The sequence below is a fragment of the Vibrio sp. YT-18 genome, from assembly GCF_033337345.1.
Lineage (GTDB): Bacteria > Pseudomonadota > Gammaproteobacteria > Enterobacterales > Vibrionaceae > Vibrio > Vibrio alginolyticus.
In genome coordinates, this window is the sequence record NZ_JAWOQO010000011.1 from 1 (window position 1) to 57,671 (window position 57,671).

At 44.8% G+C, this 57,671-nt stretch carries 51 protein-coding genes, 1 tRNA gene and 1 pseudogene (1 of these 53 running past the window's edge); 18 read left to right on the forward strand and 35 right to left on the reverse strand.

Annotated elements, in window-relative coordinates:
- On the forward strand, positions 1-771 hold a 771-nt coding region (locus R7M72_RS15540), incomplete at its 5' end, for an alanine dehydrogenase (RefSeq protein WP_318056242.1).
- 93 nt (positions 772-864) lie between these two features.
- On the opposite strand, the gene R7M72_RS15545 is transcribed toward R7M72_RS15540, so the two are convergent.
- Both R7M72_RS15545 and cysB read right to left on the reverse strand, forming a co-directional pair.
- On the reverse strand, positions 865-2,061 hold the full coding sequence (locus R7M72_RS15545; protein WP_318056243.1) for a methyltransferase: 1,197 nt from the start codon (positions 2,059-2,061) through the stop codon (positions 865-867).
- Between the two features lie 53 nt (positions 2,062-2,114).
- A complete protein-coding gene (gene cysB, locus R7M72_RS15550) occupies positions 2,115-3,089 on the reverse strand; it encodes an HTH-type transcriptional regulator CysB (protein WP_005388967.1) in 975 nt (324 codons plus the stop codon).
- A 313-nt stretch (positions 3,090-3,402) separates the two neighbouring features.
- Here cysB and R7M72_RS15555 point away from each other — a divergent pair, with 313 nt between their 5' ends.
- Positions 3,403-4,167: a hypothetical protein gene (locus R7M72_RS15555; protein WP_005378247.1), complete on the forward strand. Its 765-nt coding sequence runs from the start codon at positions 3,403-3,405 to the stop codon at positions 4,165-4,167.
- Positions 4,168-4,264: 97 nt separating this feature from the next.
- A complete protein-coding gene (gene miaE / locus R7M72_RS15560) occupies positions 4,265-5,035 on the forward strand; it encodes a tRNA isopentenyl-2-thiomethyl-A-37 hydroxylase MiaE (protein ID WP_005388968.1) in 771 nt (256 codons plus the stop codon).
- A gap of 125 nt (positions 5,036-5,160) precedes the next feature.
- Here the strand turns inward: miaE and R7M72_RS15565 are convergent.
- Both R7M72_RS15565 and R7M72_RS15570 read right to left on the reverse strand, forming a co-directional pair.
- Positions 5,161-5,391 (reverse strand): annotated as a pseudogene (locus R7M72_RS15565) (methyl-accepting chemotaxis protein); the annotation flags it as partial.
- Complete coding sequence (locus R7M72_RS15570; RefSeq protein ID WP_213910989.1) at positions 5,388-5,621, reverse strand: hypothetical protein; 234 nt, start codon at positions 5,619-5,621, stop codon at positions 5,388-5,390. The pseudogene R7M72_RS15565 and the gene R7M72_RS15570, both read right to left, overlap by 4 nt.
- A gap of 290 nt (positions 5,622-5,911) precedes the next feature.
- Here R7M72_RS15570 and R7M72_RS15575 point away from each other — a divergent pair, with 290 nt between their 5' ends.
- Together R7M72_RS15575 and R7M72_RS15580 are read left to right on the forward strand one after the other, a co-directional pair.
- A complete protein-coding gene (locus R7M72_RS15575; RefSeq protein WP_258475023.1) occupies positions 5,912-7,240 on the forward strand; it encodes a sphingomyelin phosphodiesterase in 1,329 nt (442 codons plus the stop codon).
- Entirely contained in the window at positions 7,237-8,193 is a 957-nt protein-coding gene (locus R7M72_RS15580; RefSeq protein ID WP_315956941.1) for an ATP-dependent dsDNA exonuclease, read from the forward strand. The genes R7M72_RS15575 and R7M72_RS15580 overlap by 4 nt, the downstream gene beginning before the upstream one ends.
- A gap of 84 nt (positions 8,194-8,277) precedes the next feature.
- On the opposite strand, the gene trpS is transcribed toward R7M72_RS15580, so the two are convergent.
- On the reverse strand, positions 8,278-9,300 hold the full coding sequence (gene trpS, locus R7M72_RS15585) for a tryptophan--tRNA ligase (RefSeq protein WP_315956940.1): 1,023 nt from the start codon (positions 9,298-9,300) through the stop codon (positions 8,278-8,280).
- A gap of 601 nt (positions 9,301-9,901) precedes the next feature.
- Between trpS and R7M72_RS15590 the strand changes: the two genes are divergently transcribed.
- Entirely contained in the window at positions 9,902-10,858 is a 957-nt protein-coding gene (locus R7M72_RS15590; RefSeq protein WP_005388415.1) for an AEC family transporter, read from the forward strand.
- A 44-nt stretch (positions 10,859-10,902) separates the two neighbouring features.
- Here the strand turns inward: R7M72_RS15590 and R7M72_RS15595 are convergent, their stop codons facing one another.
- The 4 genes from R7M72_RS15595 to R7M72_RS15610 all read right to left on the reverse strand — a co-directional run bounded on the left by R7M72_RS15595 (position 10,903) and on the right by R7M72_RS15610 (position 17,953).
- A complete protein-coding gene (locus tag R7M72_RS15595; protein WP_017635039.1) occupies positions 10,903-11,358 on the reverse strand; it encodes a MarR family winged helix-turn-helix transcriptional regulator in 456 nt (151 codons plus the stop codon).
- A gap of 187 nt (positions 11,359-11,545) precedes the next feature.
- The gene (locus R7M72_RS15600) at positions 11,546-14,707 is read right to left on the reverse strand and encodes an efflux RND transporter permease subunit (protein ID WP_206949121.1); all 3,162 of its coding nucleotides are present in this window, start codon (positions 14,705-14,707) and stop codon (positions 11,546-11,548) included.
- Positions 14,708-14,709: 2 nt separating this feature from the next.
- Complete coding sequence (locus R7M72_RS15605) at positions 14,710-15,849, reverse strand: efflux RND transporter periplasmic adaptor subunit (protein ID WP_042522092.1); 1,140 nt, start codon at positions 15,847-15,849, stop codon at positions 14,710-14,712.
- Between the two features lie 466 nt (positions 15,850-16,315).
- Entirely contained in the window at positions 16,316-17,953 is a 1,638-nt protein-coding gene (locus R7M72_RS15610) for a methyl-accepting chemotaxis protein (protein ID WP_005378266.1), read from the reverse strand.
- A 774-nt stretch (positions 17,954-18,727) separates the two neighbouring features.
- Here R7M72_RS15610 and R7M72_RS15615 point away from each other — a divergent pair.
- Positions 18,728-19,717 (forward strand): Solitary outer membrane autotransporter beta-barrel domain, encoded by a 990-nt coding sequence (locus R7M72_RS15615; RefSeq protein ID WP_017820055.1) that lies wholly within the window; start codon positions 18,728-18,730, stop codon positions 19,715-19,717.
- A gap of 5 nt (positions 19,718-19,722) precedes the next feature.
- On the opposite strand, the gene R7M72_RS15620 is transcribed toward R7M72_RS15615, so the two are convergent.
- Positions 19,723-19,971 carry a hypothetical protein gene (locus R7M72_RS15620; protein WP_005378271.1) on the reverse strand — a complete coding sequence of 83 codons (249 nt, stop codon included), beginning with the start codon at positions 19,969-19,971 and terminating at the stop codon, positions 19,723-19,725.
- Between the two features lie 816 nt (positions 19,972-20,787).
- Between R7M72_RS15620 and R7M72_RS15625 the strand changes: the two genes are divergently transcribed.
- The 3 genes from R7M72_RS15625 (at position 20,788) to R7M72_RS15635 (ending at position 23,591) form a co-directional block, all read left to right on the forward strand.
- Positions 20,788-22,119, forward strand: coding sequence for a cytochrome ubiquinol oxidase subunit I (locus R7M72_RS15625; RefSeq protein WP_005388402.1), 1,332 nt, complete (start codon positions 20,788-20,790; stop codon positions 22,117-22,119).
- A gap of 2 nt (positions 22,120-22,121) precedes the next feature.
- Positions 22,122-23,114, forward strand: coding sequence for a cytochrome d ubiquinol oxidase subunit II (locus tag R7M72_RS15630; protein ID WP_017820054.1), 993 nt, complete (start codon positions 22,122-22,124; stop codon positions 23,112-23,114).
- 348 nt (positions 23,115-23,462) lie between these two features.
- Positions 23,463-23,591: a hypothetical protein gene (locus tag R7M72_RS15635; protein ID WP_005378275.1), complete on the forward strand. Its 129-nt coding sequence runs from the start codon at positions 23,463-23,465 to the stop codon at positions 23,589-23,591.
- A gap of 273 nt (positions 23,592-23,864) precedes the next feature.
- On the opposite strand, the gene R7M72_RS15640 is transcribed toward R7M72_RS15635, so the two are convergent.
- The 3 genes from R7M72_RS15640 to R7M72_RS15650 form a co-directional block, all read right to left on the reverse strand.
- Positions 23,865-23,952, reverse strand: a tRNA-Ser gene (locus R7M72_RS15640).
- Positions 23,953-24,096: 144 nt separating this feature from the next.
- The gene (locus R7M72_RS15645) at positions 24,097-24,546 is read right to left on the reverse strand and encodes an L-alanine exporter AlaE (RefSeq protein ID WP_005378276.1); all 450 of its coding nucleotides are present in this window, start codon (positions 24,544-24,546) and stop codon (positions 24,097-24,099) included.
- 502 nt (positions 24,547-25,048) lie between these two features.
- Entirely contained in the window at positions 25,049-27,469 is a 2,421-nt protein-coding gene (locus R7M72_RS15650) for a hybrid sensor histidine kinase/response regulator (protein WP_167415677.1), read from the reverse strand.
- Between the two features lie 51 nt (positions 27,470-27,520).
- On the opposite strand from R7M72_RS15650, the gene R7M72_RS15655 reads away from it, so the two are divergent.
- Complete coding sequence (locus R7M72_RS15655) at positions 27,521-28,132, forward strand: YecA family protein (RefSeq protein ID WP_315956938.1); 612 nt, start codon at positions 27,521-27,523, stop codon at positions 28,130-28,132.
- Positions 28,133-28,205: 73 nt separating this feature from the next.
- Here R7M72_RS15655 and R7M72_RS15660 read toward each other — a convergent pair whose 3' ends face one another.
- The 21 genes from R7M72_RS15660 to aspS form a co-directional block, all read right to left on the reverse strand.
- A complete protein-coding gene (locus R7M72_RS15660; protein ID WP_213886271.1) occupies positions 28,206-29,372 on the reverse strand; it encodes a glutathionylspermidine synthase family protein in 1,167 nt (388 codons plus the stop codon).
- Between the two features lie 8 nt (positions 29,373-29,380).
- Entirely contained in the window at positions 29,381-29,950 is a 570-nt protein-coding gene (locus R7M72_RS15665; protein ID WP_025766906.1) for a DUF1190 domain-containing protein, read from the reverse strand.
- An 8-nt stretch (positions 29,951-29,958) separates the two neighbouring features.
- Positions 29,959-30,375 (reverse strand): DUF350 domain-containing protein, encoded by a 417-nt coding sequence (locus tag R7M72_RS15670; RefSeq protein WP_005378281.1) that lies wholly within the window; start codon positions 30,373-30,375, stop codon positions 29,959-29,961.
- The gene (locus R7M72_RS15675; protein WP_017635053.1) at positions 30,375-31,418 is read right to left on the reverse strand and encodes a potassium channel protein; all 1,044 of its coding nucleotides are present in this window, start codon (positions 31,416-31,418) and stop codon (positions 30,375-30,377) included. The genes R7M72_RS15670 and R7M72_RS15675 overlap by 1 nt, the downstream gene beginning before the upstream one ends.
- Before the next feature lie 118 nt (positions 31,419-31,536).
- Positions 31,537-32,598 (reverse strand): quinolinate synthase NadA, encoded by a 1,062-nt coding sequence (nadA, locus tag R7M72_RS15680; protein ID WP_017635054.1) that lies wholly within the window; start codon positions 32,596-32,598, stop codon positions 31,537-31,539.
- A gap of 251 nt (positions 32,599-32,849) precedes the next feature.
- Entirely contained in the window at positions 32,850-33,602 is a 753-nt protein-coding gene (gene ybgF, locus R7M72_RS15685) for a tol-pal system protein YbgF (RefSeq protein WP_005387926.1), read from the reverse strand.
- Between the two features lie 15 nt (positions 33,603-33,617).
- A complete protein-coding gene (gene pal, locus R7M72_RS15690; RefSeq protein ID WP_005378293.1) occupies positions 33,618-34,142 on the reverse strand; it encodes a peptidoglycan-associated lipoprotein Pal in 525 nt (174 codons plus the stop codon).
- 30 nt (positions 34,143-34,172) lie between these two features.
- Entirely contained in the window at positions 34,173-35,525 is a 1,353-nt protein-coding gene (gene tolB, locus R7M72_RS15695; protein WP_005387925.1) for a Tol-Pal system beta propeller repeat protein TolB, read from the reverse strand.
- A 12-nt stretch (positions 35,526-35,537) separates the two neighbouring features.
- Positions 35,538-36,605 (reverse strand): cell envelope integrity protein TolA, encoded by a 1,068-nt coding sequence (gene tolA, locus R7M72_RS15700; RefSeq protein ID WP_017820045.1) that lies wholly within the window; start codon positions 36,603-36,605, stop codon positions 35,538-35,540.
- A 13-nt stretch (positions 36,606-36,618) separates the two neighbouring features.
- Complete coding sequence (locus R7M72_RS15705) at positions 36,619-37,062, reverse strand: ExbD/TolR family protein (RefSeq protein WP_005378298.1); 444 nt, start codon at positions 37,060-37,062, stop codon at positions 36,619-36,621.
- 3 nt (positions 37,063-37,065) lie between these two features.
- Positions 37,066-37,764 (reverse strand): protein TolQ, encoded by a 699-nt coding sequence (tolQ, locus tag R7M72_RS15710; RefSeq protein ID WP_005378301.1) that lies wholly within the window; start codon positions 37,762-37,764, stop codon positions 37,066-37,068.
- Positions 37,754-38,173 carry a tol-pal system-associated acyl-CoA thioesterase gene (gene ybgC / locus R7M72_RS15715; protein WP_017820044.1) on the reverse strand — a complete coding sequence of 140 codons (420 nt, stop codon included), beginning with the start codon at positions 38,171-38,173 and terminating at the stop codon, positions 37,754-37,756. Before ybgC ends, tolQ begins: the two co-directional genes overlap by 11 nt.
- A gap of 172 nt (positions 38,174-38,345) precedes the next feature.
- Positions 38,346-38,648, reverse strand: a complete 303-nt coding sequence (ybgE, locus tag R7M72_RS15720) for a cyd operon protein YbgE (protein ID WP_005378304.1) — start codon at positions 38,646-38,648, stop codon at positions 38,346-38,348.
- Complete coding sequence (gene cydX, locus R7M72_RS15725) at positions 38,641-38,748, reverse strand: cytochrome bd-I oxidase subunit CydX (RefSeq protein WP_000270284.1); 108 nt, start codon at positions 38,746-38,748, stop codon at positions 38,641-38,643. The genes ybgE and cydX overlap by 8 nt, the downstream gene beginning before the upstream one ends.
- A 12-nt stretch (positions 38,749-38,760) precedes the next feature.
- A complete protein-coding gene (gene cydB, locus R7M72_RS15730; RefSeq protein WP_005387923.1) occupies positions 38,761-39,897 on the reverse strand; it encodes a cytochrome d ubiquinol oxidase subunit II in 1,137 nt (378 codons plus the stop codon).
- 17 nt (positions 39,898-39,914) lie between these two features.
- Complete coding sequence (gene cydA / locus R7M72_RS15735) at positions 39,915-41,501, reverse strand: cytochrome ubiquinol oxidase subunit I (protein WP_005378311.1); 1,587 nt, start codon at positions 41,499-41,501, stop codon at positions 39,915-39,917.
- Positions 41,502-41,962: 461 nt separating this feature from the next.
- Positions 41,963-42,967 carry a Holliday junction branch migration DNA helicase RuvB gene (gene ruvB, locus R7M72_RS15740; RefSeq protein WP_005378312.1) on the reverse strand — a complete coding sequence of 335 codons (1,005 nt, stop codon included), beginning with the start codon at positions 42,965-42,967 and terminating at the stop codon, positions 41,963-41,965.
- Between the two features lie 286 nt (positions 42,968-43,253).
- Positions 43,254-43,865, reverse strand: coding sequence for a Holliday junction branch migration protein RuvA (gene ruvA / locus R7M72_RS15745; RefSeq protein ID WP_017820041.1), 612 nt, complete (start codon positions 43,863-43,865; stop codon positions 43,254-43,256).
- A gap of 67 nt (positions 43,866-43,932) precedes the next feature.
- Positions 43,933-44,454: a crossover junction endodeoxyribonuclease RuvC gene (gene ruvC / locus R7M72_RS15750; protein WP_005387909.1), complete on the reverse strand. Its 522-nt coding sequence runs from the start codon at positions 44,452-44,454 to the stop codon at positions 43,933-43,935.
- Between the two features lie 92 nt (positions 44,455-44,546).
- Positions 44,547-45,293, reverse strand: coding sequence for a YebC/PmpR family DNA-binding transcriptional regulator (locus R7M72_RS15755; RefSeq protein ID WP_025766909.1), 747 nt, complete (start codon positions 45,291-45,293; stop codon positions 44,547-44,549).
- A 141-nt stretch (positions 45,294-45,434) separates the two neighbouring features.
- On the reverse strand, positions 45,435-47,213 hold the full coding sequence (gene aspS, locus R7M72_RS15760; protein ID WP_064353747.1) for an aspartate--tRNA ligase: 1,779 nt from the start codon (positions 47,211-47,213) through the stop codon (positions 45,435-45,437).
- A 273-nt stretch (positions 47,214-47,486) separates the two neighbouring features.
- On the opposite strand from aspS, the gene R7M72_RS15765 reads away from it, so the two are divergent.
- The 7 genes from R7M72_RS15765 (at position 47,487) to R7M72_RS15795 (ending at position 54,129) form a co-directional block, all read left to right on the forward strand.
- Positions 47,487-48,353, forward strand: coding sequence for a DUF72 domain-containing protein (locus R7M72_RS15765; protein ID WP_033905053.1), 867 nt, complete (start codon positions 47,487-47,489; stop codon positions 48,351-48,353).
- A 93-nt stretch (positions 48,354-48,446) separates the two neighbouring features.
- Positions 48,447-49,184 carry a carboxy-S-adenosyl-L-methionine synthase CmoA gene (cmoA, locus tag R7M72_RS15770; protein ID WP_017635063.1) on the forward strand — a complete coding sequence of 246 codons (738 nt, stop codon included), beginning with the start codon at positions 48,447-48,449 and terminating at the stop codon, positions 49,182-49,184.
- 81 nt (positions 49,185-49,265) lie between these two features.
- Positions 49,266-50,237 (forward strand): tRNA 5-methoxyuridine(34)/uridine 5-oxyacetic acid(34) synthase CmoB, encoded by a 972-nt coding sequence (gene cmoB, locus R7M72_RS15775; protein WP_005387902.1) that lies wholly within the window; start codon positions 49,266-49,268, stop codon positions 50,235-50,237.
- Positions 50,238-50,513: 276 nt separating this feature from the next.
- Positions 50,514-51,260, forward strand: a complete 747-nt coding sequence (locus R7M72_RS15780; protein ID WP_005378391.1) for an ATP-dependent zinc protease — start codon at positions 50,514-50,516, stop codon at positions 51,258-51,260.
- 11 nt (positions 51,261-51,271) lie between these two features.
- Positions 51,272-52,777 (forward strand): inactive transglutaminase family protein, encoded by a 1,506-nt coding sequence (locus R7M72_RS15785; protein WP_005378389.1) that lies wholly within the window; start codon positions 51,272-51,274, stop codon positions 52,775-52,777.
- Between the two features lie 3 nt (positions 52,778-52,780).
- Positions 52,781-53,749: an alpha-L-glutamate ligase-like protein gene (locus tag R7M72_RS15790; RefSeq protein ID WP_005378387.1), complete on the forward strand. Its 969-nt coding sequence runs from the start codon at positions 52,781-52,783 to the stop codon at positions 53,747-53,749.
- A 227-nt stretch (positions 53,750-53,976) separates the two neighbouring features.
- On the forward strand, positions 53,977-54,129 hold the full coding sequence (locus tag R7M72_RS15795) for a hypothetical protein (protein WP_005378381.1): 153 nt from the start codon (positions 53,977-53,979) through the stop codon (positions 54,127-54,129).
- A 143-nt stretch (positions 54,130-54,272) separates the two neighbouring features.
- Here R7M72_RS15795 and mukB read toward each other — a convergent pair whose 3' ends face one another.
- Positions 54,273-57,671, reverse strand: the 3' portion of a protein-coding gene (mukB, locus tag R7M72_RS15800; protein WP_318056254.1) for a chromosome partition protein MukB. 1,065 nt of this gene lie beyond the right edge of the window; 3,399 of the gene's 4,464 nt are visible here — the last part of the coding sequence; its start codon lies off the right edge, out of view — the gene reads right to left on this strand; the stop codon is at positions 54,273-54,275.

The following is a 57,671-nucleotide window of genomic DNA, read 5'->3' on the forward strand; positions in this document are numbered from 1 at the left end:
ACTGTAACAGATAATATGGGTCGTTTGCCACTGTTAGCACCAATGTCAGAAGTGGCAGGTCGGATGTCTATCCAAGCTGGTGCGCAAACGTTGGAAAAATCGCACGGCGGTCGTGGTCTGCTCCTAGGCGGCGTACCTGGTGTTGAACCTGCAAAAGTCGTTATCGTTGGTGGTGGCGTTGTTGGTGCAAACGCTGCTCGTATGGCGGTTGGCCTTCGCGCTGACGTCACTATTCTAGACCGTAACGTAGACACACTTCGTAAGCTTGACGAAGAATTCCAAGGTCGCGCAAAAGTGGTTTATTCTACTGAAGACGCTATCGAGAAGCATGTTCTAGAAGCGGACCTTGTTATCGGTGCCGTTCTAATTCCTGGCGCAGCAGCACCTAAACTGGTCACTAAAGAGCACATTGCTAAGATGAAGCCTGGTGCAGCAGTGGTTGACGTGGCAATTGACCAAGGCGGTTGTTTCGAAACTTCACACGCGACAACTCACGCAGATCCAACTTACATCGTTGATGAAGTGGTTCACTACTGTGTAGCAAATATGCCTGGCGCAGTTGCTCGCACTTCAACATTTGCACTCAACAACGCTACGCTTCCATACATCGTGAAGTTAGCAAATAAAGGCTACCGCGAAGCACTTCTAGAAGACAAAGGCTTCCTTGAAGGTCTAAACGTTATTCACGGAAAAGTAACATGTAAAGAAGTAGCAGAAAGCTTTGACTTGGAATACGTTGAACCAACTCAAGCTATCGCTATGTTTAATTAATGACAAAATAAAACATAACTTGTCACGTTTTGTTTACAAAAGCCCACTCATAAGTGGGCTTTTTCATATAGAGCGTTTGGCTATAAAGAATAACTAAATCTTATATGCACAAATTAAAATATTTCTAGGTGTGACCGATTTAGGGCAAAACTCTGACAATCTAACACGGTAACCACGTTCTTCAAGATAAAGCACTTTGTCTAATGCGAGCCAGATCTCCAACGGACGTTGAAAAACAAGTTGCACTAAGCTCATTCTCTCCATTTGCCAGAAGCGTTGTTCGCTTAACTTTTCAAAATGAGAGAAATCGATTTCTTGAGGAAGAACAATGCCTTTTTGCTCCGCTGCCCAGCGACATAAAGATTCAAAACCATCACTTAATTGCGACTTACGGATACTCGGCACAGGCTGATACTCTGCCATTCCCAAAGCTTGTCGCGTGATCAAATCAAACCCAAGACGAAACATCATTTCCTGCTGACGATGACGACGCACGCGCTCTCCTCCTGTCACCGTTTGTTGTAATGGGATACGCAGTTCTTGCTTAGACAATGAGAGAGAAGAAGCCCTGCCCGGTTCCGACATCGGCTGGTATTGTTCCGACTGAATCAAGTGGTAACAACAAGGTGATATGGTCATCGCAGCAATCCCATTTTCACTGCCGTACTGCATTAGACGAGCGTGAAGGTCACCGCATGCATGCAGTGCTACTGCGTGTTGCGTTGGCTTAAACACGGCTTTCGCTTTGCTATCAAACGCGTCGCCTTGAATAAACGTCATCTTCCAATGATGTTCATTGGCTGCTTGTTGCCCCGAATCGCACAGTGCTTGTTGGTATTCAAAGCTGGTTACAGGCTGATCGGTTTGCGTTGTCAGGATTCGCCCCAAGTAACCTTTACCTGAGCACCATTCTAGCCATTCTTCGCCACAGTGTTGTTGAATTGCAGCTTCACCCATCGAGCTAATTTGCTCCAACTTACGTCCCGGAATACCGTTATCTAAACCACGAGCGAGTTCCAAGCCGTTTAACGACAAAAGCTCTAAATGAGTCAGTTCTGCGAGTTGTTCAAGCTCAGGCAAAAACGGACTAAGTGCTTTTAACGCGAGTTCTGGTGCTGCTTTGTATTCTTCGATTTGAGAGGGAGTAAGAGACGCTAGCCATTGGCACAGTCGAGGATGTTGCTCCTGCCAAGGTAATGATGTGTGAATGCTGCTTTTAAAAGGCTCGAATCGCCACAAAGATTGGTTTTCGATTAAGCAGTCATTAATAAACTGAAATTGCGTTTTCATAGCTCCCCCTACAACGAGCGCATTGTAGAGGGAATCGAAACATCAATGAAGTGTTATCTCACCGGAAGCTCGATGTCTTTAAACATCTCTTCGATTTCTGCATTAGACTTCAACGAAATCGCCTGCTCAACCACTGGACGCGTTAAGTGCGGTGCAAAACGCTCCATAAAATCGAACATGTAAGAGCGTAAGAATGTACCACGGCGGAAGCCGATGCTCGTGGTGCTCGCGCCAAACAAATGGCTCGCATCTATTGCAACCAAGTCACCGTCCTGCTCTTCATCCACAGCCATGCTTGCAATCACACCCACACCAATACCCATACGAACGTAAGTTTTAATGACGTCTGCATCAGTTGCCGTGAACACCACTCGCGGGGTTAAACCTTCGCGGTTGAATGCTGTATCCAGCTCTGAACGACCAGTAAAACCGAACACGTAAGTGACTAATGGGTAAGCGGCAAGATCACTGATCGTTACTTTGTCTTTCTTCGCTAGTGGGTGGTCTTTAGGCACAACTATTGAACGATTCCAGTGATAACAAGGCAGCATGATGGCATCTTGATATAAGTGAAGAGCTTCTGTCGCAATCGCAAAATTCGCAGTGCCTTTAGCTATCGCCTCAGACATTTGTGACGGTGTACCTTGGTGCATGTGTAACGACACTTTTGGATAACGAGAAGTAAAACCTTTGATGACATCTGGCAGTGCATAACGAGCCTGCGTATGTGTCGTGGTGATATTCAGCGTCCCCATTTCTGGATGGGTGTGCTCTCCAGCCACCGCTTTGATACTTTCTACACGAGCGAGAATTTCTTGAGAGATACGTACAATTTCTTCTCCAGCTGGCGTCACTTGCGTTAAGTGCTTACCGCTACGTTCAAAAATCTGAATACCTAACTCATCTTCCAGCAACCGAACCTGTTTACTAATACCTGGCTGAGAGGTATATAAGCTTTCCGCCGTTGCAGATACATTCAGATTATGGTTTACAACCTCAACAATATACTTCAGCTGCTGCAGTTTCATCGTAATCCCTTACTTATTCATGAGAGAGTTTATTGGCCACTCAAGCGAGCGATATAATAATTAGTTATAACGCGTTCAAATCGAAATGAACAGCAATTTCTAACTTATACCTCAATCACATACTAATAATCTTCAAGCAAGAAACAATATGCACAAAGTTGAGCCAATAAATGACCGAAGTTCTATGATGTGACTTCTATCAGTAACTAAAACGTGGGAGAGACAAAATAATCAAACAAATAAGGTGCCGAGTAAGATAAGATTCATGTATTCTTTAACGCTAGCCGCAGAAAAGTAAAGCAGACGCAAAGATATGAATATTGGTTTAATAATCGCTTTGGTAGCCATCCTACTGGTGTTAATCCTAGGCTATAACATTATGTTGCAATATAAGGTTAAAGTTGAAACCGCAAAAAGGCAGGAATCAGCGCGATATGTAGCCTTGATAGATGGTACTGAAGAGTTGATTGGTCATGCGCACCATATCCCTTTTAGTAAAGAGCTGTTGCTGTGTCTAAACAATCGTATTCTTGACGCGCTAGAGAGCATGCATGAGCTGGACCCGAAGAACAAGCAACTTGCTCAACGTATCGAAAATATGAAGCAGCAGATTACGCAGCTAAAAGAGAATGGTCCTACTGGCGAGAGTACCACTTTCAAGATGCCGAGTAGTGATAAACAAGCTATCGTCATGCTTAAGCTGGTTAAACGACTTCGCGACACTATCCGTAACGAGCACAACAAAGGCCGATTGGATACCCAGACTTACGTCACCGAAAATGCGCGCTTGGAAACGATGCAAATTCGCATCAACATTGAAAATGTCATCAAAAGAGCAAACGACTCTATCGCTCGTGGTCAACCAGGCACCGCGCTTCAACTGCTGCGTAAAGGTATCGATGCTTTGAGCACTAAGAGCGATCCTTATTCTATTCAAGCGAAACAAAAGCTTGAAGAGATGTTGGGTGACTTAGATAAAAAGCGCCAAGATAAAAGCGATGCTGAAATGCAGCAGATTGCTGACAAAGAGCGTGACAATGACATGGAAGCACTCTTCGGCGAGAAGAAAAAGTGGTAACATTCACTTCAGGTCAAGAAAGGCTGCAATTGCAGCCTTTTTTCTATCCGCAAGACAACGGATATGCCCAATAAAAATGTGAAGTACTAAAACTAAAATGATGAATCTAGACGCCTATCAAGATCTTCTTGCTCCCATTAACCAATTTCTGCAATGCAGTACACCTGATGAATGGGTAGAGGAAGCAAAGAAACCAGAGAACCTTCAAACCATTTTGTTAGACCACCTACTGTGCGAACTAAAAGCTGGCCAATCTGCCATGTTTTTAATTCGTAAGTATGCCGTTGACCAATCCAGTTCACATGCTCTACTTGACTGGTTTAAGCCCTACGAAGATTTTGCTTACCGTAACGTAGGCTCATTGGAAACTTTAAAAGGCAAGAGCAATATTTCTAAGTCAATCATGGCTAAGTCCGACTCACCATACAGCCAAGATTTGATCGATAAGATGGTGCTTTTGATAAAAGAGGAGTTACACCACTTTTATCAAGTTTTAGAGATCATGGAAAGTCGTGGAATTGAGTATAAAAATATTCCAGCAAGTCGCTATGCTAAAGGACTGATTTCGCATATGAAGACTCATGAGCCGGAAACGCTGATCGATAAACTCATCATTGGTGCGTACATCGAAGCCCGATCTTGTGAGCGTTTTGCCAAACTAGCACCACATATGGATGACGATATCGCAAAGTTCTACATTTCTTTATTACGTTCAGAAGCACGCCATTACCAGGATTATCTTGTATTAGCGGAGCAAATCGCAGGCAAAGATATCAGCGAGCGCATCGCCTACTTTGGACGTATAGAGGCAGATTTAATTTCTACGCCAGATACAGATTTTAAGTTTCACAGTGGTATTCCAGCCTAGCGAGCATATTCTCCCAAGGTTGAGCATACTCTGAACTTATATAGACAGAGAATAAATAAGCCGGAAATTTCGTCCGGCTTATTTATTGTAGCAATGAGGTTAGGAATAAAGCTGAAACACAACAACTAGAGCTGGAATGAACCCATTCGAGTTTTCAAGTTGTGCGCTAGGCTACTAATCTGCTGACAAGCCACAGCCGTTTGTGAAGCTCCCTCAGCCATCTCTGTTGAAGCACTATTAATATGCTCCACACTGCGATTCAGCTCTTCGGATACAGAATTCTGCTCACTGCACGCCGTTGCGATTTGTGTGCTCATTTGCGCTATGTTATCGACAGAATGTTCAATTTCTTTTATCTACATCTTTTCATGAGCGCTTCTCGGCGTAGATCCAAGATCTCATCGATGAGCTTTTCTTTCGCATTTATCCCAAAATGCTGGGCATAATTTTTTACTTTTGCTATCTCATTAGGCTGCAAGCGGTACACCTCTTTCTTTAAACGCGCTTCTGCTTCACTTCTAATCAGACCTTGCTCTTGTAACAATTTAATGATGGTTTCATCGGTTGGATTTACTGCTCTAGCCATGGTGCTCTATCTATCAATTTGAGTTCTAGCCATATGGCTAGATGAATGACGCCGCACAACTTATAGAGCAAAGATGACAGCTTGATTGCAGTGAATGCAATTCGTTGACTGTTGGTATTATTTTCCACCGCTTCAACGGCCACACACTCATACCTCCACCCTCACCATTGAATAAAGATCACATTCTGATAACAATTTTCAGCACTGGCTTAGATGTCATCCATATTTAACGTGCAAGTAACATTTATAAACAAGAATGATTGCTCTAGTTCAAATGATGGAAAAATAAGATGAAATTTTCGCAGTGGAGCCTTTTATTAAGTAGCTTGATAGCGTTACCCAGCATTGCAGATACCGACGTTTACCTAACGAATAACTCTGATCAACCGTTAACTATTCAAGTAAAACATGAAGGTAGTGATTTGCTTCAATACGGAGAAGAGTGGCAACAACATGTGCAGGTACTTGGTCCGTGGGAAACTAAATCTGTATTAAGCTTCAACCGCTGGGAGGGCGTGAAATCAAATCAAACTTACCGTTTTGAAACGGTGGTTTCTAGCCCCGAAGGTGAAAGCATAACACTCAATCAAATAATGGAAGGCCATTGGTACAATTCGACCATTGAATACGGCTTATCCGCAGCCGATGTCGAGTTATCTCTCAAAGATGATCGTAACATTCATCGTGCCAACACTAAAGCTTTTGGTACGAGAGAAACCGAACTGGCATTTAAGTCAGACAGTACCGCTCGATATGATGATCTTTACTACACCATCACGCCAAGCAAGGTAGCGGAGTCTGTCGACAGCGAAGAACAAAACCTTAAGTTGATGACTTATAACATCTGGGCGTTGACGGCTATTGCATCGCACATTGGAGATCGTTACGAACTGATTCCTCAACATGTAAAAGGTTACGATGTTTTGGCGCTGCAAGAGGTGTTTGCCAGCGGTCGTGAAGCATTCTTACGTGAGTTAGCCAAGGAATATCCTTACCAAACAAAGATGTTAGATAAAGAAGGCGTTAATATTCATGATGGTGGCGTAATCATAGTTAGTCGCTACCCTATCGTGAATGAAGCGCAATATGTCTTTCCCGATTGCTCTGGTACAGACTGCTTTGCCGATAAAGGCGTAAATTATGCGGAAATAATTAAAGGTGGTCAGGCTTACCATGTGTTTGCTACCCATACCGCATCTTTCGATACAGACACCGCCCGTGAGTATCGTCAGCGCCAGTTCAAACAAATCCGCGCACTCGCCCAATCTCTTAACATTCCTTCAAGCGAAACTGTGGTATACAGCGGCGACTTTAACGTCAACAAAAGAAAGTTCCCTGGTGACTACCAACAAATGATCGCTAACTTAAGCGCCATAGAGCCTCAGTACTCTGGTTACACGGAGTCAACCTTTGATCCCCGTATCAATAACTTCGCAGGTGAAGCGTTATCAGGTGGCGAAAACGTGGAATACCTTGACTATGTTATGGTGAGTAGTGAATACGGGGTGAAATCATTCAATGACAACCGTGTAGACGTGCCGCGCACAACCGCAGAGAGTTTATGGAAACACTATAACCTTTCTGACCATTTCCCAGTAAGCGCAACAATCAAGCCATGAAGAAAATCGCTTTGATAATCATGTCCGCCATTATGGCGGGCATGATATTTTTAACTTTCAGTCACGATGTTCAAAAAGAAGAGCTCGCTTCCTCTCCTTTCCCTAAGACAAAAAATCAGAGTGTCTCCAGTACATCACCACAAACAAGCAGCATCGTGCCCGATACAGATACTTCACCACAAACAGCTAAGCTCCCTTCCACAGTTCAAATAACGACTGAGCGATTAACTCAACTCAAAGGCAGGAAACTTGTCGCCCAACTTGAGACGTTTTGGCAAGAGTGTATGTTGAACCGTAGTTGTGAAGAGCAGGTCGCCTTGTTTGAGGCGCATTTATCTTCAGCTCGATTCCAGCTTTTGGCGAACTACCCTCAGCTCAGCAGCCAATGGCAAGAGAGTGTAGGAAATTTGTTATTTGATGAGCAACAATCACTGGCGTCGCGTGTTGCACAGCTGAAGAACGAAGCAAGAAGCATCTGGGGGGAATTGGCTGATGTTGTTTTTGCGGATGAGTTCGCGCTGTACGATTTCAACTTAGAAGCCCAAAAGCTGGACACTCAAAGCCCAGATAACTTTTTGCGAGCTTTCGAGCAACTCACCATTGACTGGCAAGAACATGCAGGTGCTATCGGGCTAACAAGCGACCAGGAAAAATATGAGCGTGCGGTCACCCTGATTCCTAATAGTATGAGCCTACCAGATCGCTTGGCGATCATCGCAGAGCTAGAACGAACTTACTTAACGAAAGAAGAAACTAAAAACATTCACGCTCGTGAGCAACAAATTGCTGAGCAAAAAGAGCAAGTCAGAGGTTACCAACAAGCATTGCAACAACTTGAGTCCAGGCTCAGAAAAGAGAGAGCCACAAGCCATTCAAATTTGTCAGAACCGGAATGGCAAAGCTATTACCAACAAGAAGTCGCGGATTTTCGTCGTGAATTTTTTTCTTCTTAATAATGCGCTTTGACTGACTGGGAACTTAAAAAGGCACGTTGCTAACCAGCCGTCGTGCCTTATGTTCAACTCTCTACTTTTAATTCAGAACAAATTTAAACCAAATACATCTTTCACATCAAATAGCACTTTTTCGGTTTTCTCGCGAGAACGCTCACTACCTTGTTTTAAAATATCAATCAGCTGCGCTTTATCATTCAAATACATAGCGCGCTTTTCTCGAATAGGGCGAAGCATCTCTTGTAAGCATTCTTCTAACACTTTCTTGGTCAAACCATCACCTAACCCACCTCGTCGATAATGGTCTTTTAGCTGTTCGACATAATTTTTATCATGATGAAAAGCATCGAGGTAGATAAATACAATATTCCCTTCGACTTGGCCAGGGTCCTCAATTTTCAGATGATTGGGATCGGTATACATAGATTTCACTGCCGCGGAAATCTCCTTTTCGGAGGCCCCTAAGTTGATTGCGTTCCCCATGCTTTTAGACATCTTATTTTTACCGTTAGTACTCGGCAAACGAGGTGCATCGCTAAGTAATGGACGGCATTCTCTAAGAACCTCTTTTCCACCTAGATGGTTTATTTTTCTTACGATTTCATTAGTTTGCTCCAACATCGGCAGCTGATCATCACCCACTGGTACTAGCGTCGCATGAAACCCCGTAATATCAGCAGCTTGAGAAATTGGATACGTTAAAAAGCCTGCGGGAATAGAGCGTTCAAAGCCTTTACTTTGAATCTCATTTTTAACCGTGGGGTTTCGCTCTAATCGTGCGATAGAAACAAGATTACTGTAATACATTGTCAACTCGGCTAACGCTGGAATTTGAGACTGCAACGTGATCGTAGTTTGAGTGGGGTTGATACCAACAGCCAAATAATCTGCAACGACATTGAGAATATTAGAGGATACCTTTGATGGGTTATGCGCGTTATCCGTCAGCCCTTGCATGTCCGCAACCAAGATCGTTTGCTCGTGCTCCGTTTGCAATTTGACTCGTTGTTGCAATGAACCAATATAGTGCCCTAGGTGTAATGGACCTGTTGCTCGATCTCCGGTAAGTATAATTTCACGCTGAGATGTATTTTTATGGCTATTCATATTTGTCTCCAAGTATTTAATAGATCGCTACTGGAGATAAAAAGATCAAACACTCTTAGCTACCATCCAGCAGCTTAAGAATGTAAGTATTCCGCGCCGCTCTATTTAGAGCGCCACCAAGAGAAGGTTGTTAATGAAGGGCGAACGTGTATTTTCATGTTTTTTAAACTAACAGCACACACCGCAGAACTCAATCTGTTTTGTACTGAATTAGAGTGAGTGTTCCAACAGCCAATTAAGAGGATTACATTGGTAAAGACATCGCAATGACCAAAACCGCACCAAATACCGAACCAGAGACAAACGCACACAGTACAGTTTTGTTGTGTTTCCTTTTCATTGATGAACTCCTATCCATAACTACGATGACCAGCCCTCACATCTAATACGCATGTGGATGCATCACGACAACGAGTTAACCAACATATCGCACGTAGGACCAGTACCGCTTTGTTAAATTGGGACCTCGTCCATAACTTGGAGTGTAAATGACTCCGGAACCTACAACAGAAGAAAATTTCATCACGTTACTGTCCTACCCTCCGGGTTTGTGGCTTAATAGGCAACAGGAACACTTTTTTCTTTTGCTGCGGATACTTACATGGAAGCTGTTTTACATCAGTTGCAATTCTCTTTGTCGATAACCGGACCTATCTGTTTGATGTTGGTACTTGGCGTTCTTTTTAAGCGCTTTGGTCTAATCAACGATAATTTTATCGAAGTAGGCTCTAAACTGGTGTTTCAAGTTACCTTGCCTGCAATGTTATTTGTCAGCATTGTGGCTTCAGAACACGACTTTTCCGCGGCAAGTGGATTCGTCAATTTCGGCGTCATCGCTAGTATTTCGTTTTTCATTTTCACCTACCTTTCCGTCAAACTTCTGTTCAAAGCATCGCCTGACCAAGGCGTTCTCATCCAAGGTGGGTTCCGAGCAAATACAGGTATTATTGGTATCGCTTACGTTGCCAATGCGTATGGTTCTCAAGGTGTGGCGCTAGCAGCGCTCTATGTCGCGGTCACCACATTTATTTATAACGTCCAAGCGGTAATTTGCTTATCGCCCAAGGGGGCAACGTCTGCCTCGCAAGCAGCAAAGATGATGGGCCGAACACTGACTAGGAATCCGCTCATAATCTCCATTGTTCTAGGAATGGCTTTTTATTTACTCGCTATTCCAGTACCGAATGTGGTTATTGACGCAGGAGACTACTTGTCCAAAATGACATTGCCTTTGGCGCTGTTGTGTACGGGTGGCTCACTTGACTTTAGCTTGATGAGAAAAGAGAAAGGTCCATCTTGGTTTGCGAGCAGTTACAAGCTCATCGTAGCGCCAGTCATCATCACCATGGGAGCTTACTTAGTAGGATTTCGAGGAATTGAGCTAGGTATTCTTTTCTTTATGAACGCCTCTCCAGTCGCTGCTGCCAGCTATGTCATGGCGCGTTCCATGGGGGGCAATGCCACATTAGCCGCAAATATCATCGCACTCACTACGGTGCTTTCTACCGTGACCTGTACGTTGGGCATCCTATTTCTTAAGTTCTACAACTTAATATAATTGGTCTGCGATAAAATAAAGACGCTAAACGGCATTGATGTCAGTTACTGGTCGTGATTCGCAAAAGTGAGCTTTCTTACCAGACGAAAAAATTCACTCGCTTCAGATTCCGACAAACAAGAAAAAAACTCTTTCTGTAAATTCGTCATGATTTGATGAACTTGCTTTAAAGCATTTGCCCCCTCTTTTGTCATGCTTAGCATTTTAAGGCGCTGATTCGATTTACTTTTAGACACTTGAACAAACCCTCTCTTTTCCAGATTGTCCACCATCCGCTTTGCTACACTTCGCTCAGTTCGAACCGCATCAGCCAACGCTTGCTGGCTCATAGGTTGAAATTCTTCTAAAGCGGCCAGTGCACTTGCCATTTCTAGTGTCATCAAATTTTGCCGAGAGAGCTCGGCTTGGGCACGATTGCGGTACATGCGCTGCATCACACCGCAGACAAACATAGGGCTTTGATCCAAAACGGAAATTGGGGAAATTTTCTGATCTTTCATCGTCGTTTTTCTTCTTTAGGCTTCCATTCGGTCGAAAAGGCTGTGCTGATACTGCACACAACACGCCGTCTTTCAGGCTCGCGTCATAGACGGTAACCACCAAGTGAAAACATAAAATAAAGAGCGCCGAAGCGCCCTTTAATCGTGTTAATTATCACTAGTATAACTCAGTTAAAACAACCGAGTCCTACTCGCTTTGCTGAGTGGGTTTAGTGCTGGTCTCAGACAGCTCTTCCTCCGACTCTTTTCTCGCACGTCGATCAAATAATCGCTCAACCACTACAAAGAAGATTGGGACGAAGAATATACCCAATATCGTGGCACTGATCATGCCACCAAGTACGCCGGTACCTACTGCGTTTTGACCTGCCGATCCCACACCTGAACTGATGGCAAGTGGTACCACACCCAAACCAAAAGCAAGCGATGTCATGATAATTGGGCGCAGACGAACGCGAACAGCATGTAAGGTTGCTTCGATAAGCCCAGCGCCTTTCTCATAGTAGTCCTTTGCAAACTCAACAATCAGAATCGCGTTTTTGGTTGCCAAGCCGACCGTCGTTAATAAGCTCACCTGGAAGAACACATCGTTATCCATACTGCGCGTCATTACCGCAAGCACAGCACCAAGCACACCAAGAGGAACAACTAACACCACGGCGAAAGGTACTGACCAACTTTCATACAAAGCGGCAAGAACTAAGAATACGACGAGGATAGATAGCGCATATAGCATTGGCGCTTGGTTTCCGGAAAGGCGCTCTTCATACGAAATACCATTCCAGTTCACCGTGAAACCTTCTGGTAGCTTTTCTACCATTGCTTCAATTTCTTCCATGGCTTCACCAGTACTTACACCAGGAGCTGCGCCGCCTTGAATGTTCATTGCTGGCAAACCATCAAAGCGCTGCAAAAGAGGAGAACCATAGGTCCACTCGCCACTCGCAAAAGCAGAGAAAGGCACCATCTCTCCTTTAGCGTTGCGTACGTACCATGAGTCGAAGTCTTTTGGCTGCATGCGGTATTCCGCATCACTTTGCACCATCACTTTCTTCACACGACCGCGGTCAATATAATCGTTAATGTAAGCCCCGCCCCATGCAGCTGACAGGATTTGGTTTACGTCATTGATACTGACATCCAAAGCACGAAGTTTGACGTGGTCAATGTTCACTTTGTACATTGGCGCATCTGCCTGACCGTTTGGACGAACACCAACAAGTTTCGGGTTTTGTGCTGCCATGCCCAGAAGCTGCCCTTGAGCCGCAACTAATGCATCGTGCCCTTTATTCAACGAGTCTTGGAGATAGAAATCGAAACCTGTCGAGTTACCTAGCTCTTGAATCGCTGGAGGGGCGAACGCAAACACCAAAGCTTCTTTAATAGTAGAGAAGTACCCCATCGCTCGACCAGTAATGGAAGCTGCATCGGCGCCTGGCGCTTCACGCTCAGACCAATCTTTCAGGCCGATAAATGCCATACCCATATTTTGGCCTTGGCCTGCGAAACTAAATCCAGCAACGGAGAAGACGGATTTTACATTGTCTTTTTCGTCTACTAGGTAAAAGTCACGCATTTTCTCAAGTGTTTTTTCCGTCTGTTCTTGTGTTGAGTTAGGCGGCAAAATAGCCATTGAGAATACTGTGCCTTGGTCTTCATCTGGCAAAAATGACGTTGGAAGGTTCATAAATAACCAGCCAGCACCTGCACTCATTGCCAAAAATACAACCAACATGCGACCTGTGCGTTTTAGAAGTTTAGCAACACCGGTTTCATAGCCAGCTGTCATCGCATCAAACTTGCGGTTAAACCAGCCAAAGAAGCCTTTCTTCTCTAGAAGCTCAGCATCGCCTTTTTTCAGCAACGTAGCGCACAATGCCGGAGTCAGAATTATCGCAACCAAAACGGAAAGCGTCATAGCCGCCACAATAGTTATCGAGAACTGACGGTAAATAACCCCGGTAGAACCAGACATAAACGCCATAGGGACGAATACCGCTGAAAGCGTCAACCCCACACCAATCAGGGCACCAGTGATCTGCCCCATCGATTTTTTGGTCGCTTCTTTGGGCTCTAAACCATCTTCATGCATCACACGCTCGACGTTTTCCACCACAACGATGGCATCGTCCACCAGCAAACCGATAGCCAGAACCATCGCGAACATGGTTAACGTGTTTACGCTAAATCCAGTCGCGTACAAAATAGCGAAGGTTCCGAGCAATACGACAGGCACTGCGATCGTTGGAATGATCGTCGCACGGAAGTTCTGCAAGAACAGGTACATGATTAAGAACACAAGAAGAATGGCTTCTAATAGCGTTTTAACCACTTCTTGAATCGAGGCTTTGACGAATGGCGTTGTTTCAAATGGGTAAGCAATCTGCAACCCTTCTGGGAACGTTGCACTCAGTTGTTCTAAACGCTCTTTCACCGCATTGGCTGTCTCAAGCGCGTTTGCGCCAGTACCTAATGAAATACCTAACCCCGATGCTGGGAAGCCATTATATTGGCCTCGAATATCATAACTTTCTGCACCACGCTCAACGCGAGCTACATCTTTCAAATAAACATTCGAACCACTGGCGTCGGACTTAAGAATGATGTCTTGGAACTCTTCTACACTGCTCAAACGACTTGCAGAAGAAATCGTAGCATTCAACAACTGACCTTCCTGCGCAGGTGCCGCACCCAGTTGACCTGAAGAAACTTGCGCGTTCTGTTCACTGATCGCGTTCGCTACATCGATTGCGGTCAAGTTGAACTGCGTAAGCTTAAAAGGGTCCAGCCAAACTCGCATTGCATACTGCGCACCAAACGCCTGCACTTGTCCTACACCAGTTACACGACTTATCGGGTCTTGAATATTCGTTACAACAAAGTCGCCGATATCGTTTTCTGTAAAGTCAGGATCTTCAGAATAAACTGCGACAACCATGAGAAATGCCGTATTGGATTTATTGACGACAATACCTTGGTTTTGTACCTCCATCGGCAATGAAGTCAATGCCAATTGCAGTTTGTTCTGCACCTGTACTTGCGCGATATCAGGATCAGCTTCGCTATCAAACGTCAGGGTAATTGTCGCATTACCAAATGCATCACTGCTCGATGATAGGTAGCGAAGGTAATCTAATCCTGTCATGTTTTGCTCGATAACCTGCGTTACCGAGTCTTCAACGGTTTTTGCTGATGCACCTGGATAGCGAGCACTGATGGTGATCGTCGTCGGTGAAATCGTTGGGTATTGCGAGACGGGTAAATTGAATAATGACATTACCCCCGCCAACATCGTTAGAATCGCGAGAACCCAAGCAAATACCGGACGATCGATAAAAAATCGTGCCATGATTACTCCTGTTCACCGTTTTGGATAGTTACCGAACTGCCTGGCCCTACCTTTTGTAAACCGGCGGTAATGACTTTATCACCCGCGTTCAAACCATCAATAATGCGCCATTGGCTATTGATCGCTTCGGCAGTCTTCACTGGTTTCGCTTCCACTTTGTTCTCGCCATTAACCGTCATCACTGTCGCTTTACCTGTCGCATCACGAGATACCGTATTTTGTGGTATTAGAATCGCATCAGGGTCGACACCAGTAATGACCGTCGCACGAACAAACATTCCAGGTAGCAACAAACCGTCAGGGTTTGGGAATTCGGCACGAAGCGTCACGCTGCCCGTACTTTCGTTCACATTGACCTCAGTAAATTTCATTGTGCCTTTGTGTTCGTAAGTGCTGCCATCTTCAAGCATCAATGTAACTTGCGCAGAGTCATCTTCTTGCATATGGCCTTGGGAGAGTGATGCTTTCAAACGCAGCAGTTGCGCGGATGATTGCACAATATCAACATTGATAGGGTCAAGCTGCTGAATGGTCGCTAATTTGGCAGCTTGGTTAGCCGTAACCAACGCACCCGCTGTCACACTCGATTTACCGATCACTCCGCTAATCGGAGCTTTGACTTGCGTATAATCTAAGTTGATTTTTGCTGTGTTGATCTTGGCTTTTGCGACTAGGACCTGCGCTTTCGCTTCTTTGTATGCCGCTTCTGCTTCATCCAAGTCTTGTTGGCTGATGGATTTTTTGGTGATCAAGGTTCTGTAACGCTTCACCGTGGCATAGGTCGACTCTGCCGCAGCTTGCGCACGGATTAATTCCGCTTCAGCGCTCAGCAAATCCGCCTGAAATGATGAATCATCAATTTGATATAGCGACTGTCCTTGTTCAACAAGGCCACCTTCAACAAAATTTCGCTCCGAAATAATGCCAGTGACTTGCGGACGAACTTCCGCTTCTTTGAATGCTCGGCTACGACCCGGCAACTCTACTGTCAATGCTTGGCGCGTTGGCTGCACTGTTAACACTTCTACTTCGGTTGCGGGCGCAGGCCCCCCTCCTTGGCTCGATCCTTCTTCGCTAGGTTGACATCCAACCACAAAAAGGCTCGACGCAATCAGCAGAGATAGCGTGGTTTTACGTCTCATGAATTTTTCTCTCTTATCTACCGACAAGCCTTCAAGATTCCTTATTAAAAGCTTCTAGAATGACTTAATAATGACTAAAGGATGTATATCCAGAACAAATTAATTAGGATGATAAATACCCAGTGTTGTACATACAACAAAATTTACAGTTCTATACGCTTACGAAAAACGTTTATGGTAAAGGTGTTATGAAGTTCTCAAATTTGAAGATTTTGGGTTGGAAATCACATTTTCCTGTGTGCAATTGCAATGGTTAAAAAGCAGCAAAAGTGATGATAAAAGCATCATCACGCTGTACAGAGTTTGTTACCGCTGTCTAGGGTTATTTGCCCACTCTGGTATACGAACTAAAGTGAGAAAGGAATGTAAATATAGTCGAAATTTCACAAGTCAGGTTCGCCACTTATCTAAAAAATAACCCGCTAAGAAGCGGGTTATTTCGTCAGTGAGATTGCTGTTCTCAAGCTTATACTTTGAACTGACTGACCTGATGATCTAAACGTTGAGTTTGCTCTGACAACATGGCTAAAGAAGCTTGCGCTTGGTTTACGATTTCCACAATTGAAGTGCTACTGTCTGCAATGCCTTGTACGTTGCTATTTACTTCGTCACTTACTGTACTTTGCTGGCTCGCAGCCGTTGCAATGTGTGTATTCATCTCGTTCATACGTGAAATCGCGTTCAAGATTTCAGAAAGGGATTCACTCGCTCGGCCAGCGGACTTGATCGTTTCATCACTGCTATTTTGGCTACCGCGCATCACTTCTACAGCTTGTCCTGCACCAGATTGTAGCTTTTCAATCATGGTTTGGATTTCTCCCGTACTCTGTTGCGTACGACTGGCTAAAGAACGAACCTCGTCCGCTACCACAGCAAAGCCTCGCCCTTGCTCTCCAGCGCGAGCCGCTTCAATGGCTGCGTTAAGCGCTAATAAGTTTGTTTGCTCGGCAATACCACGAATTACATCCAGTACGGACGCAATGTTACTCACATCATGATCCAATGTGTTAATGACGTGGCTTGCGCTTTCGATTTCACTTGCGAGGCTACGAATTGAGCTAACCGTTTGATCCAAAATAACATTGGTATTGGTAAGTTCATCATTCGCTGTTTGGCTCGCAACCGCGGCTTCGTTAGCGCTATCGCTTACATTTCTGCTGGTGACTTGCATTTCGTGCACTGCCGCCGCTACCGCCTCACTATCTTTTTGCTGAGAAACGGTCGAGTTCGCGATGGTCTTGGTCAACGAGCTAAGATTTGCCATTTCGTTACGTAGGGTATTTGAGCTTTCAATTACCTGAGCGACTGTCACTTGAATTTTGGACACAAACTGGTTAAATGCGTCTGCTAAATTGCCAATTTCGTCTTGTGTTTTTACATCGATTCGCTGACTTAGATCACCTTCACCGGACGCAATTTCTGTCATCGCATTTTTAATATCATTGATAGGCTTCACAACCGTTTGCAACAACAAAAACGCCATCGCAATAGCGGCCAGAATAACAATCACAATGCCCGCTTCAAGAATGAGTTCTGCTCTTGTTGCAGCCGCTGATATTTCGTCCTTCAATTGGCTTTGCTTTTCTTCTATTGCATCTTTTACAACGTTAAGCTGCGCTCTAACCTCGATAAATTGGTCTTCAAAGGTATGTTTGTGCTCATTGTAGTAACCACGCCATTGAGATTGAGGTAAACGTAGCATCGCCTCATAACTTGCTAACCATTTTTCACCCAAAGAGACAAGCGTTCGAACTTCATTACCATGTGTAGAAGGCGTCACACCGGCTTGCGATAGCTCAATCATTTGTTCCATACGCGGCAGCGCTTTGTATGCGTTGTCTTTGTATTCACCGATGTGGTGATCAATATCGGTTTGAGTATCAGAAAGAGCAACACCTTGGATTGCAGATGTAGCTTGGTAAAGATCGCGGTAAGCATCCTCAATCGTTAATAAGTTCGGCACGATCTGTTCGTTGAGTGTCTCACTCAATTCAGATTGCTTCCAACTTGTCATAACGTTTAATACAGAGCTCACAATAAACAATCCAATAATCAATGACAGCGGAATCACTATCTTCTGCTTGATCGTTAAGTTCTGGAACATGAATAGACTCTCTTTATTTATGGTATACAAACTGCCGGAAATTATATCAAACAAATAGAGTATACTATTAGGTAAAAGAGGCTATTCAACATGAAATCTAATGACTTTTTGACAAGGGTTCTAATTTCAACAATTAGTTGATTTTATACAAAATTTAACAAAGAGATCTTTTCAAAAGATGCAAATTAAAATGCTCTTTCAAAACGAAAAATATGTAACAGAAAGTGAATTAAAAGGGACCACATTTTGAAGAATAGATCGACTCAATGATTTACTGAGAACACATACAAAACACAGTTCTTGGATTGAGCACCACCGCGGAATATGCAAAGGTCCGAACATTTCTTCTAAAGCTCAAAAAAACCATTGTTTATCTGACGTATTTAAGGGTACTCCTTGATGATGTTAGTCGTGATGTTGGCAGACAGGATGCTTACAAGTTTTCGAAGTTAACCAGTAGCACAGTGAACGATTCAGATTTTCTTGAGCGCCAAGGCAATAAAAAAGTTTGCTATTTTCCTCTCAAGAGACGCATTAAAGAAAATAATGCAACCTAGTCACAAAGTCTTGCTACATCTTCAGAAAAGAATGATGTTGCTAAACAAATCTGGTGCAGCATACACATTGAAGCTAAACTCGTTTAAGGAACTTTTTCATATCAATATGAGAAAACATAGATTTCTCAAAGTTACACCGACCATTCAACGATTAAACTAATGTTAGCGTACCGGTACGTCCAAAAACTCCATGCATGAACCATTTGAAAGAGCCAAAATGTTCCAACCCAACTTCGCCTCAGTGGAGTGGCGAGTCGTTTCGCTCGCTCTCCTACTCTCTCTTCCTAACACAGCTCAAGCGGATCCACTAGATAAGGAAATTAGCAACCTTCTCCAACAACGTTTTTCTATCGCGGTTTTGCTGTCCGACACTGACGCAATTGCGTTTGGTATTGGCGACTTTGATCCGAATGCATTATTTGATACCGCCAACCCAGAGTTCGGGACTGACGAGTCAATCAATGAACGTCGAAGCAAATCCGTATATGTTCTCCCTTACACGACTAACTTTGACATAGAGGGCAGCGAGGACTTACATGAGCTGTCGTTTAAGGCATTTACGATACAAACAGAGAATGATCTCAAACTATTCGGCACAAGTAAGGATCTTCTCAAGGAAAGGACATACGGTGCATCGATTGGTTATGGGTATCTATACAAAGCAAGTGAAAACGTCACCCTTAGCACCAGAACGACGACTCACCTTATGCGTTATAAAAACTCATTCTCTACCGATAATAAACTTTCATCCATCATTGGAAGAATCCTAGACGGCCGTGCCGTTAACGTTTCAGCATGGGCGGCAATAGTTCAACCATCCATTAAAGCCAAATACACGTCTCCCACAATTTGGGGGAAATGGCATGCCAGTTCGACATTGAATTCATTCATTGGGCACAGCTGGGGAAGCGCAAATAACGGCAATATAGGCAACCCTAAAGGTTGGTACCTATCTAATGAAATCACCGGTTACTACAATATTTATCACGGTGAGCAGGCTTTATTTACCGGGATTAAAAGAGTCGACCTTTCGCATGATTTAAGCGATGAACTGGGAAGTCCGCATTACTACGAAGCTTCTATAGGATGGCTATTTTATGCACCAAAGCCCTTTGATTGGTTGGACAATTTCGGCATAGGCGTTAACTTCAACTACGGCTCGACTCTCAGAGGCGGCAGCATTCAGCTTTACTACAACAAACAATAAAGCCGTCAATACAGGAACCAGTTGGTAGCATATATAACAAGAAGAACGAGAAGACACAAAAGGAATGGCAGAGTTAGCGTCTTCGCAAACTTTTTCATGAGACTTGGGTTATCAAACACCACACCTTCCGCTTCTCTTACCCTTCGCTCTTCGTCAAAATGCCATTTAATGGCTAAGTAGGCTCCTATCCCTAATACAATAAGCTTAAAAGCTCCAGCAAAGTAAGGAAAGAAATTAGCCCAACTGTCATTCATTATCCATCTCCATCAAATTCAATATCAGCTTTGCGGTGGCAGAATCCAAAATTCATGTAGAATGCCCCCCTCAAAGTCAGACTCTCTGGCTAGCGCCAGTCTACTGCTCGAGATAGCTGTCCACAACTCTCTTTACCATATCGGCATCTATTAATTATTTAATAAATAATAAGAAAGACACTAGCACACTTGCTGAAAAGTAAGTGTCAGTTTGGATTGAAACTCATCAGAAATCGAAAATGGTCCGCAGTCGACTTGTTGATCTAGTGAAAGCCGAATTACCTAGCGCCAAATCGTTCGCTAGTATAAAAATGTAGCCTATCGCACTTCTGGTCGAGTGCTAACGAACTTATGATGCATATGTCATTAGCAGTGCAATTTTAAGTTTATCAATTAGCTAAAGTTTCCCACCTTAACTGCCAGTAAGTTTGCTGTGTTTGAGATGATCTCGACATGACTAGTGTATAAATAGTATGGAGGTTCAAAGTGAAGGCAAGGCAATTTTCCTTACTAAAAATATTGTTTTTGTAATTTTATTTCAGGATTATCGAAACCATCATAAGGATAATTCGAACTAATCTTAATCCATGCTCCTTCAGTTACATTTGCTTTCTTTTACTCACTTCTCGCGACTATTAGTGGCATTTTGAGACAATTTCCTACACTCCTTTCTTTCCCTTAGTTGATATAAATCATGGTTAGAAGAAAACAGAATCACCTGTATTTCTCGATACATGAATCCAAACTGCCCGACTTTTCGTAACTAAATTACAGATAGACACGATTTTTAGTATGGCACGTTTTTGAGGAACCAAGATGTTAGATACCCTCATGCTGTCGCGGATCCAGTTCGCGGCCAATATCAGCTTTCACATTCTCTTCCCGACCATCACCATCGCGTTGGCATGGATGTTGGTGTTTTTCAAGTGGCGATATAACCGCACCCAAGCCCCCGTATGGCTCGATGTTTATTACTTCTGGGTCAAGATATTCGCTCTTACTTTCGCCTTAGGTGTAGTATCCGGCATTACGATGAGTTTCCAGTTTGGTACCAACTGGCCAGGCTTTATGGAACGAGTCGGTAACGTAGCAGGACCATTGCTCGGATACGAAGTGATGACCGCCTTCTTTATGGAAGCCACCTTCCTTGGCGTGATGCTTTTTGGACGAGGACGAGTGCCGGAATGGGTTCATACTCTCGCCACCGTTCTGGTTGCTGTTGGGACAAGTATGTCCGCGTTTTGGATTCTAGTGCTTAACAGCTGGATGCACACACCAAGTGGCTATGAAGTGATTGACGGAATTGTACATGTAACCAGTTGGAAGGAAGTTATTTTCAATCCTTCTTTACCTTACCGTCTTCTGCACACGCTATTAGCATCGGCGCTGACTGCCAGCTTCTTGATTGCGGGTATCTCAGCTTATCAAATAATGAAAAAGCCAGATCACCGCTCAGCCAAACTTGGCCTAAAAGTCGCGCTGTTCGCGGCGGCTGGATTCATCCCAATTCAAATCTTTGTCGGTGACCTTCACGGGTTAAACACGCTTGAACATCAACCTGCAAAAATCGCAGCGATGGAAGGCGTGTGGGAGACCGAGCAAGGCGCGCCTCTTCTTCTGTTTGCGATGCCAAATGAAGAAACTCGCAGCAATGATTTTGAAGTGGGCATCCCAAAGCTGGCGAGTTTGATTCTTACGCATGACTTAGATGGGGAAATCCAAGGACTTAACGAGTTTGCACCTGACCACCCGCCAGTGAAGCCCTTGTTCTTTGGTTTCCGCGTGATGGTTGGTGTTGGTGTCCTTATGTTGCTTGTTAGCTGGTATGGCGCGGTGAAGCTAGCACGTAAAAAAGCGCTACCTAAACCTTACCTGTACACGGTATTAGCCATGACGTTCTCTGGTTGGATAGCCACACTGGCGGGTTGGTATGTTACTGAGATTGGTCGACAACCTTGGTTGGTCAGCGGTGTATTGCGAACATCCGAAGCCGTCACCACGGTTGCGAGCAGTAGCGTGATGACTTCGCTCATTATGTACTTAGCCATTTATGCTGCATTGCTGGTTGCGTACATCCATACCCTATTCTATTTGGCGCGCAAAGACGTTGCAGCCCATGAAGTCCCACTGACACAACAAGAGGCCTAATCATGCTCGACTATCTACCAGAAATTTATCTTCTGCTGCTTGGCTTCTCGGTCTTTATGTATGCCGTGCTCGACGGCTACGATCTTGGCGTCGGTATCCTTTTACCGAGTGATAATGAAGCGCAACGTGACCGAATGATAGCGTCTATCGGCCCTTTCTGGGATGCGAATGAAACGTGGTTGGTGTTAGCCGTCGGTATTCTGCTGATTGCCTTTCCTACTGCTCATAGCTTGATTTTGACGGAACTTTATATGCCGACCGCGATTATGCTTATCGCACTGATCATGCGTGGCGTGGCGTTCGACTTCCGAGCCAAAGCGAACTCGGATCATAAACCTCACTGGGATTGGTGCTTCAGAATTGGCTCGTTAGTCACCGCGCTAACCCAAGGCTACATGGTGGGTCGTTACATCATGGGATTTGAACAATCAACCGAAGCATTTGGCTTTGCTTGGTTAAGCGCACTTTGTGTAGCGGCGGCGTACGTTTACATCGGTGGCGCATGGTTAGTACTAAAAACGGAAGGTGATTTGCAAATACGCTCGGCCCGTTGGTCTCGCCGTGCTGGTTGGTTAGCAGCCTTAGGAATCTTGGTGGTTAGCGTTGTAAACCCAATTGTAAATCAACAAGTTGCCTTGCGTTGGTTCAGCTTCCCAGAAATCTTGTTGCTTGCCCCAGTTCCGTTAATTGTATTGGCAACCATCTTCCTAGTTGATCGCTATTTGCGTCAGGTTCCAATGGTGAATGATCTGGGTGTGCGCTGGCCTTTCTTTGGTGTCACTGTCATTTTCGCGTTGAGCTTTCTCGGGCTTGCGTATAGCTTCTTCCCAGAAGTTGTGCCGGGATTAATGACCGCACAACAAGCGGCCTCCTCACCTGCGACATTAATAATCGTGGGCTACGGTGTGATGATTGTTATGCCGGTGATATTGCTTTACACCTTTGTGGTATACCGGATCTTCAAAGGCAAAGCGACAGAACTTAGCTACAAGTAGGAAGGGAATTCCTCAACAAAGCGCCGCTGCTCATGCGGCGTTTTTTTTTGCAGTACTCACGACTAAAGTATCTACCCAAGGCGACTGAGTGGAAACGCTTGAGAATGTAACGGCAGCCAGTAGTTTGTTCCTAACTAGAACGAAATAACCATTTCTCAACGATGGCGATACAGGCACAAAAACAGAAAGAACATTTGATGTTACAAAAGGTAGACCACCACTTTAAAACGCTTTGAGTATTTTTTGCGCTCAATGAGGTGCAAGTATACTTATGCTTTTTATGACTTGTGAACACTCAATTGCATGTTATGTTGCTGTTGAAATCGTACATGAAATAAGGACAAGAACATGAAGATAAGATGCAAAACGACGCAAAGCATTGAAAAATTTAACCCTGATGACCTCAATCTAAACACAGATCTCTTTGGTATGATTGCTGTTGTATTCGTGTTCATGGCTGTTTTGCTTAGCATCTAGTAGCACTACGTTCATTCTTGTGGCCGTATTCATACCTCATGTGATATGGGTGCTAAATTCTAGATTAAAGCGGATGTGCTAACCCGCACCAATCAGATTATGGCTGCCTCTGTATAGCATCTTCAATTTTGGCGTTGTATAGAGGTGAGATGTGAATAGTTGGCTTGTAGATAGAATGGCGCTTGCACCTTGAGCACTCTTGTGTACTTTCAATGACGCATTACTTTAGTGTAGATACGAAAAAAGGCCTGATAAATCAGACCTTTTAGAATGTGGCGGTGAGTGAGAGATTCGAACTCTCGATACGTTGCCGTATACACACTTTCCAGGCGTGCTCCTTCAGCCACTCGGACAACTCACCGAATCAAATTTTGGCTAGCATCATTGGCTAACGAGGCGCTAATTTAATGATTATGTGCCTGATGGTCAAGGCTAAACATAAAAAAAAGCGCCCTTTTCGAATCGATTGCTCACTAAGTAACTAAATTGAGCAAAACTGGGGCATTTACATGCTTTGAGAATAACCGGGAACACGGAACCAACGGCGGCACATGTCCAAGAAGTACCCATACAACACACCCATGCCACAAGAAATAACAGCGTTACTTGCCACTGCGGTCACAATTTGATCTGTAGACGCGCCAACTGCGAATAAAATACCCGCATAAACTGGAGATTGAAATAGTACATAAGCGACCAGATCAGAGATGTTCTTCATAAAGGAAGACGGCGACACCTTACTACCTTGATGCAGCACCCAATCACGAAAAACCCCATACGGCCAAGCAATGGCGATATTCACTGGAATCGATAGCGTACGCGATGCTAGAGATTGCTCAAATGTCATCCCTGAAATCAAAATCTCGACAATCATCCCTGTGATAAAGCAAAAAACAACCATAGCAAAGGTATCCGCTGCGGCGTGACGAATACAAAATGGTCCACGAGACTTCATTTACAAAACCCTTAAAATCAAACACTGCAATTAATAAAAATAATAAAACTATTAACCACTAAAAAGACACCAAGCCAGTTAATGATGCAATTAGAGCACACAAAAACTAGCTTATGGTTCTGTATTTAAAATTAAGTTGTAAATTTATAACCAACTTTTAAAGTAAAAGTAGTTTTTTTCACCAATGGCGAGTAAAAACGCCTAAAATTACGTAAAAATGGTACAAAAACACGGATTTCACTTACATAAAAAGGGGTTACGATAATTATTTTGGCGTAAAGTTAGAACAAAACTCGGACTGTAAACAGTCACTCCTATAGCTTATGCTACCAAGCTGCGAAAATTCAGAGTATTACCGATATAATCACAGTAGAAGGTCTTGCTGCTTTACTCGTAAAAGTAAAACTGCAAGCCTGTTCATTGCAGGTTAGAAGAGTTTGTCACGAAGCTGGATGACGTATGAATAGTAAGAACAATTCACAGTTGCGCCATATTGATTCAGTTATGGTGAGGCCAGCAAAATCGTTAATGTATCGATATCATCTTGGTCTGGGGATTGCTGACGCTTTAAGTTACTTCTTATCCGTTCAGCGACTGAAGAAACGTCGTCACTGAGTTCAAGGGGAGCCTCCGCAATGATCGCTGAAATAGCCTCAAGTGCTTCATTAAGATGTCCATTATCTAGAGCGACATAGAAGTTGAGTAACCACTTTTCAGCATTAAAGCTATCTGCTGCATTTCCATCAAAGTCCGATTGGTACTGATATAACTGTGTCGCATGAAGATACAGTGCATCATTTAATTCAGACTCCACTATTGGTTTCGCTATTATGTGATCTGCTCCTACATTAATCATACGCTCTTGTGTTTCTTTGAACACATCCGCTGTACAGCCAAAAATCAGTACCGACTTAGCAGGTGAACTCATTGCTCGAATGGCTGATATGGCCCCAACGCCATCTAGAACAGGCATATGATTATCCATCAGTATCAAATCAAATGGTTTGATCGCAACCTCATCGACTGCAAGCTGACCATTTTCGACACTTGTGCACTCAAAGCCCTTGGCTCGGAGGAAAGTTTCCATAATGATCGCATTTGTTCGGTTGTCTTCAACAATGAGTGCTTTCAACCCTTTACAGTTCAATTTATGTGTATTGATTGACTCTACTTTACCTGGCTTGCAAGGTGTAAGGGCAATCTCGACAGTAAAAGTCGTTCCAGCGTCCTCCTGACTCTCTACAACCACTTGCCCACCCATATGTTCCGCGATTTCTTTGACTATTGCTAAACCAAGCCCTGTACCACCAAACCGTCTAGTCGTTGATGACTCCGCTTGCTCAAAAGGACGAAAAATGCGTTTTTGTGCCTCTTTTGAAATACCAATCCCTGTATCTTTTACCTTTAGTATCAGCTTGGTGCCAGCCTTACTCGATTTCTCGGCTAGCTCTACCTCTACTATGCCACGATCGGTGAACTTAACAGCGTTATTGAGTAGATTGAACAGTACTTGACGTAAACGGGCTTTGTCATTGTTGTACCAACGACCCGTTGGTAAATGCGAGACGACTCTAAAGCGAAGACCTTTTTCTGCACACAGCGTTTGATAAACACTCTTGATACTGCCGATAATCGACTCAATTGGGAAAGGCTTATTTTCAAACTCAACATGCCCTTGTTCAATTTTTGAGTAATCTAAAATCTCATTGAGTAATGTCATCATGTGATCACCTGAATCATAAAGTGTTCTCAGGTGCTTACGCTGCTCATCGGTAAGTGGTGTTTTTAACAGTATCTGGGCAGTTCCTAGTACACCGTTCATTGGTGTGCGAATCTCGTGGGACAATGTGGCTAAGAATGCCGTTTTAGCGTTTGTCGAAGCCTGAGCTTTTATTCTCTCCTGCTCTAAATAGATCGTCTTTTCATTGAACTTCTCGATAAGCTGTCCGATTTCGTCATCGCTATCATAGTCAATATCTATGATCCCACCAGTTTTCGAGTCATCAATCTTAGCGGCAATGCGAACAATTGGTTCAACAATATAGCGATTCAGTAAGTAGTAACCGACCAAGACACACAAGAGCAAAAATGGAATGATCCTCCCCTCAACGCTCATCACTTGTTCAAACACTTGATCAGCGACTTTAGCTTTTGCGTTGACAACTTCCATGCGCCAATCGAACTCTCCGAAATCAAGCTCGCTGACATAAATTTCGTCCGTCAGTTGAAAGTTGTGTTCAATAATCACGTTTGAGTCAGCATCGCGAACCACTACCCCCAAAGAATGCTGGTTCGTGTGCTCTCGAATAAACTGAAAAAGTGCATCAAGTGATAGGTCTACCGTTACAACTCCAGCGAATCGACCGTTTTGGTAGTACGGAGAAGACGCGGTAATCATCTGGACCTGAGTAAAGGTATCGATGTAAACCGTAGACCAACTAACAGAACCTACCGGAGCATCGGCGGCAGCGACATACCAGGGTTCATTATCATAACCGCCAGATTCGGGGTTATTGTAGGAGTGAATTTGGTCAATACCACTATCACTGTTTTTATTGAAGAATAGACTTCTATATCTCCATTGTTCTGCTTTGAGCTCGGGTTTAGGCCATACGCCACCACTAACAAGCATCTTGTCACTCAATTGAAGAATATGTGGAATTATTGTGTTGAGAGATTGAATATTTTCAGTCCCTTGGGCTAGCCCTACTAAGCTGCTCAATACACCTGTAGAACTGAGGAGGGGCTCTTTTATCTCAAGAGCCAGGAGTTGGGTACGTAACTCTAGGTTTTGCTCTAGCTTTTGTCTAACCGGTGGCTCAACAACCAAATAGGCGACAGAACCGATAGTGGCGATAAAGAAGCACAGGTAAAGTGTTAGGGCGAGAATGCTTTTTTTTCTAAGTGATGAGCGAATTTCCATAGATGTGTGAATCATTCCCTAATATCGATTTATCACTAATTGATTGGTAAGATGAGCGCAATCAACCAGCCCATTAACAAATGGTATTCTATTTTGAAACTACAAGACATCCTTTCTCTCCTAGAACTTGACGGTAAACTACTAAACCTAGCAAAAACTCAAGGCTTTGTAACAGCGATGGCTGCAGCGCCAAACGTATTAATGCCTCAAGAGTGGTTGCCATTCTTATGGGGTGGAGAAGAAACAGCGCCATTTACTGACGGTGAACAACTAGAGCAGTACATTGACGAGATTGTACAAATGTGGAACCAAACTCGTCCCGCTCTCCTAGAAGGCACTTGGCAGTGGCCTGCAGGGTGCGCGCTAGATGAGCAAGACATTGTAACAAGTCAGGCTCGCGATTTCTGTGAAGGTGTATTACAAGGCTGGCAACTTGCGCGTGATGACTGGGAAACGTTGATGCCTGAGGATAGCGAAGATAATGCACTACTCGGTGGTGTTTTACTTTCTCTTACTATGCTTTACGACCCAGAAACAACCATTGAAACATTGGCCGAACAAGGTATGGAAGGCTTAGAGCAGTTTGAAGAGATCTTCAATGCAATGCCAGTGATGTTATGTGGCCTTACCCAGCGCGGTGTTGCATTAGCTGAAGAACAATAGACGCAACGCTGTCGACCATCAAGATTGAACGGCTGAATAGACAAAAAGCTCTCCAAATGGAGAGCTTTTTTGATCATGTTAAAATTACATGTGGAATATACCGCGCCATATCTTGAGTCACTAAGCTACTGTCTTCCCTAATCGAAATACCGGCAGCTCTATCATTGACCAACCAACTGCCAATTAACGTATGGTTTTGCCCAAACTTAGGTAGTGGATGGTATTGCTGGACGATATTAAATTTAGATTCATAAGGCCCTGACGTTTTAACAAAACGTTTTCCATCGATGACGATCTCGATGTTCGCGCCCTCTCGAGAAAATAGTGGCTTGATGACATAATCTCTCATAGTGTTCGCTTTTGAATCGTTAGCAAAATAAGCGGGCAAAAGGTTCGGGTGGTTAGGAAAACGCTCCCACAATAACGGTAAAAGTGCTTTATTGGATAGAATCGACTTCCACATCGGTTCTAACCAGTTTACGTTCGCAGTCGCTAAGTACTTCGCATATTCCTCTTCAAACATAAACTCCCAAGGGTAAAGCTTAAACATCCAACGAATCGCTCTGTCGTCAGCATCCACAAACAGACCATCTTCCGTCACTCCAATATCTTCGACATGCACGAATGCCGTTGCTAACCCTGCCTCTCGCGCGCAATCCTCTAAATACTGGACAGTCCCTTTATCTTCTTCAGTGTACTTGCAGCAGCTAAAGTGAAGTGTTTGTCCTGGTTGGTATTTTGCTATTTCGGCAAAGCGCTCGATCAAAAAGTCTTGAAGAATATTGAATTGATCCGCGCTCTGGTGAACTCGACCTTTATTTACAACACCTTCTAGCCACACCCACTGCCAAAAGCCAGTTTCAAACAAGCTGGTTGGCGTATCCGCATTGTTTTCCAGTAATTTTGCAGGCGAGGTCCCGTTGTACGCGAAATCCAGCCGCGAATAAAGCGAAGGTTCGCTTCGTCTCCATGAAGAAGCGACCTGCTCCCACATAGATTCAGGGATCGCACATTGCGTCAGCAACCGCTCACTCCGAACGACTTCATCCACAATAGCCAGGCACATCTGATGCAGCTCTTCAGTGGGCGCTTCTATATCGCGCTCAATTTGCTCCAGCGTGAATTGATAGTAAGCACTCTCATCCCAATACGGTTGGTCATACATGGTATGGAAACCAAAACCAAACTGGCGTGCTAATTCACGCCAGTTTTCGCGCTCTTGTATTTCTCGTCGAAACATAGTGCTTTTTAACCGCCTCGACTGACCGACACCGCTTTACCAAACCCGCCTCGAGACATCGCCCTGCCAATGGTGCCGCCACCACGTTTATTAAGGCTATTCGTCGCAACTTTGGTCGGCTGATTTCGGTAGGAGCCAAAGAATTGTCCTGCTCCATTATAGAATTTGGATTTATAACGGTACATCGGCTCTGAGTAATAGCTCTTGTTATAACCTTTCAACCCGCTTAATGAGCGACTGTAAAAAAAACCGCCAAAGTTAGGTACATAAGCTCGGGAACTGGAACTGTAGTAACAATCATCCTCGTAGAAATCATTCTCGCATTCGAACTCGCTGCGGTAGCGAGGGGCATTTTGTTCGGCACGAGCTAAAGCTTCTTGGTATGCAATGTCACACTGTTCACTAAACTCAGGCGAGTTAGATTTACACTCATCAGCATCAGAAAAAATGTACCCTTCTGTTTTTGACTCGTACGTAGCAAAGAAGAAAATACCACCAAAGGCAGCAAAGGGAAGAATTTTCCCAAGCTTTAAGCTTTTGTCCATGGAAGAACGTTTAACGTTAGAACTCCGCTTCATCGTTCCTCCTAGTAGGTCATGCACGCGGCATTCAATACGCCAACGGAAACAGAAACTGCTGCTAATACAATACCGGCTGGCAGTTCATCTTTTTCGATACGCTCTGCCACTTTCGGAAGTAAAATAAAGCGTACAATTGCAAATGCAATAATTTGAGCAAGCATTGCAACAACGCCCCATACCATAAAATCGACGATATTGACTGAGTTTTTTGCCGCCCCCGAAATCGCGAGACAGTAACCAAGGAAGGCCCCACTTAGCGCAATCGCTGCTGCTGTATTTTGTTTTTCTTTGATCAGATGCCACTCATCGTATGGCGTCAACTTGACGTAGATGAACTTAAACGCCAATACAAAAATAATAGAAACAGAGAAATAGAGTAAAAAGTTTGGGAAGCCTGCTAACAGGCCAGCAATCATGTGCATTATTGTTCCTTGTTCATTTCTTTCCAGGCAAAATCTTCAATACGTTCATCTGCAATGTAAAACAGCTTGGTACTCGCGGGTACTTCAGCATCTAAATCTGGGTTGAGTTGAATACCATCGCCAATATCAAAAGCAATCAGCGTGGCATGATGGCGTCTTTTGAGAAAAACGAAGAGATTCTCAATAGTGGTGGCAGACTGACCCTCGGGATAAATAACTGAGTATTGCGTCATACCTCGTGTTGAAGCCAAAAGCTCCTGATGAAGCGCACTTGAGCCCGGGTCAACCGCCGCTTTTGCCAACATTTCTGCGCCAACAGCAGGTATGCATTCCGCTTTCGGGCAATGCTGACTTAGAAGTCGGCCTAGCGCTTCATCTTTAAAGTAAGCGACCAAATGAGCGGAAGGGTTTACAGATGCGCAGTATAGAGCGGCTGACAAGGTAATGTCGTCCGAGAGATTATCCACAATAATGCAAGCGGCTTCGGCAATATTGGCGTTTTTCATTTCTTGCGAATCGGTATAACTGGTCACTTTGATAAAACTGATTTCGCCAGGTAACGGGTTCTCTATTTCTGAACGGCTGCATAAAACAATCGGACGCTTTCCCTCTTCTTCATGTTGTAACATGCGAATAAGGTGCATCGTTCTCGATCCATTCCAGCCCAACAATACAATATGGTTTTCCACTCTTACTCTCCGTTTTCCTAAAATACCCGCTCGCCAATAGTCCATCGCTGCTCCAGCGACACGCCCCAATAATGCGGCGAATAAGCTCAAACCGCCGGGGATTACAAATAGCACGACAACCCATTTACCCAAATCTGTTACTGGAGAATGGTCGCCATAACCCACCGTACTCGCCGTAACCATGAGGTAATAGATAAAGTTAGCGAAACTGTCTGTTAATGCGGTTTCACCAGCGAGAACCAGCAGCCACCATGAAAGGCTCACATATAAGCCACTAAAGATGAGAAGGCTTCGGTTGCTCAATTTAAAAAGGTGTGAACTAAGCCACTTTTTAACTACTAACCACACCGCCATAAATTTATGACCTCGATATTCATTGATTGCATCAATAGTAACTCATTGATAGTAAGACACAAAAAAACCAGCCATATTCGGCTGGTTTTTGAGATTTACTTTCAGTTACGCCTACTTTTTAAGCATTACCTTTCACTTGCATATTTAGCTGCTCAGCAAAATCTAGCATGCGGTTAAGTGGTATAAGGGATTTAACACGCAGTTCTTCGTCAACAAAAATCTCGTGCTCTTTACCACCTTCACTAAGCGCTTTCTCAATTGCTTTCAAACCGTTCATTGCCATCCAAGGACAGTGTGCACAGCTGCGGCATGTTGCGCCTGCACCTGCGGTTGGTGCTTCGATAAGTTCTTTTTCTGGCACTAGTTGCTGCATTTTAAAGAAAATACCTTTGTCTGTCGCAACGATCATTTGTTTGTGAGGAAGCTCTTTCGCTGCTTTGATCAGCTGACTCGTTGATCCAACGGCATCGGCAAGTTCTACGACGCTTGCTGGTGACTCAGGGTGAACCAAAATAGCCGCATCTGGATACACGCTCTTCATTTTTCGTAACGCATCAGCAGAGAACTCATCATGAACCACACACTCACCCTGCCAAAGCAGCATATCTGCGCCAGTTTTGTTAGCGATGTACGATCCTAGGTGACGGTCTGGTCCCCAAATAATTGGCTTATCTTCAGCGTCTAAGTGTTCCACGATTTCAAGCGCAATACTCGATGTAACGACCCAGTCGGCACGGGCTTTAACCGCTGCTGAGGTGTTTGCGTAAACTACAACCGTATGATCAGGGTGAGCATCACAAAACTCGCTGAACTTATCCGCAGGACAGCCAAGGTCGAGCGAACATTCCGCTTCCAACGTTGGCATTAGAATGCGCTTTTCTGGTGTCAGAATTTTGGCCGACTCGCCCATAAAGCGAACACCACCAATAATCAATGTACTTGCAGGGTGACGATTACCAAACTTCGCCATTTCCAACGAGTCACCAACAAACCCGCCAGTGTCTTCAGCTAGGGCTTGAATCTCAGGGTCGGTATAATAGTGCGCGATAAGTACCGCATCTTTTTCTTTGAGTAACTTTTTAATACGCTCAATGTAAGATGCTTTTTCTTCTTCGCTTAATGGAACTGGTTTCGGTGGGAATGGGTAAACAGTGTCGATTTTATCTAATATATGGCTCATTGCTCTTGCTCTACGCAACTTCCTTTAATCCGAGTATTGTAACCTCGTTAATTTTCAAAAACCAACTTGTCGCGGGGATTTCTAGCGGTCTAGCCGTATATCTTTGTTACAGGTAGCATTTCCGAGTAGCGAAATTCGGTGCAACACAAGGTCAGAGGCTCTGCATCATTGCTATCGACTTAGCCGTTCTGCACCAACAGAAAATGGAAAAGAAAAAGGAAGCCGAAGCTTCCTTTTCAAAACATAACGTCTTACAGCTTAGAGCTGGCAAGTTTTGCAGATGCACTACCTGGGTATTCATCAACCACTTGTTGGTAGTACTTTTTCGCTTGAGCTGCATTGTTATTACGCTCAGCGATTTCGCCTAATTTAAGCAACGCATCGGCTCGCTTATTGGAGTCTTTGTAAGACACCACAGCGGCAAAACTTTTCACTGCATCCTCATCCTGCTTTTTAGCGAAGTACAACTGACCTAGCCAGTAGTGAGAATTCGCTGAATATGTAGAATCAGGATAATCTTTCTGGAACTGCTGGAACGCTGCAATTGCGCCAGTGTAGTCACGTTTCTTGAGGATGAGGTCGACTGCATTTTGGTATGCCGTTTGCTCATCAACATTTGGTGTGTACTGACCACCTGTTTTAGCCGGTTTCGCTTCTTGCGCAGGCGCGGATTTTATCTCTCCACGAACACGATCCAGCTCGACAAACAACTCACGTTGACGTTGCAACATTTGTTTCATTTCGTAGCTATTTCGCTCTAATTGACCACGCAATTCACTGATCTCTTGCGACATTTGGTCAATTTGCTGTTGCATTTGGAGCTGAACGCGATTGCGGTTTTGGAGCAAACGTTCTAGACGCTCTACTTCCGTTTCAGATGAACGGCTCTTAGAGACGGATGATGTGCTGTTGAGATCAGATACTGGAGCTGGTGCAGCGAACGCAAAGTTCGCTGCACTTGCCAGTAACGTAAGCGCAACAGCGCGCTTAGTGTTACTGAACATGAGGATTACCTCGAATTAGTATACTAGAACCGCGCGACGGTTCTTAGCGTAAACTTCATCTGATTGACCTAGAAGAAGTGGCTTCTCTTCACCGTAGCTAACGATTGAGATTTGGTCAGCTTGAACACCTAGTGCTTGTAGGTAGTTCGCTACTGCTTGTGCACGACGCTCACCTAGAGCAATGTTGTACTCAGGTGTACCGCGCTCATCAGCGTGACCTTCGATAGTTACGTTAAGTGCTGGGTTCTTGCTTAGGTAAGAAGCGTGAGCCGCTAGCATCTCTTCGTAATCTGCTGCAATTGTTGAGTTGTCAAAAGCAAAGTAGATTGTTTGAGTTTCACGTAGCGCTTGCTCTTTTAGCTCTTGCTCTGTCAACTGACCGCTTTGATCAATTGGCGTAGCTACTGTTGTTTCCACTGCGCCATTGTTGTTTGTTGCTGCACCAGTGTTAGAAGCAGCGTCGTCGCTTGAACTACACGCTGTAACAGCCATTACAGGAAGCGCGATTAGTAGCCCTTTTAGAACCTTGTTCAGTTGCATCTTATTTTCCTTTATTAATCAAACTTATTACTACAAAAACGGTGACCATGCAGGCGCTCGAACACGCCCATTTGTTGCCGGTAATCTAGCTTTGAATCGACCATCAATTGACACCATCGATAGTACGTTTTTCTTGTTGTAAATCGAGCTATACACAACCATGCCACCGTTTGGGGCAATACTAGGAGACTCATCAAGCAAGGTCTTAGTTAAGACTTGAAGAGCACCAGTTTCCAAATCTTGTTTCGCCAAATTAAATCCTGCGTTGCTGCGGTTCACCATAACTAGGAATCGCCCATCAGGAGTAATCTGACCACCCAAATTTTGGCTGCCTTGCCAAGTCAAACGGTCAATAGAACCGCTGCCCAAATTTACTTGATAAATCTGTGGTTTACCACCCCTATCCGATGTGAAAATCAACGATTTTCCATCCGGATGCCAGAACGGTTCCGTATTATTTGATCTGCCACGCGTAATTTGCGTCAGTTTACGAGTGTTAAGGTCAAACGTATAAACATGAAGCGAGCCTGTTTTAGAAAGAACAATCGCTAACTTATTGCCATCAGGCGAAAATCTTGGTGCACCATTGTGACGTGGGTATGAAGTAATTTTCTCACGTTCACCGGTGTAGATGTTCATTATGAAGATTTCTGCTTGGCCATTTTGGAAGCTAACATACGCAAGCTTTTTACCATCTGGTGACCACGCTGGTGACATTAATGGTTGCTTAGAGCGTAAAACCAGACGCTCATTGTAGCCATCGTAATCAGCGACTCGAAGTTGGTAAGGGAAACGGTCTTTATCGTTCACTACCACATATGCGATACGAGTCATGAAAGCGCCACGGTCGCCAGTCAACTGCTCATACACCAAATCAGAGATACGGTGAGCGTACTCACGCATACGAGGCCCTTGAACAGTGGCTACTTTATTGAACAGCACATGATCTTTTGACAGAACCAATTCACCGTCACTACCAAGCGCCTTACTCTTCCCACCCGTTAACTGACCACGCACAATATCAACAAGTTGATAGTTGATAACGTAGTCACCTTGGTCGTTTTGCTTGATTGAACCAGTCAATAGCGCATCCACGCCTAAATTGGTCCAAGCATCAAAATTAACTTCTGATTCACTGAACGGTGTTTGTGGCATTTTGCTCGTTGGAACTGGGCTAAATTTACCACTACGTTGTAAATCCGAGGCGATAACAGCAGAAACATCCGTTGGAAGCGCTTGTGTGCCCTCCCACTTAAACGGAACAACAGCAATTGGTCGTGCTGAATCAATACCATCGGTAATGACCAACTCTAATGCGGCATTCGCCACATTTGTCATACTGCTAAACAGTACAAACATTCCTAGTAAAAGGCGTCTAATCACGTCTTATTCCTTTTAGTCCAAAGCAACAGTTATGTTGATGTCTTTTAGTCTTTCATTGACCGCTGATTCTGAAGATTTAGGGAACGTCCCTACCTGAGCTATTGCTCGCTTCGCCGCAGCACATACTCGAGTATCACCACTCAAAACGGTAACACCAGAGACCATCATATCAGTTCCTGTCGGAATCAATTTGATGTTTACCCTACACTCCTTTCCCAGCAAGTAGTCATCCTTAATCAGCTTTTGCTGAATATTTTGAGTATAGATGGATGACATACGAGAAAGTTCGTCGTCAATAAATTGATTGCGCGCAGCACTGTTTTTACTGACCTCATCCTCGAGACCCGCAAAAATATCATCTAACGCGGCTTCTTGAGCTTTACGCTCACGCTCGGCACGCTCAGCTGCTTCTCTCGCTTTACGCTCTCGCTCCGCTGCCTCTTTTGCCGCTTTCTCTTTTGCAATGCGCTCTTGTTCAGCTTTTTCAGCAGCTTCACGCTCACGACGTGCTTTTTCTTCCGCTTCTTTTGCTGCTTTTTCACGAGCTAAACGTTCTTGCTCAGCTTTTGCTATAGCCGCTTCTTTTGCTAAACGCTCCTGCTCAGCTTTACGCACGGCTTCTTCTTTTGCCTTGCGCTCTTTTTCTAGCTTAGCAGCTCGCTCTTTTTCTTTGCGAACACGTTCTTCTTCCTGCTTGCGCTCTTGCTCTTTTTTCTTACGTGCAGCTTCTGCTTCTCGTGCCGCTTGAGCATCTTTCGCTTGCTGCTCTTTCAACTTGCGAATTTGCTCTTCTTCAGCTTTGCGGTTTTTTTCTAGCTGCTCTGCTTCGCGTCTCAGTTTATCAAGACGCTCTTGTTCTTTTTTCGCTGCCTTTTCGCGTTGCTGGCGAATTTCTTTCGCTTGTTGCTGCACAAGTTTTGGATCGATGACAACAGCTTGAACCATTTGCCCTGTAGGCTCTGGTTTAGACATGTTGAAGTCCGTCCCCCAAAGCAGGGCTGCAACTAGAATTGCATGCAAACCAACCGATATTGCTATCGGTTTGGCGTATTGGTTGGGTTTCTTCTTGTGATCTTTCATAGATAATTGATGTCTATTCCCTGATATCGGTCATTAGACCTACCTTAGGGATACCAGCTCGACTTAGTTCATCTAGCAATAGAACAACATCGGCATATGGTGTTGCCGCGTCGCCACCTACCGCAACTGGTGAATCCGGCTTAACCTCTCGCTCCGCTTTCACTCGCACAATAACATCTTGCAACGACAAACCTCGCTGAACTTCTTCATCATTTACGCTTAGGCCTAAATTACCCTCGCTATCAATTTCGATGATAATAAAGCTACTGTCAGTCTCGCCAGCAAGGTCTTGCATAGATTCTGCGGTCGATGTTTTCGGAAGATCAACGTCGACGCCTTGAGTCACAAATGGAGCGGTCGCCATAAAAATGATCAACAGTACGAGCATTACGTCGATATACGGAACAACGTTGATCTCCGCTGTCATTTTTCGCTTTTTAGGTTGATAACCCGCCATGCTTTATTCCTTATCCGCGCTGTCTCGGCCAGCCATCGCTTGACGATGAAGGATGCTGTGGAATTCTTCAGAAAATGTTGCGTAAGTGTGCTCTAGTTTACTCACTTTATTGCTTAGGCGGTTGTACGCCATTACTGCCGGAATAGCCGCAAATAGCCCCATCGCTGTCGCGATAAGTGCCTCGGCGATACCCGGTGCAACCATAGACAACGTAGCTTGCTTTACTTCACCCAGCGCAATAAAGGCGTGCATGATGCCCCAAACGGTACCAAATAGGCCGATATAAGGGCTTATAGAACCGACTGTTGCCAAAAACGGTAAGCTTGTTTCTAGCTCATCTACTTCACGAGAAACAGCAACGCGCATTGCGCGGCCAGTGCCTTCCATGATGTAAGCTGGTGAATTTGCGTTGCTCTTACGTAGGCGAGCAAACTCTGTAAAACCTGCGTAGAAGATTTCTTCTGTGCCTTCAATTTCGTCTTTACGCGCTTTTACTTTTTGGTAAAGCTGAGAAAGATCAGTACCCGACCAAAATTTGTCTTCAAACTGCTCTGCATTTTTTGATGCTTGAGAAAGCACTTTGCTGCGCTTGATGATCATTGCCCATGACACAATTGACATGCCAAGCAACGTCAGCATCACAAGCTTTACCAACAGACTGGCCTGAAGAAAGAGATCTAAAATGGAAATATCAGCAGTCACTATTTGTTAGCTCCGAATTTATAAAGGTTGGAATAGCTATTGGTTTCATTTTCTTATTATCGATACATGCTACCTTAACCGAGGCCTTGCACAATATCTTGCCTTGATCATTGACCAACTCTTGACAGAATTGCAGAGAAGCACGTTTTATTTCTGACACTCGGGTTACGACTGTCAGATGCTCGTCCAGCCTAGCCCCTTGGTTGAAATCGATATCCATGTGTCGGACAACAAAGCCGATATTTTGTTCCAGTAACACATGTTGAGAAATGCCTTTAGCACGTAACATCTCTGTCCGTGCGCGCTCAAAGAATTTTAGATAATTAGAATGATATACAACACCGCCCGCATCAGTGTCTTCATAGTACACGGTGATCGGCCAGTGAAAGAGATTTGATGTGCCTTGCAAGGGAGTACCAATATATTCAATTCTTTAAAGTAATTACTATAACTGAAGCGACAGCAATTGGTACCGAGCTAAGGAAATATTTTTGAAATTTGTAGAAAAAATAAAAGCTAGGCGAGATACCTAGCTTTTATTCGATGATTTAGTAACCGACTTTATTACAGCATATTTCAGCCTAAATGAAATAAAGTGCCGTTAGATAAATTAAGATAGCTAACGAGAAATAAGGACTAAACAAAACTTGCCAGTACCAGTTTCTTGGCTTGAAGCCCACCCCATACACCATGCTTGAACATACAGACCAAATCAGTGCTGGTGCGATGATTGAGTTAAAACCACCAATTGCTTGATGGTAAGCTTCAGGGTCCCACATCACCAATCCTACGTGCATAAAGCCAAGGATGAGAGATAAGACTCGTAGCAGAGTCTTATCCATTGGTGCGTGAAGTTTCGCTACCTTATCAGCGAGGTTACTCACTGTCTTTATCCATCATTTCTGAGTGCTCTAGCCAAAGAGCGTTGATGATACCGAATGCACAAGCAAGTAGTACACCTAGAATCCATGCGAAATACCACATAGTAAATGCTCCTTAGTAAAGTGAGTTTTTGTTGTCTTCAATGTACTGGTCATCAAGGCGACCAAACATCTTGTAGTAAGTCCAAGATGTGTAGCCAAGGATGATTGGCACCATAACAAACGCAACGCCTGTCATTAGGTTCAGAGTCAGCTCAGATGACGTTGCATCCCACATTGTTAAGCTGTGGCTTGGCATTAAGTCTGAAGGCATGATGAATGGGAACATCGCAAAACCTGCAGTAAAGATAACACCAGCAACACCCAAGCTTGAAGTAATGAACGAAATCGCACATTTTTCAAGACGAGATGCCAATACAGCGAGAAGCGGCATTGCAACACCTAGTACAGGAGCAGCCCATAGTAATGGGTAGTTTTCAAAATTCTTCATCCACGCACCAGCTTCACGGATAACCTCTTTGTTTAGAGGGTTAGAAGCTGCGTTAGTGTCGATACCGCCAACAATGACGTAGCCATCGATATTTTGGATCCAGAAACCAGCCGCTACAAACGCAGCAACCGTCAGTAAACCAGCCAACTGAGCAACGTTGCGCGCACGCACATGCACTTCGCCTGTTGTTTTCATTTGTAGCCAAGTAGAACCTTGCATCAAAATCATGAACAAGCTTACTAGACCACACAACAGTGCAAATGGGTTTAGTAGACCAAAGAATGAGCCATGGTATGTTGGCATCAAGAACTCACTCAATTGGAATGGTACACCTTGTAGAAGGTTGCCAAACGCTACACCAAAGATGATTGGCGGAACAAAACCACTGATTGAGATACAGATATCCCAGCTATTGCGCCATTTTGGATCTTCGATTTTAGAGCGGTAGTCTAGGCCAAGAGGACGAAGCCATAGCGCTGCTAGTGTCAAAATCATCGCTAAGTAGAAGCCTGAAAATGACGTTGCGTAAACCAAAGGCCAAGCTGCGAACAGTGCACCACCAGCAGTGATAAGCCAAACTTGGTTACCATCCCAGTGAGGAGCAATTGAGTTAATCATGACACGGCGTTGCGTGTCGTTTTTACCGATGATAGGTACAAGCGCGCCTACACCCATATCGAAGCCGTCTGTTACTGCAAAACCAACTAGTAGAACACCGATTAGTACCCACCAGATGAGTCGCAAGATTTCGTAATCAAACATCTTGTTATCTCCTTACCTTACGCTTCTACTTGGCGACTAACTTTGTCTTCAACAGAGTCAGCATTTTGCTCGAAGTGGTAGCGACCCGTTTTCAGGCTACTTGGGCCTTTACGAGCGAATTTCAACATTAGGTAAACTTCTGCAATCAGGAATACCGTGTATAGCGCCAGAATTGCGAAGAGTGAAGTCCAGATTTCACCTGCAGTTAGCGCAGAAGCTGCAACATGCACTGGTAGAATTTCACCTACAGCCCAAGGCTGACGGCCGTACTCAGCGACGAACCAACCCGCTTCAATTGCAATCCAAGGTAGTGGAATGCTAAATAGTGCAGCTTTTAGAATCCATTGTTTCTGTTCAATCTTCTGACGACACGTTTGGATAAACGCCGCACCAAAGACAAACAACATGATGAAGCCACAAGCAACCATGATACGGAATGACCAGAATAGCGGCCATACTGTTGGGATTGAGTCGTCCGCAGCAGCTTGGATTTGCTCTTCTGTTGCATCAACAACATTGTCTGTGTAGCGTTTTAGAAGTAGACCGTAACCTAGGTCACCTTTCACTTCATCAAACGCAGTCATGTTTTCTTCTGACTTGTCGCCCGCACGAAGCTTCTCTAGAAGTTCATAAGCGTACATGCCGTCACGAATACGATCGACGTGTTCATCACGTAAATCACGAAGACCTGTTACTTGCTCATCAAAAGAGCGTGTCGCGATAATACCCATTACGTAAGGGATCTTAATTGCGTAATCGGTATGCATCGTTTCCTGGTTAGGAACACCAAATAACGTAAATGCGGCAGGTGCAGGTTCAGTGTGCCACTCTGCTTCAATTGCAGCGAGTTTCACTTTTTGAACTTCACCAAGCTCGTAGCCAGATTCGTCACCAAGAACGATGGTAGATAAGATAGCTGCAATACCGAAAGAAGCAGCAATAGCAAACGAACGACGAGCAAACGCAATGTCACGACCTTTTAATAGGTAGTATGAACTGATGCCTAGAATAAACATTGCGCCACAAGTGTAACCAGAAGCAACCGTATGCACGAACTTAACCTGAGCAACTGGGTTTAGTACAACCTCAGAGAAGCTCACCATTTCCATTCGCATGGTTTCGAAGTTGAAATCTGCGCCTACTGGGTTTTGCATCCAGCCGTTTGCGATAAGAATCCAAAGAGCAGAGAAGTTAGAGCCTAGTGCCACAAGCCAGGTAACCGCTAAGTGTTGGCGTTTAGATAGACGATCCCACCCGAAGAAGAATAGACCAACAAAAGTTGACTCCAGGAAGAATGCGACAAGTGCTTCGATCGCTAGCGGTGCACCGAAGATATCACCTACATAGTGGGAGTAGTAAGACCAGTTCGTACCAAACTGGAACTCCATGGTAAGGCCTGTCGCCACACCAAGTGCAAAGTTAATACCGAATAGCTTACCCCAGAACTTGGTCATGTCCTTATAGATTTGCTTGTTCGTCATTACGTACATCGATTCCATAATGGCCAGAAGGAAGGCCATACCAAGGGTCAATGGTACGAATAGGAAGTGATACATCGCTGTCAGTGCAAACTGCAACCGCGATAGATCAACTACGTCAATCATGGTAACTCCTATGTGTCGGCTGAATGACACTCTCTACATATTGCAATCCATATTCAGGTGTTATTTACACTTGAAAAATGTTGAATTATCACAACTCATTGTTGCAAAAATGTGCTTCATTGGTTAGTTAATTGTTAAGCATCAGCTAATATAGCTGGGGCTAATATTACTTGTAAAAACAGATTGTTTCAAAAGGTTTATAGCCGTAACGCGCTTTGATATACATCAATGTTTATGCGCGGAATTTGCACAAAAATCCATCACATTGATCTAGATCAACCAGTATTGGATACGGATGTTAAGAGAGAGTAATCAGGAGAGAAATTAACCAGTTGCAAGCAAACATCGAGTTAACAATCAATGCTTTTTACTTACTAAACCAGTATGAGAAAAAATTCAAAAAATGTGAGTTTGGTCAACTTTAATGAAGCGCTGGGCAACAAAGGCCCAGCGAGGGAATCTTATTTTTCAATTCCGAAATGCAAATACGCACGATCTGTCGCGATTCTTCCACGCGGAGTGCGTTGTAAATAACCTTGCTGAATAAGATAAGGTTCAAGAACGTCTTCAATAGTGTCCTTTTCTTCACCTATCGCCGCTGCCATGTTGTCGAGCCCGACCGGACCACCACCAAATTTTTCCATAATCGCGAGTAGTAGCTTACGGTCCATGTAATCGAAGCCTTCGGCGTCCACATCAAGCATATTCAACGCCTTATCGGCAACATCGGCACAAATGTGACCATTGCCTTTTACTTCCGCATAATCACGAACACGGCGTAGCAAACGGTTAGCAATACGTGGTGTGCCACGCGCACGTCTTGCCACTTCCAATGCACCTTCAGGTTCCATTGATAAACCTAAACAATCCGCGCTTCGCTGCACGATATCTTGGAGGTCTTTTATCTTATAAAACTCAAGGCGCTGAGTAATACCAAAGCGGTCGCGCAATGGTGACGTCAAAGAGCCCGCTCGGGTCGTCGCACCAATTAACGTAAACGGTGGTAAATCGATCTTAATAGAACGAGCGGCCGGACCTTCACCGATCATAATATCCAGTTGATAATCTTCCATCGCCGGATATAGCACCTCTTCAACCATCGGACTCAAGCGGTGAATCTCATCGATGAACAACACATCGTTTTCTTCGAGGTTGGTTAACAGCGCGGCCAAATCGCCTGCTTTCTCAAGTACAGGGCCTGAAGTAGTGCGAATGTTCACTTCCATTTCATTGGCAACGATGTTCGCAAGTGTGGTTTTACCCAAACCTGGGGGACCAAAAATCAAAAGGTGATCAAGTGCTTCGCTACGTAACTGAGCAGCTTTAATGAAGATTTCCATTTGGTCACGGACATGGTCCTGACCTTGGTAATCCGCTAATTTTTTTGGCCGAATAGCACGATCAATGACATCTTCATCACGAAAGGCAGGGTTTTCTGGCGCGATTAAACGATCGGCTTCAATCATCTTTTTACCTTGAAAAATGGTTACCTGAGAGAATAATACCGCTCGTTTAACAGCAAGTGGCATATTTCTATATCTCGTCATCCTGTACAGCGACGAAGGAGCGTGATACAGGATCTTCTATCCGAGCGATTTATGGTCAAATTGTTTCATTAACCGCTCAGCGTGCTGCTATTAGATTCCCAGTCTCGCCAGGCTCGCTGGAATGACACAAAAAACATCGTTAAGCGATTGGCATTAACCTTAGAGAATGAGTTATCTTGAACAAATGTTCACTGTGCAACTTGCGTTACACCATTGATTTTAGAGCTTCACGGATCATTTGCTCACTGCTCATGTCCGGTTTAGCGATCTGAGATACCACTTTCGACGCTTGAGTCGGCTTGTAACCTAGAGCTAGAAGCGCACTGATTGCTTCTTCTTCCGCGTTGTTGGATGTCGCACTAGAATCCGCAGGAGCAGCATCCGTAAATGGTGTAAATAGATCGCCAGCGCCCCACCCTTTCAAGCGGTCTTTCATTTCAACAACCAATCGCTCTGCGGTTTTCTTGCCAACGCCTGGAAGCTTAACCAGCGTAGAAACGTCTTCATGTTCCACACAAGTAACAAATTGCGTTGCTGTCATACCAGAGAGAATACCAAGACCGAGTTTAGGACCAACGCCATTGGCTTTGATCACTTCACGGAAAAGTGCTCGTTCTTTTACTGTGTTGAAACCGTATAGCAATTGCGCATCTTCACGGACAACAAAGTGAGTATAAATAATGGCTTCTTCGCCAACATTTGGCAGTTCGTAAAAACAGCTCATTGGCATCTGGACTTCATAGCCAATACCATTAACTTCAATTAATACTTCAGGTGGTTGTTTTTCAATCAGTATGCCACGAAGACGTCCAATCACTATAAATACTCTTTGGAAATGAATTTGCGACAGGATAATAAAGAACTGGATAGACATCCAGTTAATTTTAACGGTAGCGCCCTTTTCTGGCACTGGTTGCTTTGCCCGCTAACGCAACGAGAGTCTTGTTAGTATTGGCATGACAAATCGCCACACCTAAAGCATCGGCTGCATCCGCTTGAGGCTTGGCGGGCAATTTAAGCATCTGCTGAACCATATGCTGAACTTGCGCTTTGTCCGCGCCACCAGTGCCGACGACAGCTTGCTTAATAAGACGAGCCGCGTATTCAAATACCGGCAACTCCGCATTCACCGCAGCAACAATTGCACTGCCACGAGCTTGGCCAAGTTTTAGCGCTGAATCCGCGTTTTTGGCCATAAACACTTGCTCGATCGCGAAAACGTCCGGTTGAAACTGGGTAATGATTTCCGTGACGCCTGCATAAATCTGTTTAAGCCGACCCGGAAGTTCTTTTTCTGAAGTACGAATGCAGCCACTACCAAGGTATTGCAAGTGGCGTCCATTTTGACGAATGACCCCATAGCCGGTAATGCGCGAACCTGGGTCAATGCCCAAAATAATTGACATGAATGTTCCTAAAAATGAGGCCTAATTCGGCCTCAGTCTTTTTATTATTACTTGCTAACTTCGGAGCAAATACCGCTCCCGACACCTTGAGTTTAATCTAGCGTAGCCGCAACGTCGTCAGAGATATCACCATTGTGATAAACCTCTTGAACGTCGTCCAGATCTTCCAAAGCGTCAATCAAACGAAGTAGTTTTGGCGCAGTATCCGCGTCCAAATCTGCTTTCGTAGATGGGATCAGCGACACCTCAGCGTTCTCTGCCTCAAACCCTGCGGCATCAAGAGCATCTTTTACGAGTCCAAAATCGCCTGGGGCCGTGTAGACATCAATCGAGCCATCTTCTGCCGTTTCAATGTCATCAGCACCACTTTCTAATGCTACTTCCATTACCGCATCCTCATCTAAACCTGGGCCATATGAAATCACGCCTTTCTTGTCGAAAAGATAGTTGACGCTACCATCCGTCCCCAGATTACCGCCTGACTTTGAGAATGAATGGCGTACGCCAGATACCGTACGATTTCGGTTATCCGTCATACATTCGACCATGACCGCCGTACCACCTGGACCATAACCTTCATAGATCACGGTTTCCATGTTGTCGTCGCCTTCACCACCAGCACCTCGGCTGACAGCGCGGTTGACAGTGTCACGTGTCATGTTGTTAGACAGTGCTTTATCAATTGCTGCTCGCAAACGTGGGTTATTTTCTGGCTCACCGCCCCCCTCTTTTGCCGCAACAACGATTTCACGGATTAATTTAGTAAAGATTTTGCCGCGCTTCGCATCTTGCGCTGCTTTACGGTGACGAATATTCGCCCATTTACTATGACCAGCCATAATTCACCTTTTAATGTATTTTGACGCTTAATAGCAGACATGTTCTAAAAGCGTTGCTTGGGAAATTGCTTTGGAAGTTTCTTGGGTTTATTTAAACAAAAACTCCCGCAGTTGCGGGAGTTTTCTTCAAATGTTGTGCGCTTATTCTGCGTCTTTTTCTTTCGCTGCAGTCACTGCGATTGCTAGCTCTTCTAGCGCTGCTGGGTTCGCAATACTTGGTGCGTCTGTTAGTAGACACGCCGCTGCTGTTGTTTTAGGGAACGCGATAACATCACGGATGTTCTCTGTACCACATAGCAGCATCACCAGGCGGTCAAGGCCGAATGCAAGACCAGCATGTGGAGGCGTACCGAATTTCAGCGCATCAAGTAGGAAGCCGAACTTAAGCTGTTGCTCTTCAGGTGTGATGCCTAGAATATCAAATACGGCTTCTTGCATATCTGCGTTGTGGATACGAACAGAGCCGCCGCCCACTTCGTAGCCATTTAGAACCATATCGTAAGCGTTAGAATTTGCCGCAGCAGGGTTTGCTTTTAGCTCTTCTGCAGTCACACCTAGAGGCGATGTGAATGGGTGGTGCATCGCGTGTAGGTTGCCTTCGTCATCTTCTTCGAACATTGGGAAGTCAACAACCCATAGTGGAGCCCATGCAGACTCATCCGTTAGCTCTAGGTCTTTACCTAGTTTCAGACGTAGCGCACCCATTGCTTCTGCAACGATGCCCGCTTTATCAGCGCCAAATAGGATAATGTCACCAGATTCCGCTTGAGTACGATCTAGAATGCCGTTGATCACGTCTTCATTTAGGAACTTAGCGACTGGAGATTGGATACCTTCCATGCCCGCTGCACGGTCGTTAACCTTCATCCAAGCTAGACCTTTCGCACCGTAGATGCCAACGAATTCACCGTAGCCATCAATTTGCTTACGAGTCAGAGAAGCACCACCTGGAACGCGAATAACGGCAACACGGCCTTTTTCGTCGTTTGCTGGGCCAGAGAATACTTTGAACTCAACATCTTTCACTAGGTCAGCAACGTCTACTAGTTCCAGTGGGTTACGTAGGTCTGGCTTGTCCGAACCGAAACGACGAATCGCTTCGCTGAACGGCATTACTGGGAATTCACCTAGGTCAACGTTTAGTAGCTCTTGCCACATTTCACGAACCATTTTCTCAGTCGTTGCACGAACTTGGTCAGCCGTCATGAATGACGTTTCGATATCGATCTGAGTGAATTCTGGTTGACGGTCAGCACGCAAGTCTTCATCACGGAAACACTTAACGATTTGGTAGTAACGGTCAAAACCAGACATCATTAGAAGCTGTTTGAATAGCTGTGGAGACTGAGGAAGCGCGTAGAAGCTGCCTTTGTGAACACGGCTAGGTACTAGGTAGTCACGAGCGCCTTCTGGTGTCGCTTTTGTTAGTACTGGTGTTTCAATGTCTAGGAAGCCGTTGTCATCTAGGAAACGACGAACAAAGCTAGACGCTTTAGCACGTAGCTTGATACGGTCGCTCATTTCTGGACGACGTAGATCTAGGTAACGGTACTTCAGACGTTGCTCTTCAGAGTTCTTTTGGTTGAAGTCTAGAGGCAGAACATCAGAACGGTTGATGATTTCAAGACCTTTCGCAAGGATCTCAACTTCACCTGTTGCCATGTCTTTGTTTACTTGGCTTTCTGGACGAACGCGAACTTCACCAGTTAGCTTGATACAGAATTCATTACGAAGTGTGTTAGCCACTTCATACGCATCTGCCATATCTGGATCAACAACTACCTGAACGATACCTTCGCGATCTCGCATATCGATAAAAATAAGACCGCCTAAATCACGACGACGGTTAACCCAGCCGCAAAGTTCTACAGTTTGTCCTGCAAGGGACTTGTTCAGGTGACCACAGTAATGGGTACGCATAATGAAATTCCCAATCTCTCAAATGTTGTTAACTACGCTCTGTCAGCCTCATTGCTAAGCAGAGTAAAGATTCTGTTATACGCTGAATGTCCACGAAAATCGACTACTCAACATACAATTACGTGTGTTTTATCATTCACTGGTGCTTTTTAGTACAACAAATGTTCAAAAGCGCACCAAAGCGAAAAAATTGGGGAGGATTATAGCGTGAAATTACCTATTTCAGCAAAACTCTCGTAAAGTATTCACACGAGTAGCAAGCAGTAAAGAATAATGGATAACTTACCTCTTCGACTTGGATTGACGATGTGGTCGCACAATCAATGGCAACAAAGTTTTTACGGCAGCGGGACAAAGCCCGCTGAACGTTTAGAAAGGTATGCGCAAGTGTTTCATACCGTGGAAGGCAACACGACATTTTATGCCACACCGACGCTCAATACAGTGCAAAACTGGAGAGCCGCAACCCACGATGATTTTCGCTTTACTTTCAAACTTCCTAAAGCCATTACTCATGAGCAAATGCTAAGAGGTTGCAGCGAACAACTGAGAGATTTCATGAAAGTCATGGAGCCTTTGCATGACCGTGTGGGCCAATGGACAATTCAATTACCAGCCGCATTTGGTCCTGAGCACCTTGATCGACTGAAAAAGTTCTGTGCGAGCTTTCCACCTAACTTCCCTCTCGGTGTTGAGGTTCGCCATATGGCATTTTTCTCCAAAGGCGAAGAAGAGCGAGCACTTAACCAATGGTTAGTAGAGAATAATATTGACCGCATTATTATGGATAGCCGCCCAGTCTTTGCCGCTAAGCCCGACAATGAGGCGATTATTGATGCACAAATGAAAAAACCACGAGTCCCTGTTCACGCCATTGCTACCGCTTCACACCCTTTGATTCGCTTTATTGGTCATCCAGAAGAACAGCAAAATTACGAGTTTTTTAAACCATGGCTCAACAAGTTGCCACAATGGATTGCCGAAGGTAAACAGCCATATGTCATGATCCATACCGCAGACAATATAATTGCGCCAGAGTTGGCTGCAAACCTGTATAAAGACATACAAAAACGTATCACGCTCCCTGAGTTAGCGCCTTTCCCAGCTGACGATGGCAACTCGCAGTTACAGATGTTCTAACGCAACACATGACAGAGGCGCGAAATTCCCATAAAATACGCGCCTTTTTTGGTGCCTGACATTTTCAGGCGGCTTGTATGCAGAGACTTAGTTATGAACCCTAAGAGCAATCCAGATACTATTTTTTCGGCTCCAATCGATAAAATTGGGGATTTCACGTTCGATGAACGCGTAGCGGAAGTATTTCCTGACATGATTCAACGATCGGTACCGGGTTACAGCAATATCATTTCTGCAATCGGTATGCTGGCAGAGCGTTTTGTAAAACCTCACTCAAACATCTATGACCTTGGCTGTTCTTTGGGTGCTGCAACATTGTCTATGCGTCGCCATATCAAACAAGAAGGTTGCCAAATCATCGCAGTGGACAACTCTCCTGCAATGGTTGAGCGTTGTAAACTTCACGTCAACGCTTACCGCAGTGACACTCCTGTGGATGTAGTAGAAGCAGACATTCGCAATATCGAAATTGAAAACGCGTCAGTGGTGGTGTTGAACTTCACTTTGCAATTCCTCTCTCCAGAAGATCGTTACTCCTTGCTCGAAAAAATTTACGCTGGCCTGCGTCCGGGTGGCATTTTGATTCTATCTGAGAAATTCGTCTTCGAAGATGAAGTGTCGAACGAACTGTTAATTGACCTTCACCACGACTTTAAACGTGCGAATGGTTATAGCGAACTAGAAATCAGCCAAAAGCGCAGCGCGATAGAAAACGTAATGCGCCCAGATTCAAAGAAAGAACATAAAGAGCGTTTCGCTAAAATTGGCTTTTCTAGCTACGATGTTTGGTTCCAATGCTTTAACTTCGGCTCCATGTTCGCGATTAAATAGACCATGCATACCAAACCTGAACCATACCGATTTCGGCTTTTGTTAATAATTTATACCCATCAACTCAGCGATTAACTAACTATGTTTAACTTTGCAAATTTCTACCAATTGATTGCCCAAGACACTCGTCTTCAACCTTGGCTTAATGTGCTTCCACAACAGCTAACGGATTGGCAAAATGCAGAGCACGGTGACTTTGGTCGCTGGTTGAAAGCCCTGAACAAAATCCCAGCGGGTAGACCGGACAACATCGACATTGTTGATTCTGTCACGATTTCAAACAATGAGCCGATGCCTCAAGGGGAACTTAAAAAGCTAGAAAGCTTACTTCGTACATTCCATCCTTGGCGCAAAGGCCCATACCACGTACACGGCATCCATATTGATACTGAGTGGCGCAGTGATTGGAAATGGGACCGCGTGCTTCCACATATTTCTCCATTAAAGAATCGCAGCGTACTCGATGTAGGTTGTGGTAACGGCTACCACATGTGGCGCATGCTAGGCGAAGGTGCACGCTTAACTGTCGGTATCGATCCATCTCACCTGTTCCTGATTCAGTTCGAAGCAATTCGTAAACTAATGGGCGATGACCAACGTGCACACTTATTGCCATTGGGCATTGAACAACTACCTAAGTTAGAAGCGTTCGATACGGTATTCAGCATGGGCGTGCTTTACCATCGCCGCTCGCCTCTCGATCATTTAGTGCAACTAAAAGATCAATTAGTATCTGGAGGTGAACTCGTATTGGAAACACTCGTGATTGAAGGTGATGAGAATGCAGTACTGGTCCCGACTTCTCGTTACGCGCAAATGCGTAATGTCTATTTCTTCCCTTCAGCAAAAGCCCTAAAAGTGTGGCTAGAATTGGTCGGTTTTGAAGATGTTCGTATCGTTGATGAAAACATCACGTCCGTAGACGAACAACGTACCACAGATTGGATGACGCATAACTCTCTACCTGACTACTTAGATCCGAACGACCCAAGCAAGACTGTAGAAGGCTACCCTGCCCCTCGCCGCGCGGTTCTTGTCGCTCGCAAATCATAATTCGCTGAGATTCCTGACATTGTCTTAACTCATTTTACGAGTTAAGACATTACCCTCTTTCCTCGTAATGAGCGAGTTTGTTTTTTGAATCCATTTGTCACGTCAAAATATAAGCACGCTCTAAATAAGGATGCGCTTTTATGTCCTTGATTTTTGGCTTTTCATCACTATTCCTCAAACAATAAGTAATAGAGAAACATTCTTACTTGTGAGGCTTTATCGATATAAGCTAAACTCCTAAAAAATAAACAACTTAATCCAATCCCAAGGTTTTCAATGTTATTACGATTGACCCCGATTGTTGCCATCGCCTTACTATCTGGATGCTCACTAACCAAAGGCGAACAGTACCACCAAGAAACGTTAGCGGCGATTCAAAATTCAGAAGCGAATGTCAATAATCGCATTACCAACCTAGAGCTGCAGCTCAGCAACCAATCGGACTATATCGACAGCCTTGAAGAACAAGTCGATAAACTACAGGTTGAACTTCTTACATTTCGCGATGAAGCAATGGCAGAAGTAAAAAAACCGAAAGAGCCGATTATTGTCCAATCTCCCGCTCCTGTGGAACCAACCCCAACTCACGATATTGTCCTTGGCTCTATCGAAAAGGTCACTGTAGAGTCGATTAAGCAAACTTTTGATGCACGTATCGACACTGGTGCCGCGACGTCGTCTTTAAATGCCGTTGATATTGAAGAGTTCGAAAGAAATGGCAAAAAATGGGTCCGATTCCACTTAGCAGACACCAGTAAATCCGAAGAAGAGAAAAGTACTTGGATCGAAGCTCCTGTCATTCGCTACGTCAAAATCCGCCAGGTTACCAGTGAAGAGTTAGAACGCCGCGCTGTGGTAGAACTTTGGGTGCGCGTTGGAAAAATTCATGAAAAAGCGCAATTTACGTTGGCAGATCGCTCACATATGAACCATCCTATTTTACTGGGTAGAGAATTTATGCGCGACATAGCACTTGTCGATGTAAGTCGTACCTATATCCAAACGGACGAAGATAAAAAATAATAAGGTAGATTATGACGTCAAAAATACCGTTTTACCTTTCTATCATCTTATTGGTGATTGCGGGCATTGCTCTGAGTGTTTTCAGGCATGAAAACTACGGCGTGCCTTGGACGCCAGGCGAAACTCGCCAGGTGTGGGATGTAGAAGCTCGTATTGAGTTCAATGCTAACGGCAACGAAGTAAAAGCGTCACTTGCAGCACCGCATACGCAAAGTGGTTACACACTTATTGGTGAATCTGCTTCCTCATCAGGTTATGGCGTTTCCTACATCAATGACGATTCAGGCCGTCGTGCAGAATGGTCAATTCGCCAAGCTCAAGGGCCACAAACCATATACTACAAAGCCCAGTTCTTAGTAGACCCTCAGGCTAAAGTCACTCCTTTACCGCCAACGGAAGACATTACGCCACCAACGCTATCAGCACCACAAGCAGCAGCGGCAAATGCCCTTATCGAACGTGCGATGAGTCGCTCAGCCGATAATGTGACGTTTACTCGTGAGCTTATCAAAGCGCTTAATGACCCAGATAGCCAAAACTCGTCGCTACTACTGAACGATTTCAGCCGTACTGATGCACTGCATAATATTTTGCTTACCGCAGGTATACAGAGCAAAACCGTCGGTGTTATCGAACTAGAAGATGGTCGTCGACGCCAAACAATTCAACCAATGGTTCAGGTTTGGTCAGGTAAAGATTGGGTACTGTTTTCACCAAAATCCGAACAAAAAGCAGTGAAACCCAACTTGTTAGTGTGGGATGAATCAAACGTATCCTTACTTGACCTTGTTGGTGGTAAAAATAGCCAAGTGCATTTCTCGATGATTAAGCAAGAAATGACACCACAACAAGCTACAAACAACAAAATAGAAGCAGATGGATTACTGAATATTTCAATTCATAGCTTACCTTTGGAAGAGCAAGCGATGTTCAAAACCATCATGCTCATCCCTATTGGTGCTCTGATCGTTGTGTTCTTGCGTGTGATTATCGGCCTGAAAACATCCGGTACCTTCATGCCTGTGTTGATTGCCGTTGCTTTTGTTCAAACTCAACTATTAACGGGTATTGTCGGTTTCTTGCTAATTGTAGGTACAGGCCTGATTATTCGAAGCTATTTGTCTAGGTTGAACTTATTGCTGGTAGCAAGGATATCTGCGGTCATTATTACCGTTATTATGATCATCTCGGTGTTCACCGTTGTTGCGTTTAAGATGGGCTTAACGGAAGGCCTAACAATTACCTTCTTCCCTATGATCATCTTGTCTTGGACGATTGAACGTATGTCAATCCTATGGGAAGAAGAAGGTGCGAAGGAAGTTGCTCTGCAAGGTGGTGGTTCATTGCTGACAGCGGTATTAGTTTACCTTGCAATGACGAACTCATACATTCAACACTTAACCTTTAACTTCATTGGTCTACAGTTGATTGTTCTGGCCGGTATTCTATTACTAGGTACTTACACAGGTTACCGCCTCACTGAGCTACGACGCTTCAAACCACTAGCGGAGGACTAAACGATGTTCGAAAGTTTTACTTCGCCGTCTAAGCTTCGCCATAAAGGCATTATGGGGATGAACAAGCGTAACCACAGCTATATTGGCCGTTACAATGATCGTTCTAAATACCCACTTGTCGATGACAAGCTAAAGACCAAAATTATTGCACAGGCAGCAGGAGCAACAGTTCCTGCCCTGATCGGTGTCATTCATAACCAAGCTGAAGTTAAGACTATCCACAAAATGGTTGAGAACTGGCCTGGTTTTGTAATCAAACCTGCACAAGGTAGTGGCGGTAAAGGCATTCTGGTTGTTACGTCTCACAAAAACGGGGTATATACCAAACCCTCCGGCTCTACAATTGGTAGGGATGAGGTCGAGCGTCACATTAGTAATGCGCTTGCTGGCCTTTTCTCTCTTGGTGGTAAAAATGACGTTGCTGTGGTTGAAAACTTAATCAAGTTTGATGACTGTTTTGATGGCTTCAGTTATGAAGGCGTACCAGATGTTCGGATCATCGTATTTAAAGGTTATCCAGTTATGGCGATGATGCGCTGTTCTACAGCGGCTTCCGACGGCAAAGCAAACCTTCACCAAGGTGCCGTAGGAGTAGGCATTGACATCGCGACAGGTAAAGCCGTCAGAGCGGTGCAGTTCGATCATCCAGTGACTCATCACCCTGATACAGGTAAAGACCTTTCGACCCTTCAAGTACCGCATTGGGAGCGCTTGCTGGAGCTTGCGTCAAGTGCCTGGGAAATGACAGGTTTGGGATACATGGGTACGGATATGGTGCTGGATAAAGATGAAGGACCTATGGTTTTAGAGCTTAACGCTCGCCCTGGTCTGGCAATCCAAATCGCTAATGGTGCAGGCTTGCTTCCTCGTTTGAAACACATAGAGAGCCTTGGCACACCTGCTGAGTATCCAAAACCGATTGAACGCGTCGCTTACGCGGCAGAGCAGTTCGGTGTGAAGCCGTTGTTCTAACCCTCCGACATAATGTTCGTTATTACTCGCCAGTAATTGTCATGATTACTGGCGTTTTTGTTCCCGCATCCAAAAACCTTGCACTTGCTCTCCTTATTAAACACATCCTTCTCATATATAAGTTGAATCAATGATCGAGCTAACAAAATCAACATAGATCGTTTCTTTTCTACTTTGCCTTTTGAGTATGATGAGAGCTCCCCTTACTCAACTTGAGAGGTTGGGAAATGCTAATAAAAGAAACAAATAATGATGAACCAGAGCTTGAAGAACAAGAGAGCTTAGACCAACACCTACAACGCTTGTCTGAGCTTTCTGTCCAAGCACTCGAAGAGCTTGCTGAAATGATCGAAGTCAGGGACGATATTCCAGAGGAATAAACGTCGCTTCCTCGTGAAGTTCCGCTAATAAGCCGAGACTGCCGTCCTACAGTCTCGGCTTGTCTTATGTTGTTCGAAGCCTACCTCGTAAATAGATACAAAAACGCCCGCGTTCATTGCGGGCGTTTTATTAGATTCGGGGTTTACGATTCAAACTCTTCAATCATCTCTTGCGCTTCAGTCTTAGGCTTATCCGTTTGACCAAAACCACGCAGACCAACTACGTGTACGTGCTCGTGGTCTTTAAACACCTTACGCACCAGTTTGTAGGTCGTACCTTTCTCTGGGCTGATGTTTTCAGGTGCCGCGATGAGAAGCTGCATATCCAGACGGTCACACAATTCGAACAATGTCGCGATCGATTTCGCATCCAGACGCGCGGCTTCATCCAAGAAGAGCAGACGACAAGGCACAATGTCTTTGCTGCGTAGACGACGAGACTCTTCTTCCCAGCTTTGAACAACCATAAGAAGGATTGACTGACCGGTACCGATCGCTTCACCTGTTGATAGCGCGCCAGACTCAGCCTGTAGCCAACCATCTGTACCACGGTTCACTTCTACACTTAGCTCTAGGTAGTTACGGTAATCCAGTAGCTCTTCACCCAGAACTTGAGGAGAACGTTGACCCATATCGATGTGTGGGTTCACGCGTTGGAACAGTTTCGCCATTGCTTCAGAGAAGGTAAAGCGAGTCGATTCAAACAGGTCTTTATGCTGCTCTTGTTGTGTCGCTAGGCCGTTCAGTAGCACTTCGTGACTTTCGCGGATCTTCACGTTCAGACGTACGCCCTTCACCTGACCAAACGAGATGTTCGACAGGCCTTGGTTCAGCATACGAATACGGTTTTGCTCACGTTGAATCGTCTTCTTGATAATGCTCGCTACTGACTCAGAGCTGATCGCTAGACGGTTTTCACGTTGCGTTAGCTCTTCCGTTAGACGCGCCAGCTCGACTTCCATCTCTTCGATTGCTTCAACTGGGTCATCAGTACGGATGATATCCTGACGAATACGCTCACGAAGGTGTTGGTATACAGCAATATAGAACAGAACTTTACGCTCTGGGCGAGCGTTGTCTTCTGATAGACGCAGCGCATCACGCAGGTCGTCATTGTTCGCAACCGCTAGACGCAGCGCACCCAGTGATTTATCCGACATCGAACGCAGTTCATCCGCTGACATGTAAGCCAGTTCACGCTTGTGTAGACGACGCTCAACATCATTCTCACGCGCCAGACGAAGTACTGAACACCAGCCAGCTTTCGCAGCAACCACGAACGTACGCAGCTCAACGTATTCTTTCTGAACTTTCTTCAGACGTTTTGCCAAGCCTTTCATCTCTAGTTCAGTAGAGGTGATCGTGCGCTCGTATTCGCTCTTACGGCTGCGAGACGAGTGTAGACGCTCGTGCAGTTCGTCACGACGACGCATTGCGCGCTCTTCCGCACCTTCGTCAGCGTTCACGCCAAACTCTTGAAGTTCTTGTTTGAACTCTTGAACCGTTTCCAGTTTCGCTTGGTGTGAACTCTTCAATGATGCCAATACTTGGTTGTATTGGTTCATTTGACCTTGCGATTGCTTCAACTCTTCACGAGAGCGAGTACGCATTTGTTCAGCTTGAACCAGTTTAGCTTTTAGCTGCTCACTCAGTTCGCTACTCTTGTTCAGTAGGTCTACTGAATCTGAGTAAGCGAAGTAGTGACGACGTTCAACGAGATCCGAGAGTGCAAAGATTTGCTTCTTAAGATCTTGTAGCCGCTCGTCTGCCGCTTTGTATTCTGCTTCTAGTGCATCGAATTGCTCTGGGTCAGCATCAAGCGCAGACGCAATATTCTCTAATTGCGTGACGGCTTTTGCATGGTTGTTTAAGAAGTTTTTTGCCTCTGCAAGCTGAGCGATTTTCTCTTCTAGCTCATCAAAACGCGCTTGCAATGACTCATCTTCAACAAGCACCATGTGTGACGCTAGCTTGTCCAGAGAAGACAACGCTTGCTTGCTGGTTTGAAGCTGAGAACGTTGTTGTTGCTCTTTCGCATCCAGATCCGCCAACACGCGAGCAATTTGGTTACGCTTATCACGAATAGTTGCCAGTGCTTGTTCTGGATCGGCGTCAAAAGCAACCTGAATGTGGTTAGACACAAATAGGTTAAACGCTTGGTACAAGCGCTGCATTTTCTGAGAATCAAACGCCGCTTTCGCGTGTTTCTCTACCACTTCTTCTCGTTCGTTACGCAGCAACTCTAGACGCTGCTCACGTGCCGCACGGCCAAACAATGGGATCTCAGGCAAGCGAGAGTAACGCATTTGGCGATCGTTCATACGAACGCAAACCGCGCCCTCTAACTCTTCTGCATCGAACGAGCTGTCATCAAAGGCATCGATGTCACCTTCAATGATGTACAAGTCTTCTGGACAGTCGTCTAGCTCTACCAGTTTTTCTTCGATGCCTGACAAGTCAGAAACAACGATAGCGTGACGAGCCGGACCGTACATCGCACTGAAGTAAGGCGCGTCATCAATCGTGATGTCATCGTAGATCTCAGACAGCAATACACCGCCCAGCGTATCTGCCAAACCTTTCAGGCGAGGGTCGTTTGAACCACCAGGAGAAGCTAGGCGCTCAATCTCAGCGTCTAGCTGGCTACGGCGCTCAGCAAGCTTATCTTTAGCTAAAGACAGCTCCCTTTCTTGTTCAAGGACAACTTGCATGTGGTTCATTACCGCATGGCGATCCTCAAGCTCTTCACCGCTCTGCTCTCTCAGTTTCTCTAGCGCATCGTTCGCCGCAATCCAAGCTGGTGCTATTGCTTCAAGCTTACTGATTTCTGCCGCCGCGTTTTGCTCTAGACGGCGCTGTTCACCACGCTGATCACGAACTTCTTCTTGAGCTATCTCTAGTGATTCGATTTGCGTCGCATGACGTTCACGTTCTTGTTCAAATGTAACCTCATCGGTTAGTTCAACGTGATATTGCTTTTTGTATTCAGCAACCAGTTCACGTGCTTGACGCTGCTGGTTAAGGCTGCGTTCGAGATCACGGTGTTGTGCTCGCCATTGCTGTTCGTTTTGTGCGATTTGTTGTGACTCACGCGCTTTCGCGATTGCAGCTTTCGCATGTTCAGACGCGTCTTTGCGCTCAACTTGACCAACGATGCTTTGTACCAGTTTAAGCGCGGTTTCAAACTGCTCTGCCGCTGCAGAAGACATGTCCAGTTTGTGCTTAACCGATAGCAACGCATTGGTGTTTTCTGATTCTTTGCTCTTAAACTCAGAGACAAGCGCTTGTGCCGATTCTGCCGTTAGGCTGTCATCGCCAAGTAGCTGCTTCGCTTTCTCCAGCGCTTGAACTGCTTGTTGATATTGAAGGGCGCGAGTTTGCTGAACGTCAAGAGCTTGCTGGTAATCAGCAAGTTGCGTCTTAAGGCTATCCACCTCTTCTTCTGCAACGGTAGCTTGCTCTTCAGCCATCATCACGCGTTCTTGCGCTTCTTCGACTACCATCATTTGTTCTTCAAGACGCTCGCTCAGCTCTTCAAGATC

Excerpts from the sequence above, each read along its gene's own strand:
- R7M72_RS15545 (WP_318056243.1), bottom strand. The coding sequence starts at position 2,061 with ATGAAAACGCAATTTCAGTTTATTAATGACTGCTTAATCGAAAACCAA.
- cysB (WP_005388967.1), bottom strand. The coding sequence starts at position 3,089 with ATGAAACTGCAGCAGCTGAAGTATATTGTTGAGGTTGTAAACCATAAT.
- R7M72_RS15555 (WP_005378247.1), top strand. The coding sequence starts at position 3,403 with ATGAATATTGGTTTAATAATCGCTTTGGTAGCCATCCTACTGGTGTTA.
- miaE (WP_005388968.1), top strand. The coding sequence starts at position 4,265 with ATGATGAATCTAGACGCCTATCAAGATCTTCTTGCTCCCATTAACCAA.
- R7M72_RS15570 (WP_213910989.1), bottom strand. The coding sequence starts at position 5,621 with ATGGCTAGAGCAGTAAATCCAACCGATGAAACCATCATTAAATTGTTA.
- R7M72_RS15575 (WP_258475023.1), top strand. The coding sequence starts at position 5,912 with ATGAAATTTTCGCAGTGGAGCCTTTTATTAAGTAGCTTGATAGCGTTA.
- R7M72_RS15580 (WP_315956941.1), top strand. The coding sequence starts at position 7,237 with ATGAAGAAAATCGCTTTGATAATCATGTCCGCCATTATGGCGGGCATG.
- trpS (WP_315956940.1), bottom strand. The coding sequence starts at position 9,300 with ATGAATAGCCATAAAAATACATCTCAGCGTGAAATTATACTTACCGGA.
- R7M72_RS15590 (WP_005388415.1), top strand. The coding sequence starts at position 9,902 with ATGGAAGCTGTTTTACATCAGTTGCAATTCTCTTTGTCGATAACCGGA.
- R7M72_RS15595 (WP_017635039.1), bottom strand. The coding sequence starts at position 11,358 with ATGAAAGATCAGAAAATTTCCCCAATTTCCGTTTTGGATCAAAGCCCT.
- R7M72_RS15600 (WP_206949121.1), bottom strand. The coding sequence starts at position 14,707 with ATGGCACGATTTTTTATCGATCGTCCGGTATTTGCTTGGGTTCTCGCG.
- R7M72_RS15605 (WP_042522092.1), bottom strand. The coding sequence starts at position 15,849 with ATGAGACGTAAAACCACGCTATCTCTGCTGATTGCGTCGAGCCTTTTT.
- R7M72_RS15610 (WP_005378266.1), bottom strand. The coding sequence starts at position 17,953 with ATGTTCCAGAACTTAACGATCAAGCAGAAGATAGTGATTCCGCTGTCA.
- R7M72_RS15615 (WP_017820055.1), top strand. The coding sequence starts at position 18,728 with ATGTTCCAACCCAACTTCGCCTCAGTGGAGTGGCGAGTCGTTTCGCTC.
- R7M72_RS15620 (WP_005378271.1), bottom strand. The coding sequence starts at position 19,971 with ATGAATGACAGTTGGGCTAATTTCTTTCCTTACTTTGCTGGAGCTTTT.
- R7M72_RS15625 (WP_005388402.1), top strand. The coding sequence starts at position 20,788 with ATGTTAGATACCCTCATGCTGTCGCGGATCCAGTTCGCGGCCAATATC.
- R7M72_RS15630 (WP_017820054.1), top strand. The coding sequence starts at position 22,122 with ATGCTCGACTATCTACCAGAAATTTATCTTCTGCTGCTTGGCTTCTCG.
- R7M72_RS15635 (WP_005378275.1), top strand. The coding sequence starts at position 23,463 with ATGAAGATAAGATGCAAAACGACGCAAAGCATTGAAAAATTTAACCCT.
- R7M72_RS15645 (WP_005378276.1), bottom strand. The coding sequence starts at position 24,546 with ATGAAGTCTCGTGGACCATTTTGTATTCGTCACGCCGCAGCGGATACC.
- R7M72_RS15650 (WP_167415677.1), bottom strand. The coding sequence starts at position 27,469 with ATGGAAATTCGCTCATCACTTAGAAAAAAAAGCATTCTCGCCCTAACA.
- R7M72_RS15655 (WP_315956938.1), top strand. The coding sequence starts at position 27,521 with ATGAGCGCAATCAACCAGCCCATTAACAAATGGTATTCTATTTTGAAA.
- R7M72_RS15660 (WP_213886271.1), bottom strand. The coding sequence starts at position 29,372 with ATGTTTCGACGAGAAATACAAGAGCGCGAAAACTGGCGTGAATTAGCA.
- R7M72_RS15665 (WP_025766906.1), bottom strand. The coding sequence starts at position 29,950 with ATGAAGCGGAGTTCTAACGTTAAACGTTCTTCCATGGACAAAAGCTTA.
- R7M72_RS15670 (WP_005378281.1), bottom strand. The coding sequence starts at position 30,375 with ATGCACATGATTGCTGGCCTGTTAGCAGGCTTCCCAAACTTTTTACTC.
- R7M72_RS15675 (WP_017635053.1), bottom strand. The coding sequence starts at position 31,418 with ATGGCGGTGTGGTTAGTAGTTAAAAAGTGGCTTAGTTCACACCTTTTT.
- nadA (WP_017635054.1), bottom strand. The coding sequence starts at position 32,598 with ATGAGCCATATATTAGATAAAATCGACACTGTTTACCCATTCCCACCG.
- ybgF (WP_005387926.1), bottom strand. The coding sequence starts at position 33,602 with ATGTTCAGTAACACTAAGCGCGCTGTTGCGCTTACGTTACTGGCAAGT.
- pal (WP_005378293.1), bottom strand. The coding sequence starts at position 34,142 with ATGCAACTGAACAAGGTTCTAAAAGGGCTACTAATCGCGCTTCCTGTA.
- tolA (WP_017820045.1), bottom strand. The coding sequence starts at position 36,605 with ATGAAAGATCACAAGAAGAAACCCAACCAATACGCCAAACCGATAGCA.
- R7M72_RS15705 (WP_005378298.1), bottom strand. The coding sequence starts at position 37,062 with ATGGCGGGTTATCAACCTAAAAAGCGAAAAATGACAGCGGAGATCAAC.
- cydX (WP_000270284.1), bottom strand. The coding sequence starts at position 38,748 with ATGTGGTATTTCGCATGGATTCTAGGTGTACTACTTGCTTGTGCATTC.
- cydB (WP_005387923.1), bottom strand. The coding sequence starts at position 39,897 with ATGTTTGATTACGAAATCTTGCGACTCATCTGGTGGGTACTAATCGGT.
- cydA (WP_005378311.1), bottom strand. The coding sequence starts at position 41,501 with ATGATTGACGTAGTTGATCTATCGCGGTTGCAGTTTGCACTGACAGCG.
- ruvB (WP_005378312.1), bottom strand. The coding sequence starts at position 42,967 with ATGATTGAAGCCGATCGTTTAATCGCGCCAGAAAACCCTGCCTTTCGT.
- ruvC (WP_005387909.1), bottom strand. The coding sequence starts at position 44,454 with ATGTCAATTATTTTGGGCATTGACCCAGGTTCGCGCATTACCGGCTAT.
- R7M72_RS15755 (WP_025766909.1), bottom strand. The coding sequence starts at position 45,293 with ATGGCTGGTCATAGTAAATGGGCGAATATTCGTCACCGTAAAGCAGCG.
- aspS (WP_064353747.1), bottom strand. The coding sequence starts at position 47,213 with ATGCGTACCCATTACTGTGGTCACCTGAACAAGTCCCTTGCAGGACAA.
- R7M72_RS15765 (WP_033905053.1), top strand. The coding sequence starts at position 47,487 with ATGGATAACTTACCTCTTCGACTTGGATTGACGATGTGGTCGCACAAT.
- cmoA (WP_017635063.1), top strand. The coding sequence starts at position 48,447 with ATGAACCCTAAGAGCAATCCAGATACTATTTTTTCGGCTCCAATCGAT.
- cmoB (WP_005387902.1), top strand. The coding sequence starts at position 49,266 with ATGTTTAACTTTGCAAATTTCTACCAATTGATTGCCCAAGACACTCGT.
- R7M72_RS15780 (WP_005378391.1), top strand. The coding sequence starts at position 50,514 with ATGTTATTACGATTGACCCCGATTGTTGCCATCGCCTTACTATCTGGA.
- R7M72_RS15785 (WP_005378389.1), top strand. The coding sequence starts at position 51,272 with ATGACGTCAAAAATACCGTTTTACCTTTCTATCATCTTATTGGTGATT.
- R7M72_RS15790 (WP_005378387.1), top strand. The coding sequence starts at position 52,781 with ATGTTCGAAAGTTTTACTTCGCCGTCTAAGCTTCGCCATAAAGGCATT.
- R7M72_RS15795 (WP_005378381.1), top strand. The coding sequence starts at position 53,977 with ATGCTAATAAAAGAAACAAATAATGATGAACCAGAGCTTGAAGAACAA.